Genomic DNA, 57,671 nt, shown 5'->3' on the forward strand with positions numbered 1-57,671 from the left:
TGTGGCTTTCCTCTATACTCTGCTCGGCCAGATGCTGGCCGGTCAATGTGCCTGCTTTGATATGCTCGCCATGCACCGCTTCAGCTGTCAATTTTTCAGACGTGATGGCTCCCGCTTGAATGTGGCTGCCTTGTATACTCTGCTCTTCCAGATGTCGGCCGGTCAACGTGCCTGATTTAACATGCTCGCCATGCACCGCTTCGGCTGTCAATTTCTCAGACGTGACGGCTCCGTCCGCAAGATGCTGCGGCCCCACGCTTTCTGCCTGCAATTGCTCCGAGCCTACCGTTCCCGACTGAAGCTTGACGCCTGGAATGGCGCCGTCCTGCCACGTATCAACCGAGAGTGCGTCATCTGCCAAATGTACGGAACGGATAGCCCCTGCCTGAATATGACGGCTCTGAACGGACTCCACGGCCAAATGCTTGCCCGTTAGTGTTCCTCTGGCGATATGATCGCTCTGGACCGCTCCAGGAAACAGCTTGCTCCCGGTTACTGAGCCGTCCTGAATGGCATCCGACCCAATAGCGGAAGCCGCAATATGAACGAAGCTGACCGATCCTTGGGCAATATGGCGGGCTGTAACCGACTGCGGCGCAAGATGCTCCGATGCAACCGCATCACCAGCGATTTTTTCACCGCTTACCGCACCATTCTGGATCGCTCCTTCAAAGACAGCTCCATCCGTCAAATGCTTGGCCCCGACCGTCTGCTCGGCCAGATGCTCATACTCTACGCTGTATGGTGTCAGATGGCGTCCGTCGACAGATCCAGCTGTAAGCTTGGCGCCCGTCACGCTGTCATCTGCCAGCTTGGATTCCGTAACTGCCCCGTCTGCCAGCGCCGATCTTGTCACTGCATCATTCGTTAAATGCTCGGCCCTTACCGTTTCTGCCGCAAGGTGTCGGGTTGTTACTGCTCCATCTGCCAGCTTTGAAGCCGTGACCGCTTCCTCTGCCAGCGCGTCTTCCGTTACAGCCCCTTGCACCAGATGCTCCGCCCTTACCGTCTCGGCCACCAGATGCCGGGTTGTTACTGCTCCATCTGCCAGCTTCGAGGCTGTAACCGCACTTTCCGCCAGCGCCAGCTCATCAACAGCGCCTTCGGCCAGATGATCGGTGCGAATGGACTCCGCCACAATATGCGATGAAATCACGGATTGCAGCGCAATCTTGCTCATGGTAACGGCTCCGGTGGACAAATGCGCAGCCCGCACCGATTCCAGAGCCAGCTGTTCTCCCCCTACAGAACCTGGCTCCAGTTGGTCTTGGCCTACTGTCCCCGCCTTCAGCTTTGTTCCGGGAAGCGATCCGTCCTGCCATCTGTCCACTGTGAATACCTCCGGGGACAGATGGGAAGGCGTGATGCTGCCCATACGGACATGACAGCCCTGAATCGTATCCGGCTTCAGATGCTTGCCGGTCACCGTTTCCGAGGCCAGATGCGCTCCTTGCACAGACTCTGCAGCCAGTTTAACGGATGTGACCGCCCCGTCTTGGAGCTTCTCGATTCCGACGGCGCTATCAGCCAGTTGCTCACTACCCACTGATGACGATGAGATATGGCGAGTCGTCACAGATTGTGCGGCAAGTTGCTCCGACGTGACCGCATCATGTGCCAGCTTCTCTGTATGAACTGCACCATCTGCCAAATGTTCCCCGCCAACCGCAGACAGGGCAATGTGCCGGGATGTCACGGACAGGGATGCAAGCTGTTCCGATGTGACCGCATCGTCCGCCAGCTTCTCTGTATAGACTGCACCATCTGCCAAATGTTCGCCGCCAACCGCAGACAGAGCGATGTGCCGGGATGTCACGGATATGGAGGCAAGTTGTTCCGATGTGACCGCATCGTCCGCCAGTTTCCCGGTAGTGACCGCTCCTTCCAGCAAATGCCGGTTGTCAATCGAGGTCTCGGCAATATGGCTGGATGTGATCGTCTGGGGAGCAATCTGCTTCGATGTAACCGCATGATCGGCCAGCTTGTCGGTAGTGATCGCTCCGCTCTGGATAGCGGCGGCAAACACTGCATTCTCCGCGAGGTGCTGTTCGGTTACGGCATCGGTTGCGATTTGTTCCGGCCCCACGCTGCCAGACGCTATGTGCCGCGTTGTAACCGAGCCGCTGGACAGCTTGCTTGTCGTTACACTTCCTTCACCAAGCTTCCCGGATGTGACGGCGAAGTCTGTCAGTTTGTCAGTCGAGACCGATTCCGGGGACAACTTCACCGAGTTGACGACGTAGTCGGCCAGATGATGCGGGAACACACTTCCCGCGGCAAGCTGCCGCTCTGTAATAGAGCCCGGAGCTAGCTTCTGGGTCGTTATCGCCTCCTGCTGAATCGCGCTGGCACTAATTGCTCCTTCTGTGATATGCCCTGCTTCAACAGCGCCTTTCTGAAGCTGCCGACGGCCAACAGCCTCCTCGGCGATCGCTTCCTGACCTACGGCGCCCTTGAGCAAGTGATGGGATCTGACCGCTGATGGGGCGATTTTATCGAAGGATATCGCGTCATCCACAATATGCCGGGGCATAATCACTTTATCGGCAAGCACCGGCGATGTCACACTGCCCGGGCTCAGCTTGCCGCGAACTACAGCCCCGTCAGCAAGCTGGGATGCGCCGACAGCGCCCGGACCGATATGCCCTTCTCTGACTGCGGCCGGAGCAATGGATGCGGACTCTACCGCTTCCTTATGGAGATGCCTGCTGCCTACCGAAGCGGATTTCAGATGTGCGCCTCCCACAGACTCCGAACTCAGATGCTCCTGCTTGATACTCCCGGAAGCCAGCTTATCTGCTGTTACGCTGCCGCTGCCGAGGTTGCGCTGCTGGACGGCATCGTCAGCGAGCTTGCTGGAACCCACGCTGTAATCGGACAGCTTCGAGGCAGTTACGGCATGGTCCGCCAGCTTGATTGTCGTCACGGACTGTTCAGCCAGCTTGCTAGACGTGACCGACTCATCCACAATATGACCGGCGTCAATCTGGCCGGAGCCAATATGAGTACCGTATAACGCACCCTCCTGCACGTGTCTGGCTCCGACGGAGCGGGGGGATAGAACTTCCGAGGTTACCGCGCCCTCTTTCAGTTCGCGGCTGCCTATCAGCCCAGCTGACATATGCTCGGGGCCGATGATGTCCGGAGCCAGATGACGCCTCTGTATGGCTGCTTCGGCGATATGGTCCGGTTGCAGCGATCCTTCCTGCACATGGGCGGAAGCAACGGCGCCCGGACTAATCTTCTCACTGGTGACCGATTCATTAGCCAGTTTGCCTGTCGTAATCGCAGCCTCTGCCAACTTCGAGCTGTCAATGCTCTCATTGGCCAAATTTTCGGTGCGGACGGCGCCGCTTCCTAACTGTGCAAATCCGATCGTTCCCTCTTCCAGCAGTTCCCCCGATATGCTGGAGAGGCTCAAATGCCTGGCTCCGATGGACCGCTCTATAATTTTGTCCGAGCTGATGCTGCGGTCCGCGAGCTTCTCCGGGCCGATGCTATTGTCCCGGATCTTTTCCCCGCCAATAGATAAATCCTGGATATTGCTGCCGGACACAGCTTGCGGAGCTATATGCTCCCCGTTCACGGAATTGGGAGCCAGCTTGGAGGCCGTGACGGATTGCTCAGCCAACTTCAGACTATTGACGGAAAAATCGACAAGGGCATCATTCCCCACACTGCTCTGTTGCAGATGCTCGGTTCCGACTGCCCTTCTTGACAGCTTCTCTGAAGTAACGGAGCCCGAAGCCAAATCGTCCGTATGGACGATTGGCATCACTCTTGTTCTTTCTGCGGCAGCTGCTTTGCGTTCATGGTATCGCTGTGCCCGTTCATCTTCGCTTAAATCGACGCCTTCAGCTTCTGCGGCAGCTTGATGATCCGGAAATTCCGCGGCTGCAGGGTTCTCGTGATCAGCTCCAGCTTCCTGGCTCACAGCTGGTGCTTGGTAGAAAGGATCTGCCGCTTCCGATACAGCTTCTATGCCTGTGGTCTGTCGCAAGTCTGTCGCAAAGTCCCTTGACTGAGGCCCCAACTCCCTCCGAGCCTCAGTTCCTGTCTCAATTGCCTCAGCAGTCGCGGCGTGAATGATAGCCCTGTCTTCAAAACGCTCCTTCACAGGCACTTTCGTTGTCGATTCTTCATCCAGCCATTCAAGCTCGGACGTTCTAGGATTATCTACATAGAAAAGCGGCCTGCGCCCTTTTCTGCTCTTGCTTCGCTTATTGGTTGCCATCGCTTTCTCCTTTTCCGTCTATTTTATTGTTAACATATGCATGCGAGGTTGGGCAGGTCACTATGAATTCGCATCGAATTCCAAGCGCTCAATTATTCAAAAAAAAGACCTCCGCCCCGCCGATAACCGGCAGAATGGAGGCCCTACGCATGTATGGGATTCGCTAATCGCTCAGGCAGCGCTTCGCTCATCTTCTGGATGATGGAAGCGGCGTGCAATATATAAAACCGGCGTCGAAGCGATGGAAATCACGAATTTGAAAACATACGTCGTTATAAGAATTTGCAGCCACACTTCCCAAGGATAGACCATTGCAAATGCAATGGTGCAGAAGACGAGCGAATCGACAAGCTGACTGAGCGTTGAACTGCCGTTCATTCGAATCCATAGCTGGTTGCGTGCGGGAAATTTTTTCTTCAAGTAGCTGAACAGCCGCACATCGAGCAGCTGGCTGACAAAATAAGCGGCCAGGCTGGCCAAAGCCAATCGCGGCAGCAGGCCGAAAATCGTCTCCATCGATTGCTGCGCCTGATCTCCCGGCTGAGGCTGGAACACCAGCGCCATCTGCATCATAATCGTGGATGCAATCAGCGAGAAAAATCCGAGCCACACAGCCTTGCGCGCATCTTTAGCCCCGTGCTTCTCATTGAGCAGATCGGTCGCCATGTAAATCGAAGCATAAATCGTATTGCCGAGTGTCGTGATGATCCCCACGACCTCAATCGTCTTGACTACCTGAATGTTCGCGATTACGGTAGCAAAGGCTACCCACGCATACAATCCGTTCTTGCCGAACAACCTGTAGCTCACAATAAACAAACCAAAATTGGCCAGCACGAACAGCAGGCCCCATAGCAAATTAAACATATCCTTCTCCCCTTAGTTTTGATAACGCGGGATGGTCTCGAACCGCGAACACAACAGGACGTCCCCACTCCTGACCTGACAGAAGGGGGACGTCCGCTATGATAATGCAATTACTTTACTATACTTTATGGAGGGACGCAAGAGTCGGAATTTAGGGACACCAGCCTTTATCAAATGGTTCTGCGTGTGAAATACAGCAAACCTCCTGCCAGGAAAACTGCAAAGCTGCCCAACACAACCGCTAACAAAGTATCCGTCGGCACCAGGAAAGTCCCTGCCCCGAGCCTGTCGGGCAGCATCGCCAGCACTGGCTGCGCCCACGGATAGAAGGGGCCGTAGTCATTCGAGTTCGCCACCAGCATATTAGGCAGGGTGAAGATGACATTCACGGAAAGCGGCGCAGCGAAGCTGGCCCATGCCGTTGAGACGGCAAGCTGGAGCGCTGCAAGCGGAAGACAGGCTGCCCACCCTGCTGCAACATGGAGGAGTACCGCTCCCCAAGGAAAGGGAGTCTCCACTCCTTCAATCATCCCGGCAGCAAGCAGGCTCACAACCGTCAATAGCTGAACAACCGCTAACAGACCCATGACCGCCAGCAGTTTGACCAGATAAACGCCTGACCGGTGAACAGGCATGGCAAGCAATTGCTTCCAGCCGCCATGAATATGTTCGTAACGGCATACGAAAGCGGAGAACACGCCGGTCAGCAGCGGCAGAAAGAGCAGCGCGTGCGTATAAAAAACTGTGGCTTGCAAAAACACCCATGGATCGACATCCGGCGTCATGCTTGCCGTTGCGCCGATTAAACCTGCCAGCAGTGGACTGAAGAACAGCAGCAACCAAACTTTGCTTCGCCGCAGCTTTAACCATTCGGATCGGATAATAGGCACCATTTTACCCCACATCCTTTCTGACAAAATGGATCGTTCCCAGCAAATAGAACACGGCTCCCGTCAACAAACCCGCCACCATGGAATACATCGGTTCCGCCCGTACCAGGAACGGCCATTTCCATGGCAGCCAATCCAGGCTGGATGGGCCATTGAGCACAAAAATAGAGACTACCAGTCCGGCGATGCCGATCGTAAGCGGAACCGCCTGATTGCTAATGGCGACCGATAGCCATACCTGAACAGCCAGATAGGGGAGAGCGCTCAGAAAGCTGCCGTACATGGCGATCAGCAGACTCTTCCACGGTAATGCCTCAAGCTCATGGCCAAGCAGAAGGCCAAGCAAGATCGTCCCGACCATGGCCAGCGTAGTGGAACCGAGCAGCAGCAATGCTGTCACCCCGAATTTGCCCAAATACAGCCTTGTTCTTCCGACAGGCAGCGCCACTGTCTGCTTCCAGGCATTCGTCTGATGCTCCAGCGAAGCAATCATGGACGAAATGATTGTCATCCCCATCAGAAGCGCGGGGACGAGCAAATTGCTGACGTTGATCATGAGATAGCCCCATGGGTCACTGGCGTATTGCTTCATCAGAAAATCAAAGCGCAAGCCATAATTAAGGGCCTGCAAAGCAATGACGCCCGTCGGGCCGATAACGACCAGAAACCACACCATCTTCCGCCGCAGCTTCAAAAATTCGGAGGCCAGAATGTTGCCCATCACAACTCCCCCTCTCCGCCTGTCATGTGCAGGAAGACGCTCTCCAGGGAATCACCCTGCTCTTCCACTCTGGAGACTTCCAACCCTTGCTGGACCAGCATTCTGACTATCGCGGCGATTCGCTTGTCGTCCCCTTGGGGCACATACAAGCTGCCGCCTGACAGCTCCGCCTTGAAGCCGTTGGCGTGGAGCAAACTCAAGGCCCGCTGCCGATCATCCAGGCCAATATGAATTTGTTGTTTGGAGCGTCCCTTCAGAACCTCCAATTGGTCTTGGAAGATCAGCTTTCCTTTGGTAACAATCCCGACCTCTGTTGCCATCTGGCCGACCTCGGACAGCAAATGGCTCGATAAGAGCACTGTCAGCCCGTATCGGGCCGGCATGCTGCGAATCAGTTCCCGGATTTCGATAATGCCCGAAGGGTCCAGGCCATTGGTCGGCTCGTCCAGAATGAGCAGTTCCGGCTCCCCGAGCAGTGCAGCCGCGATTCCCAGCCGCTGCTTCATCCCGAGCGAGTAGCCCTTGACCATCCGCTTGGCGTCCTTGGTCAATCGGACGATGGACAATACCTCATCAATTCTGGATTTCTTTACACCCGGCAGCAGCAGCCGAATCGTCTCCAGATTCTCAATGGCATTCAGATGCCCGTAGTAGGACGGGTATTCTACCAGCGATCCCACCTTGCGTAGCAGCGCAACTCGCTCTTTGCCGATGCTTTTCCCGAACAGTCGTACTTCCCCGCTGCTCGGCTTGGTAAGGCCGAGCAACATTCGGATCGTCGTCGTTTTGCCCGCCCCGTTCGGCCCCAGGAACCCGTAGATTTCACCTCTTTTTATTTTCAAATCGAGCTTGTCAACCACGTTTCGGCCGCCAATTGTTTTGGTCAGCCCTTTTGTTTCAATAACTATATCCGTCATCATTATTCACCTCAGTTACAATCCTACATAACTGAGGTTAAATCACTGTCCGGGAGAAGTTTAAATTTCGTTTAAAAAACGTTGGGCAATTTTTGCTCTCGTCCCTTCGGCCGTGCTCTCCAGCGCCCATTCCAGCTCCATATCCTTCAGCATGAGCGCCACAATGGACAGGCCGAGGCCGGCTCCCTTCCCTGCGGATTCACTTTCCACTCCCGGCCCCCGGTCCGCAATAGACAGCTCAAATCCCTGCTCCACAGCGCTCATAGTGACCGCGATATATTGGCCTGACGCAGCATGGTTAATGACATTCTGGAACAAATTATCCAGTACACGCTCCATCCATTGCGGATCAATCCGTGCATATATCGGTTCCTCGGCAAGCTCAAGCTCGAAATCGAATCCTTCCTGCTCAAATACAGGATACCAGTTGGCTGCGGCTCCCCTTACGAGGCGGACAATATCATGGCGTGCCGGGTTGAACGGATATTTGCCGGAGGACAGCAGCGTGTAAGAGAACAAGTTCTCAATAAGGCGGCCCAGATAGGCAACCTTGGCGTCAATCAACTTCAGAGATGCTTCCCCTTGCTCGCTCAGCCGCTCTTTGCCCAAGCGGTATGCATGGCCCTGGATCGTCGTCAACGGTGTCCTTAAATCATGCGACAGCGAAGCGACAAGTTGCCTGCGCAATGCTTCTTCCTCCTGCTCACGCTTGCGGGACGACTGGAGCTTGTCGATCATCTCGTTGAAGGCATACTCCAGATGGCCAATCTCATCCTGATTCGACACCTTGATCGGCGCAGGAATCCCGCTGTCCCCATGGCGGTTCATCGCCTGCTGGAGACGCAGCATCCGCTTGCGTATCCGATAGAAGAAGATGAAGGATACTGCCAGAAATCCCGTCACAAAGATCAGTGTGGTAAGAACACTGACAAAGCCGTAGTTATACCAGTACGGCGCTTTGATCTCTTTCAGGATATCCCTTGGCACCTGCAGTACCATGAATCCCTGATTCGGATCTTGTCCGATAAACGCCACGGTTGTAAAAGGATCGGCCGAATACGTGTTTTTCATAAACTGAATCGCTTCCGCCGCTGTCCAACTCTCCGGGTAATTGTGGCTGATATGCAGCTGTAGCTGCTTCTTGCCGGCAGCATCCACCCACATGACGCCAGCTCCCCGATAAGCCTGCTGCAGTTCCCTCAGCCGCTTCTCAATGTCTGCCTGCGATGCTCCACTTAGCTGGCGGGCCTCTGTGTGCCACTGCTGCTCCAGATCGCTGCCGTTTGTATAGCCAAACTCCGGCTCCTTTTCAAGCTGAAATAAGCTTGGCACATTAAAAAATAACAAGGAAGAAATGATAAAGCATACCGGCAGCCAGACGATTCCCACCAGAATAATGACGATATACTTTTTCAACAGCGAATTTTTAATCTTTTTCATTGTTTTACCCGATAGCCGATCCCGCGGATCGTTTCAATAATGACAGGGGCACTGGGGTCGACTTCAATTTTCTCGCGCAAATAGCGAATATGAACCATAAGGGTCTTATCCCCATCAAAGAAGGGTTCCCCCCATACCGATTCATAGATTTGCTCCTTGGTCAAAATCCGGTTCGGGTTTTTCAAAAAATACACCATGATCTGATATTGTTTGCCAGTCAGAACAATTTCCTCCCCGGTCCGGGTATCTGTAATCCGGTAATCGGGGAGTTCAATACTCAAGTGGTTCTTTGTAATTTGCCTGGTAAGTCCGTAGCGGCGAAGCAGCACCTCAATCCGCGCCGCCAATTCATCCGGATGAAACGGCTTGGTCAAATAATCATCTGCGAACTGAAGACCAAGCAGCTTGTCATCGACCGACGTACGTGCCGACAGCATCAAAATTGGAGTTTGCGGAGCTTCCTTTTTCAGCCGCCGCCCGATTGTAAAGCCATCAAGCCCAGGAAGCATAATATCCAGAATGACCAGATCGGCATTGCTCACATACTGTGTAGCTCCTTCCCCCGACTGCAGCCATTTTACCTCAAAGCCACGGCTCTCCAGATCCTCTTTGACCCAGCTGCCGTTGTCCAAATCGTCTTCAATATATAAAATGCGCCTCATATGCTCACCATCTCTCGATCTGAAAATCAATGATATGGATGATATTATAATGGATTATAAGGGAAGTTTCCTCTTTTGGTTTTGGTCCGCATATATGCCCGAATACTGGGGGAGAACAATAGAATCATACTGGAAATGGCATAGAAGGAGAGAATTCCGAGCGTGGCGGCAGGGTATGGCAGATTCATGGGAAGTATGCCTGCCAGACCAAGCAGACCGACTGCGACTGTTATCAGCATAAGTCCTGCCAAGATAAATTTCGCCCAGACAAAACCCGAATAAAGCAGGAGCAGCAGCGCGCAATGTATGATAAAGGATACGATTTGGCCTGACAGAAATAACGCAGCGAATTGATAGATCAGCAATATTGCAATCACACCTGACAACAACAGCTTCCCTTGGCGTATAGATGACATGCCTTCCTTCCTCCCTTTCCTACAGCATATATGGTTACGGTATACATTTAATTATAACCAAGGTTGAAATCATCTTCCAATCAGATGCAAGCAAAAACAAGCCGATATATGCTTTTTAGCACATACGTCGACTTGCTTGTTGAAATGCCTATCCCATCGCTCACTACAGACTTTCTATCGGCTTTAGAGGGTTCAGGTCGTCTAGGCTTCTAAACTCGTAGCCCCGCTGCCTCGCAGCATCAATAATGGCCCCTAGCGCCTCGGTGTTATCCCGTGAGACCGAATGGAGAAGCAGGACTGCGCCAGGGTGAAGCTGTTTCGTCACATGATCATATGCATATTGTCTGCCTCTTTGCTGCTTGGTATCCCAATCCTTGTAAGCAATGGACCAGAATACGTTCGTGTATCCCATCTCATGGCTTACCTTGAGAGTATGCTCGCTAAAAATCCCTCGCGGCGGTCGCAAATACCTCATGCCTGGCTTTCCTGTCACCTGCTCCACCGCCAGCTTTACTTTATCCAGTTCTTGCCGAATTTGCTCCGTAGAAATCTGAGTCATATCGGGATGGCTCCAGGAATGGTTGCCGATAATATGGCCTTCTGCCGCCATTCGTTTCAAGAGCTCCGGCTGATCCTTAATATAATGGCCTGTCACGAAGAAGGCTGCCGGTACTTTTTTTTGCTTCAGCACATCGAGGATTTGGCCGGTGTAGCCGTTCTCATACCCGTTATCGAAGGTCAAATATAAGGATCGGTCTGTACTGTTCCCCAAAAAAATACCGCCATGTCTCTCCAAAATTTCCTTGAACCCTTCCTCGTTGATGGAGGCCGCTTTGCCGTTCACACTCTTCTTGAAGCCGAAATGGAATGGTCGGGATGCCGCATCCGCCGCCGCGGGCGAAAAATGAAGCGCGAGCAGGAAGAACACCCCCAGAAGCGCTCGGCTGCGTTGACTAAACAATGAAGTTACCCCCTTAGCTTTCGATAAGGGGTATTATGCCGCATTCGATGTAATTCCATCCAAAGAAATCGATTTTATCCTTGACCATACGATATCTATTTATTGCCGGTTATAAGCAAAGTAACACTTTTGTCCAGATTGAAATTCCAGTCTACAAAGGAATCCTGAACACGCTTGTTCAGGATGCTGTCAAGGATGTTGTTATTGTGCAGAAAACTTTTTTCCAGATTTCTCTTGGCTCGCTTTAACAGCTCTCCTTGTCCGAGCCGGATCAACTCTTTTTCCAAATGAACCAGAATGCCCTTGCGGATGATAACCAGCATTCTCGGGTTCATTTCGAAGGATACAATCTCATCCGGGATGCGCTGTGTTTGCTGGCTCAAGGTATCCATTTCACGCTCCAACTGTTGCTTGCCTGGATAATCCGTATCTACGGGCGCCCCTTTCATTACGGAGCCCTCGCATATGCCCAGCAGCATCATCGTCTTGCTATGCAAGTTCCAATCGTAATAAAACTCCTTGAGTTTGATGCCTGTCAAAGCTTCCACATAGCTTGAAATCTCGGGAATAATCATTTGCAACAGCTTCTCACGTATCTGATGGATAATCGTTTCATGATTTTGCTCCAGCAGCACTCTTTCCGATGGGGTTACAAAATTGCGCAAATAAATTGATATTACATTAGATCCAATCGATACAAATACCGATTCCGGACCTTTGCCAAAGTGGTCGCGAAGCATTTTCCCCGTGTAGCTGGCTATTAATTGCTGATGTTGGTTTATTTGTTGACTCATAGGATTTGACTCGTCCATAACTTTCTCCTGTCTATGTCTGAATGCTACTGCCGGGCTGCGCTATGACAAGTCCTGTTATCCCCCTATCTAAGAAATATCGGCAATTTTACGGTCACAGTAGTACCGCCTTGTCCGTTATTTTGAAAGTCGAGCACGCCCTTATGCTCGGAAACAATTCGATTACAAATCATAATGCCTAAACCCGTTCCCTGCTCCTTCGTCGTGTAGAACGGCTCACCCAATCTTTCCAGCATCTCCGTTCTGATTCCTCCGCCCTGATCTGTAATCTGGACCTTTGCCCATTGATTGGAACTAGTAAGATGAATATCAATTCCGCCTCCATCATCCATTGACTCGATCGCATTCTTAATTAAATTGATAAAAACCTGTTTAAGCTTATTCTCCTCACCTTGCACCACAAATACATCGTCTTCTACTTCTTGTCCGATCTTTAACTCAACATTATATAAGTTGGCCTGAGCATTCAGGAGCAAAACCACATTATTCAGCAGAGAATCGAGTCGAACCCTCTCGAGTGTAGTCGGCTTCGGAACCGCCAATTCCAGCAACTCACTGACAATCCCGTTAATACGGTCAATCTCTGTGAGCATAAGGTCAGTATACTGTGGGTTTTTCCCTCTCCCCAGTTGAATAAATCCTTTCAAGCTGGTAAGCGGATTCCTGATTTCATGCGCGATTCCGGCTGCAAGCGTACCTGCCAGTGTCAGCTTTTCTGTCTCCTCCAGTCGCCCTTGCAGCTTTCTATTATTTTCATGAATAGCATGTTGTTCAGCCTCGTTAAATTCTGAGAGCCTTTTTCCATAAATATGGTGCATTATTCCGATCACGACAAGCCCCGAAGATAGGCAAAATCCCCAGAGCGCAATCTGCCATGTACTGTCCAGTATGTATAATATAAATTGATTGGCCAGCACAATCCCAACCCCCAGTGAGACGGCTAAAGATATGGGGAGTTGAAAAATCTGTTTAAAACACATTCCCTTTTCCCCCAACTTTTCAAAAAAATGTAATAAATAAAAAGCCTAACTGCTCTTGTAAGAGTAGTTAGGCCATGCAGTGACTTGGATTCCGAAAGAATCTTTCACTCATTTACCTGTAATACAATCTTAAAGGTTCAACCCTATATAAGCTGAACGAATGACTTACGAGCAAGACTGCCGCGTGTGAGGTTCTTTCGATTGGTTCTCCATAATGATACACGCAGGCCCTCCCACTCTCATTGTTCTTGTTCAATTTATATAGCTAAAATTATGTATTCGTGGTGTTGATTTAGATGAACCAGCAGCAAGACGGTATTGCACTGCAATATATCATTCGGCATATATCCGCTCCCAGTCGACCCCATTATATCACATGGTCATTCACAAAAAAAGCTATAATGATGCTCCGCAGCAAAAGATTAGTTTACTGGATTTGACATTTCTTCTACGTATCCGTTATGTTGTGTATAAAACTATCTCATCAGTAGAGGGGAACGAACGTATTTGAGCAACTCCCACATGATCAGAAAACTGCAGAAAATGCCGAAGACGGAACTTCATATGCATTTGGACGGCTCTGTACAACCATCGACCCTACTGCAACTCGCTGCCCGCAGCGGTCAGCCTTTGGAGTTCCAGGAACCAAACGAATTGCTGCCTTGCATGCAAGTTGAGGAGGATTGCCGAAACTTAAAGGAGTACTTGGAAAAGTTTGATTTCGTTCTGCCTTACCTGCAATCTGCTGAAGCGTTGGAGCAGGTCGCCTATGAAGCCGTCTTCCAGTGTGCGGAGCAGGGCTGCCTGTACACGGAGGTGCGGTTCGCCCCACAACTCCACATTCTCAAAGGCCTCTCCGTGAGCGATGTTATCGCTCACGTGCTGTCTGGCTTGCATAAAGCCAACACGGAGCTAGGGATTCTAGCACAAGGAATTGCTATCTGCATGCGCCATCACAACGAGACGCAGAACTTGGAGACTGTAGAAGCTGCTGCCGCATTTCTTGGCAGAGGGTTGGCTGCAGTGGATCTTGCCGGAGATGAGGCCTCCTTCCCCGCGAGCAATTTTCGCTCTGTGTTTGCCCGAGCTCGCGAGTTAGGACTGCCGACCACGATACACGCAGGGGAAGCTGCCGGAGCTGATAATATACGTGAAGCTGTCTATGGTCTTCACGCCTTGCGAATCGGACATGGAATCCGGCTGCAGGAATCGTCGGAGTTGGCTCTAGCTATCCTTGAGCTTGGTGTGCCGCTCGAGATGTGTCCGACAAGCAACATCCAGACTAAAGCTGTCCCCGACTGGGAATCCTACCCGATTCGGGATTACTTCTCTCAGGGTATCAAGGTTACGATCAACACCGACAATCCGACCGTATCCAACACCACATTGACCCGTGAATATGAGCAACTGCATCAGCGCTTCGGCTTTACTTGGGAGGAACTTAAACAAATCTCCCTCAATGGCGCAGCGGCGGCATTTCTGCCTGATGACGAGAAGCAGCTTCTGAAAGAGAAGATGCTTGAGCGATTCAGAGAACTGGAAGCTGAGGAAGAGTGATTGAACAACGCTATATGCACTGGGAAATCTTAACCGCTTTTCCCGTCGGAGACGAACAACGTTTTGTTTGCACAGAAATAATCAACAGGGGTGGAGCGAGCTCGCTTCACCCCTGTTGATTCGTCCAAATTTCCCTTCAATTCGGCACAACTTAATATTCCTTGTGGCTTAGAAATTCATTAGGAACATCATCTTCATGTTCGGGATTGTTATTTTTATATTGGCTTTTTCGGCCCTTTCCGAACTCGCCGCCGTGGACATTTGATGTACTCTGGCCGTTGTTGTCGCTTCCTTGATCGTGATTGCGGTCTTCATTTTCATTATTCGGCACTGATAATCCCCTCCTTCTGATCACTTATTTTTTGAAGGCTGGGAAGAATTTATTCGGGGGTCGTACGGCTAAACGAATTTTTTAAATTGATTATGTTTGTTAAGCCATCATCCACTTTGTCAAACCCCAATATCCATCAGAACAGCAACTAAGTTTGTGATATATTGAGTGGAAATTAATCTCACCTTTGGTTGGTTAGCGATACTTCTATTTTACCAAGAAGGCTTCTTTTTGATTACCTCAAAAGTCTAAAAGATAGCGGAGGTATTTAATGGTCACCATTAAAATAAAGACCTTAATTGAGTCCAGAATTGAAACTTGTTTTGACATTGCATGTGATCTGGATTTGCACAGTCAAACCGTTTGGAAGTGGACGAACGAAAAAGTAATAAGCCCCAGAATAAAAATAAAAAAGGGTGACACTGTAACATTTAGGGCCGTTCATTTTCTTATTCCTCAAAATTTTACATCGAAGGTAATCGAATATGAATGGCCTTTTCACCTAGTCGATCAAATGACAAAAGGTGCTTTTAAAAGCTTTAAACATATTCATGAATTTCAATCGACCGGCAACAGCACAATCATGACAGACACAATCATATTTGAAGCACCCTTCGGTATTATCGGGAAAATAGCGGAGGCAATGAATCCCTTACTCAAGTAACAGTTTATTTATATGGATTCTTCGCATCGCTCCAGCCTTTCTTACGTAACCCTGTCCGGATTGTACCGCGCGCTGGGTTAACGGCGAGTAAACTCCATTCAACTCCATATCGCGCCTCTGCCGCGCTGTAAACTGGATGTAATGCTGAAATTTTGCACTCCGCTACAACAAATCGTCCTATCCTTGAAGGGCTTCCTCGATCTATGTTCTCAGCCATCTCTGGTCAGCAAGCAACTCCAGAGAAACATTGAACACCCTTTAATAAGGGCTGGCTTGGCCCAAAAAGTTCGGGCTGACTTCCCTGTCCTGGTAGGACGAATGAAAAATATGCGTCGTTGCCGGGGAAAGCGGCGGAATAAGCCAGGACCAACGCCCTGTAACTTCACGCCCGTGGGCGGCTTCCTTCTCTTCGAAACGCTTAAATTGAGAAGCTGCCGTATGATGGTCAACGATCGTAACGCCATGCTTCTTATACGAATCCAAAACCGCCACATTTAACTCGACTAATGCACGATCCTTCCAAAGCGTGGAATGATGATGAGTGTCCAGTCCCATCGCCTCGGCAACTTTAGGCAGCATATTGTACCGTTCTATATCCGCCAAATTGCGCGCCCCGATCTCGGTTCCCATATACCAGCCGTTAAAAGGGGCTGCCGTATACTGGATACCGCCAATTTCCAGCTTCATATCGGAAACGATTGGCACCCCGTACCATTGCAAGCCCAACTGATCCAGCGCCGGAAGATCCGAGTGTGTGATCGGCACTTCCACGACCAGCTCCTGAGGAAGCTGGAACCATTGCGGCTCAGCACTGCCCACCTGGATAACCAGTGGGAGCAAATCATAAGTAGTGCCCGCCCCTTCCCATCCAAGGCGTTGACATTCCTTCGTAAAGGCAACGGAAGCCGGGTCGCCGACAATTTCCTGCCCGGATTCATATCCGGCATACCGAATAAGCTGATGATTCCATATGCGAATGGACGGCTCGTCTATTGCTGGCCTGAAAACGGTGATTGTCGGCCGAATACGCCCGCCATTTGTCGCCCAATCGATATGGCGAAACAGCGCAGCAGCCACGGCTGCTGCGCTGCCCGCCTCCCGCTCATCGAATACATGCAGCGACTCCCAAAACAACCGTCCAATGCAGCGGTTGCTGTTGCGCCAGGCCATCCGCGCGCCATGCTTCAGTTCTTCCATTGTATGTACATAGTAGCCTGCCGAAGCAATTGCAGCTTCAATCTCCTGAAGCCGACTGTCAGTTTGCAGCTTTGACTTCCCCAACTCCTGGTAACAAGCTATTATGAATGCTTCTGCCTGATTAAAAAGTGACTGCCTGTCCATACCGTGCCCCTTATTTTTTCTAAGTATTTTTATTATATATCAGGAGGGGGGTGAAGCCAAATATTCTTATATCGAAGGAAGAATGATAGAAATTGTGGTGCCCTTATTTTCTTGACTGGTGATAAGCATTTTGCCCTTGTGGCCTTCAATAATATTGAAGCTGACCATCATGCCGAGTCCGGTTCCCTTCTCTTTGGTCGTAAAGAATGGTTCGCCAAGACGCTGAAGCTTGTCCGTTGGGATTCCGCAGCCCTCATCTCGAATTTGAATATTGATGGATTGATCGCCTAAGCGCTTCATTGTGACACAGATGCTTCCCCCGTCAGGCATGGATTCAATCGCATTTTTGAGCAAATTGATAAACACCTGCTTGAGCTGGTTCTCCACGCAATTAACGAGCGGCAGCGTCTCCTCCAGCTCCGTCAAAATATGCACCTGGTTCATAATTGCCTGTGTATCTATTAACAGTAGTACATCATTCAAAATGAGCAGCAGATTTTGCGGCTGAAAATTGATAATTTTCGGCTTGGAGAGCAGCAGGAGCTCATTAATAATATGCTCGATTCGCGTAAATTCGGAGAGCATGATCGAGATATATTTTTCATTGCCTCCCTGCGCTTTCATTAGTTGAACAAAACCTTTCAGCGCTGTAAGCGGGTTGCGAATCTCATGGGCAATGCCCGCCGCAAGTTCTCCTACGGCTGAGAGCATTTCCGATTTGCGGAGCAGTTCCTCCGTCTTTTTATGCTCCGTGATGTCCTCGGACATTTTTAAATAATGAATAATTTCGCCATCCTTATTCTTGATCGGTAGAATGGAGCAGCTTTCCCAATACCATTCGTCCCCTTGCTTTCGACGGTTTTTCAGATCACCGGACCATTCTTTCCCGTTCTGTATGGCATGGAGAATCTCAGTGACCTGGCTGAGGGATGCCGTGTTCTCGGTCAAATAATCTTTTACATTGCGGAAGAGTACATCTTGAATTTCATGGCCGGTCTTTTTCGTAAATGCCGGGTTGATATACTCTATCGTGCCATGAATATTCATGATCATTATCATGCTCGGGCTTTGCTCAATTGCGTAAGAGAGCTTTTCCAGTTCCTTGCCTGCTTGCTTCAGCTCCGTGATATCAACAAAAGTCAGAACTGTCCCACGGATGAAATTCTCCATCGTCCGGTAAGGTAGAATTCTCATGCTGTACCATCGGTTCCCTGTGCTCTGAATTTCGCGTTCAATCGTTTTGGAGGTGGAAAGCACCTGTTCAATATCCTCGAACAACGCCTGATATTTAAGTTGATTGGTAATGTGATGAATGGGACGGCCAATATCTACATTTATCAGGTGGAACAGTTTGGTCGCCGAGGGCGTGAATCGACGGATACGCATGTCTGTGTCCAGAAATAAGGTACCGATTTTGGTGCTGAAAAGGAAATTGTCCATATCATTATTCAGCTCAGTCAGTTCATGATTTTTCCGCTGAAGTTCGAGATTGACATTGAGCAGTTCCTCATTGGCAGCCTGAAGCTGCTCATTACTGCTCTGGAGCTCTTGGTTATAATTCAGCAGTTCCTCATTGGCGGATTCCAGCTCTTCGATGATGTCTTGCGACTTCGTCTGGAGCAATTGGAGTTCTTTCTCCAGCTCTCTTGTCCTGGGGCTGGCCTTGCGGTAGAAATCCCGATCTGTACTTGCAAGATCTGATTCGGATTCCACCTCGAAAAAGATTGCGATCAGCCCTGATTCATTTCTGTTAGAAACCGGCTGAATGGTAACATGCAGCAGCGAATTTTCCCGTCCGTCCTCCGGATTGAAATTATGAAATACTACCTTGGCATTTTCCTTTCTGGCGCGTTGCAATGCTGTTTGCATTACAAGAGATAATTGCGGCGAAAGCATTTTGAACAAATTAAAGCTGATTTTCCCCTTTGGCATGCTCAGAAAATGACTCACATGACCGGAAGTATGTACAATGTCATTTTGCATATTTACAAGAATGCAAGGCGGCAAATACTCATCGATTAACGACCCATACAATGAATCATCCTTTTTTAGCATTTCCGATGGCTTCAAGTGCATACTGTCCAACAGCGGGGCAGACATACTGTTGTCCATGACGCCCCCCTCCGTGGAGGGGCCGGAAAATTTGATTGGTTCTGCGGACATATTGGTTGTACCTCCTTGCATCTGCTTTCTGAAAAAAACCACATCGTCTATCCGTGGTTCTTCTCCTTGTTAAAAGCAAATTCCTGCCCTGTGTCAAAGGTTCTACTATTTCGACATGATTCATCACTTTTCATTCCCCAGGCCAGCTGTACAAGGCTGCTAGAAAGATGCCCAAACTGTCTGCTGCAATCTCTTCAAACTGCGATAACGGCAACGGATTGACGCCCTGACCAAGCTCAATGGTAAAACCGGGTCTGCGCCAATCCACCTTATGGATAACTGAGGGCAAACATGACTTTATACGGAATATAGAGAGGATAGCTTATAGCAGTGTGCTGAATTTTAACGGATCAGTTGGAATGAAGTTCTCGCTCGATGAGAAGTTGGTTGTTGCGGTGAAACTGTTGCATATTGCGCGGATAGGGGCAACCTTGAATAAGAGCGGCCATACGCTGTTCATCCCCGGCCACAATCGCTGAGCGCAAACTGTGAATATAGTGTTCGTCCTTATCCTGCCTGCGGCGAATCTCCTCTATATCTTCGGTAAATTGCCCATGGCCCGGTACAAGCATCGAGATGGAATGACGGGCCAGAATAGAACTCACCTTGGCAATCGTCTCCTCATAGCGCTTGCTGCTATGATAGATATAAGGGAATTCCAAATCAGACAAGTAATCACCCGCCAGCCATACGCCGAGCGGCTCTACAATGGTGAAAATCCCGTCATCATTATGGCCTTGGGCATGGTAGAAGGTGAGCGTTGTATTGCCAATCTTAAGCTGCTGGCCTTCTTCACTTACGGGATAAGAAACCTCTGGATAGATGATGGGATAGTCTCGTGTTACATAGTAATCGTCATCAAATGTGTGAATTTTCTCCAAAATCTGTTCTCTCTGCTCGTCATTCTTGTCTGCCAAGGCATAGCTGGCAATAACTTGAGCCTCCGGGAAGGCGCCGCATCCAATAATATGGTCAAAGTCCGAATGCGTGAACAGGATATATAGCGGTCGATCTCCAGCCTTGTCGATTGCATAACAGCGGATACGCTCCACCTCGTGCGGAAGCCAGCACGGGTCCGAGACCAGGACCATATCCTCCGTTTCAATAACTGCCGAGACTGTCTTATAAAGCGTGCTCTGAAAAATAGCAATTCCGTTATGCTCCCATTGCAGCAGTTTGGCCCTCTCCTCTCGTGTATCGCCTCGAATTGTGCCCTCAAATCTTGTGCCGGACAGGGAAGGTCACATGTACGGTTGTCCCGATCCCCTGCTCGCTTGTGTACTCAATCGTCCCATGATGATCCTGAATGATATTCATACTGACCAGCATGCCCAGGCCTGTCCCCTTATCCTTCGTTGTATAGAACGGCTGACCAATACGCGGAAGCTGGCTGGTATGTATCCCGACGCCTTCATCAATGAAATCGGCGCATATTTGACCAGATTCCATATAGAGACGAACCTTCAACAAGCCCCCTTTGGGCATAGCCTCTATGGCGTTCTGTATAATATTCACGAATACCTGCTTTAATTGGTTCGCCTCGCAATACAAGGATGGGATGTCGCGCTCCAGTTCGATTAAGATGGCTACATTTGATAAATTCGCCTGTGTTATAAGCAGCTCAACCACTTCTTCAATAATATGTCCCAACTCATTCAGCTTGTACTGGGCAGTCTGCGGCTTTGCCAACATCAGCAACTCGCCGACAATCAGTTCAATGCGCTCAAATTCGCTCTGCATAATTTCATAGTAGCGTGCACGTGAATCTCCTTCCGCACTCAGCAGAAGCTTGGTAAAACCTTTGAGCGCCGTCAGGGGGTTGCGAATTTCATGCGCGATCCCTGCAGCCAGTTGTCCTGCTGCCGACAGCTTCTCTGACAATCGCAGCAGCTCTTCGGTCTGCTTTTGCCCGCTGACATTTTGCACAATCCCGAACATGCTCAGAGGCTCCCCTCGTTCATCCAGCATTAACATGCCTAATGAGTGGATCTGAATGGACCTTCCCTGGGGGGTTATCATACGGAAATGAGAGTCAAACGGGCCTCCGCTTAAGCAGATATCAATTTCTTGCTGGACACGTTCGAGATCATCCGGATGAACAAGCTGAATAAAATCATTTCCCGTATAGGCAAATTTCGCCTCATCCACTTCTATCATGTTCATCAGCTCTTCCGACCATACTAGCTTTCTAGTCCGTAGGTTGTAGTCAAAATATCCAAGTCCGGCCATTCTCTGGGACAGTCGGAGATTATCCCTCATCCTTTTAATCTCCATCTCGCTGCCCTTGCTCTCCGTCACGTCCTGAATCACGCCTATGGACACCCATTCCCCTCCGGACTTCTCCAGATTTTCGCTCTGGACACGTAAATATCGGATGTCTTTGCCTGGCGGGAGGATACGAAACTCACATTCATACAAGTACCCTAGCCCCTGCAAATTCGCTCGTTCTATTATAGCGCGTACCTTATCCCGATCATCGGGATAAACATATTCCATAAATTGATTTATGTCAGGAGGCGTGTCACTCTCCATTCCGAAGATGGTGAACATCTCTGGAGACCAATACGTGTACACATTGTCAGAGTTGCGTTCCCAGCAGCCAATACGGCCGAGCCGGCTTGTAATAGACAACCTCTCTTCCAACTCCTTGCGGCGGGTAATATTCCGCCAGATGCTAATGAAGTTGTACCCGCGCTCATTCTCCGGTCCTGTGATCCGTCTCACAGAAGCTTCGAACCAGTAATACAGAACGTTGGTGTGCCGTAGTCGGCAAGTAAATTGCAACTCGTCGCTCCCCTTCAAGCTGCTTCCGTGTAATGCAGCCCCGATGTGCAAGCGGTCGTCGGGATGGACCAGATTGAGTGCATCATCCCCCACCAAAGTAAAAGGACGATAGCCGAGCAATTTGAACGCTGCAGGAGAGACATATTTGAATTTTCCTTCCTGATCTGTATAGCAGACAATATCCGTCCCATGGTGAGGCAACATCTTGAATAGCTGCCTGCTGTTTTCCGGCATCACTGGACGAATAGCATTCAGATTCCGAAGAATAATCAGAATACCTATCTGCGAAGGATAGACCGTCGCTTCAAACCACTGATTTTCCGGGGCGTAATAATCCGTGAACACCAAACACTCCTGAATCGAAATCTGTTCAGGATAGCTGCTGAATAGTCTATAATTAAGCGCCTCAGGGAACAGCTCTACGGCATCCTTTCCTATAAGCGCCTCCTTGCTCACAGATAACCGGTTGGCAACCGTAGTGTTGACAAACACGATCCGCCATTGCTTATCCAGAACAAGACACCCATCCGGCATACCATCGAACAGAGCCTCCAGAGCCTCCAAAGACTGAAAGCCAAATCCAATTTGTGATGCGTCCAAACCCAATCCCCCTCGCACCTTGATTACAGTATGTATTCCATTGTCTGTATAGCTGTTATAAATCCCTCTTTCCGTTTACGGGTTTCATATCCACGGTTACAAAGAAAAGGACTCCAGGCACTTGTCATATAATGCTTCTGTTTGGGGCGACGGCTTAATGCCGAGATCGCTTCTGAGAATGGAGGCAAACGCTTCATAATGCTGGCGTACGGCCGGACCATTGTTCAGTTTGGCATAGCCCAGCAAGATATGCCTGCAAATTTCTTCTGAATACGGATCACTTTCCTGCAAAATTTCCAGCCGTTTTACCGCTTGCTCTTCCCGCTCCGTGTCCATTTCATAACGGACAAGGGCAAGAGAGCAACCGATATACTTCCGAAGCAGCTCCCGTCGCCGCGGCTTCGACCAATCATAGTCATGTTCAGCCAGGTAGTCTCCCTTGTACAGAGCCATAGCGTCGATTGCCCTGGTTCTATCCTGCTCTGTAGCAACCCCGTCATTTAGACAAGCCGACTCAAATTCCTCCACATCTGTCATCATGTCCGTTGCAGCAAGCCGGTAGCTGTCTTGGGCATACTCTACTGTCGCTTGGATGTCTTCATCTTTGAGCATTTTACGAATCTGATAGATCGAGGTATGCAAGTGGGTAATGGAACGATCCTGCTCGTAGGCGCCCCACAACTCCTCCAAAATTTGATCCTTTGAAACCCATTTATTCTTATAATGAAGCAAAAAAGCAAAAAGCTCCTGAGTCTTGTTGGTCCGCCAGCGCAGCTTGGCAATGCCTGTAAGCTCCAATCTTTGAAAACACTGAATATGAAAAGTTCCGGCTTGCTTGTCCTCCAGATGCCGGCTGACAGGTGAGTACATTAGAATTCGGTCGAGTGTTTTTACGAAGCGGGCCGGGTTGACCGGCTTGAGCAGGTAATCCAATGCCTGAAGCTCGAAGGCTTCCAGTGCATAATCCGAGTAGGCGGTGATATAGACAATGTGTACATTGCGGTTGAGTTCCCGGATTTTCTCCCCAGCCTCCAATCCGCCAATTCCCGGCATGCCGATATCCAGAAACACAACGTCTGCTTGTTCTCTTGCCAGGTGCTCCAGACCGGCTCGGGCCGTCGTGTATTTGCCGGATACTTGATATCGCCCGTCATCCCGAAGCAGTCTCTCAAGCTGCATGAGAGCAAGCTCTTCGTCATCGATCAATATCGCTTTCATGACTTACCTCCTCGTCAAAGCGGTCTCATGCAGATTCCCGGGACAGCATTCCTGCCGTATCCCATCTTAATCAACCGCCTAAACGTTTGTGCCGCCCAGCATTCTATTCTTACAATCAACTACTGCGTCCGTAAATTATTGTCCAGTTAACAAAATTGTTAAATTAATCATATAGCAGCATCTATAAGCCGTCAATTTGAATTAAGTACCAATAACTTCCTAAATTCTTACTTCACCTCCCTTATTACTAGAATTTAGTTTTTTATAGGCTTCAGCGCCACAATACCGAGAGCTAATTGTGACAGTTATGCAAATTTTTTTGCAATTCCGCAACCTTCCGTGTTGCTTTGCGTCATATTTTGGGTATTCATCTTTTAGATGATGTTTTATTTTCTATTCGTTCAGCTTATATAGCTTAAAAGGAGAAACGCGATATATGAAAAGAATTCAAAAACAATTAGCTAAAGTCACTATCGGTTCCATGCTGCTTGCTTCACCATTTACCGGGGTTACCGCCTGGGGAGCCGGCGGGGCCGAGGAACTAAATACTTTGCAGTTCCAGCAGAACAACGCAGCCTTTCAATTCAATGGACAATCCTCTTCCGCCGTACAGCCTGTGACCTATGCACAGGGCGCAAACTACATTCCATTAAGCACAATTGCCAAGCTTTACGGCTTCCAGTTATCCTATGACGCGACTTCCAAGGAATCCATTGCAATCAAGGGCGATCTGGAAGTCCGTTTTGCAGCCAATACCAAGCAATATAAAGTAAACGGCAACGTTCAGACTGCTTCCGGTGAACTGTTCACCCAACAAGGCAGCATGATGGTTCCGATTCGTACCTGGTCGGAAATTACAGGCAGCCGTTTTGTCGTATCCGGCAACTCCTTTGTCCTCACCTGGAACAAAGAAAAACCAGAGGTAAAAACGCCCCCTGTTGCACAGTTTTCCACAGACAAAACCGAATATAAGATGGGTGAGCCGATCCAATACTCTAATGAAAGCTATGACGATAACGGGACTATTGTCAAGACCGAATGGACAGGCAGGGAACGCGCATTTTTCCGTCCGGGCTTTGTTCTCATTACGTTGAATGTTACCAACAACCATGGTCTGACCAGCTCCGTGACCAAGGAAATCCGAATTACGGAAGAGACTATGCACTCCGAAGAGGAGTTCAATCTGCTCTATACGCCGGTTGGCGAGAAATATACATTCGATGGCACACGCGTATTGCGCATGGAATCCGTATCCTATGAGATTGAGTCACAGCCGATGACCCTGATTCGCAGCAATAGTCCGGAATATTTCCTGGAGGAGGGCATTGCTTATCAGGATACGATCTCGGGCAAATTCCGCATCAACATTCATAACGGAAACCGTTCGGGCAAAGCGCTGACCATTTATCTGGTTGCCACCAACAACCTGGACCATCCAGTAACGTATAATATCGATGCCTTTGGCAAAGGCGGACCGACAACATACGTATCGACCAGCGGCAAGAATGCTGTAGCTCGCTTCCTGGACGATCTCGCGCACGGTACGCCACGCGATAAAGTGGTCGTGAATCCAGGGGAGTCCATCGTCGTCCTGCCTGAAGTCGCTTCAACGCCATTAAAACCAAATCTGATCATGACGTCCTACACCGAGATTACAACTAGCGATGAGCTGCAATTTACAGTCGCTGCTGTAGACGCCGATGCGCATCCGAACAAGGATATATTTGAAGTTTTACCGGAGCTCAAAAAGCTTGACCGGGATGGGCGCCACGTACGCGGCACATTCGAGAACGCCAACCGTTCTCTTCTTGTCGACGAGACACTAGGCTATAAATCCCAGCGCATTGTCATCGGCGACCTGAAGCAGGATACCTTCCTGGATGGGATGGATTCCATGTTAGGTCTACCGGAGAACAACAAAGGAAACACCGGCGTCCGCTACAATCTGCAAGTGAAAGTTGCGCCTAATACGCTAATTGGTCTCAATGCCCGCGGCGGTCATTATGCCGGCGCTTTGCTCGTAAACGACAAAGTTGTGCAGGCTGTCGAGAGAAGCATTCTGAAGGACCCTAATGATGTAGGTGTACTGTACCGCACAGGGAATACAGAAGAAACCGTCAATCTGACTTTGATTATCGCTTCCGGCAGCAATTTGCCGCTTAATTTTTTGTTCCTGCCAATCAATGGTGAGAACAAGTAATTGACAGTTACTCATAGAATTTTACTTTCATAAGGCATCACGCGCACAAGGCCTCCCATAATACGGAGGCCCTTGAGCTGCTTTGAGCGAAATACAGTCGAACTGTTAAGCGCTATCGTTTATAATACAATATAGTAGTTAGGAGGAGAGTGAGGAATGCAAACCACACGCAAGCCATGGATAGTCTTGCTTTCATTTGTACTGATCGCATCCATGATACTGAGTGCCTGCGGTAAAGCGGAAGAACAGCTAGAGCCCGACCCTTCCATTAAGATCGTGGTCAATGGGAAGGTCTGGAACGATACCGGTGCAGCCGTCAATTCCGAAGGCAGACTGATGGTTCCTTCAGAATTTCTGAAGAAAGCGGTCGAGAACGGCGAGGAACCGCCCGCAGAGCATGTAGAGGGAACCGTCTACTTTAAAAATCAGGTTGCTGTGTTGATGTACCATGACGTTACGGAAGGCGAGACGACCAAGACGGCTCTGTCGGTCAAGGACTTTGAAGAGCAGATGGAACTTTTGAAAACCAATGGCTTCCATGTCATCAGCATGAAAGAATATTCCGATTTTATGCTGCAGCAGAAGGCAGTGCCTGACAACGCGGTGCTCATTACTTTTGATGACGGATATGAGAGCTTTTACACCCTGGCTTACCCGATTCTGAAAAAATACGGGTACCCGGCAACCAACTTTGTTATCGTCTCCTTCGTCGACCACCGAATCGGCGTGCCGAAGATGACCTGGGATCAGATGCGCGAGATGAAAAAAGAAGGCATGACCTTCTACAATCATACGTACAATTCCCATCTGTACATTAATGTCGATAAAAAAGGCCGCACGAAGCCTGCGCTGACGCAGCCGATGTACCTCGACAATGAGGACCGCAAAGAGACTCAGGAGGAGTATAAGAAGCGGATCACCGATGATCTGGTTAAAGCGGAGGAGCGGCTAAAGGAAGAACTGGGCAACACGGACAGTATTATCGCCTTCCCTTATGGCGCATTCAACCAAGATGTGCTGGAATTATTGAAATCACTGAACATTCACATCTCCTTTACCGTCAGGAAAGGGATCAACTCCAGCAAGGATGTGAACGGGTTCCGGGTCAACGGCGCCGACGTCAAGGAGAACCCGCGGATTGTGATCAATCATTTGAAAAACCTAACGGAAGCTTCCTTTGAAGGCTCAGGCAAGAGCGGCAAAACCAGCAAGCTGGTGTCTTTGCGCCAATACTGTGACAAGAACAACATTAGCTTGGCCTGGGACCCTTCCACCAGGGAGGCCCGGCTAACCTTTGCTAAGAAAACTTAAGCATACGAACAAAGCCTCTGCTTCGTGGATAGGAGCAAGGCTTTTCCCATATGTCCGTATCGGTCATTTGTCAAACTATGCCCGCTAGAAAAATAACATTTTAAATGAAATTAATCCAGACTTATCCGGTATAAAAAATAAAATTTTGTCCAATTTAAAATTTATAATTGCAGTTCAGCTGAAATAGGTCTAAAATGGACGTAAATGTGATCAAGCCATTCTTATTCCAGCCTTTGTATGCCCTTATTCTGGCCCTATTGTGAAATTTATCACAACTTGTGATAAGCAATCTATAGATCAGTCTAAAGCATCTAAGCTCGCGCAGGAAAAAAAAGAGTGGTTCATTCAAGCATGGGAGGCTGTTTTAAATGTCGGATACATTAACGCAACAACCGGTAGGAGAAGCTTCAGGTTCCGCACGCGGAGAGCTGGATATTCTGGATCAGCTTATGAAGCCGGAGGTTCAGAAGTCCCTGACTGAGCTGGTCGAGCATCTGCCGAAGCTCGCAGAGATGGTTACAATTATGACCAAGGCATATGATATTGCCCAGACTGTAGCTACAGACAAAGTATTGATCAACGATTTCGCAGGTGGTCTGTCGGAGTTTGTAAAGCCGATTACGGATAAAGCCAAGGGCATTGCTTCCGCAGCTGTAGAAGCGGGCGACCGTGCTCAATCTGAACAAACCTCCATTGGATTGTTTGGTTTGCTTAGAATGCTGAAAGACCCTCAAGTTCAAAAGACGTTGCGCTTTGCGCAAGCGTTCCTGGATGTGCAAGCCGAGCGTCAAAAGCAACGTTAATCTGATCGGAACATAATTAGAACGGAGGATAAGTATGTCGAAGCATATTCTAATCTTGGGTGGAGGCTATGGCGGACTTCTGACCGCACTGACTGCCCGCAAACATTTTTCTGAACAAGAAGCAACCATTACCGTTATTAATAAAATCCCTTCCCACCAGATCGTAACTGAGCTGCATCGTCTTGCAGTTGGCGGCCTGGATGAGCGCAACGTTGCACTGCCTTTGAGCAAGCTTCTGAAAGGCAAGTCCGTAAACCTGGTGATCGACTCTGTACAAAGCATTGATCTGAAGCAGAAGCAAGTCAAGCTTGCTGGCGGCAGCACGACTTCCTATGATAACCTCGTTATCGCTTTGGGAAGCGAAACAGCATTCTTCGGCATCCCTGGTTTGCAAGAATACAGCATGACACTCAAATCCGTTGAGGATGCAAACCGTATCCGTGCACACGTAGAAGCACGTTTGGATGCTTATGCAAAATCCAAAAACCCTGCGGACGCCAACATCGTAATCGGCGGCGGCGGCCTGTCCGGTATCGAGCTGATCGGTGAACTGGTGGATAAACTGCCTAAAGTTTGCGAAGAAAAAGGCGTGGATTTCAATGAAATTTCCCTTTATTGTGTTGAAGCTGCACCTTCCATCCTGGCTGGCTTTGCGCCTGACCTGGTTGAGCGCGCGAAGATTTCCCTGGAGAACCGCGGTGTAAAATTCCTGATCGGCGTTGCCGTTACCGAAGTTCAAGGCAGCAAAGTACTGCTTAAAGACGGTTCCTCCATCGAAACCAACACACTCGTATGGACTGGCGGAGTAACCGGCAATCCGCTTGTTGCAGAGTCCGGCGTTGAAGTTAATCGTGGACGCGCAACTGTTAACGAATTCTTGCAATCCACTTCCCATCCAGAAGTTTATTTGGCTGGTGACAGCGCAGTTGTATTCGGACCGGAAGGCCGTCCTTACCCTCCAAGCGCACAAGTCGCATGGCAAATGGGTGAGGCTGTTGGCTACAACCTGTACGCAGTCTCCAAGGGCCTGCCGCAAAAAGCCTTCGATCCAGTATTCTCCGGAACACTGGCGAGCCTGGGCAGAAAAGACGCCATCGGTACTATCGGCGGCAATCAGCTGAAGCTGAAAGGTACGCCTGCTACCCTGATGAAGGAAGCAAGCAACGTCCGCTACCTGTCGCACATCAACGGTCTGTTCTCTCTGGTTTACTAATTCAACTGACAAGGGGGCTCTTAAGAGCTCCCTGTTTTGTTTTTTTCAAATCCAATCTCGAAGCTAAAAGAGACTATGAAAATAGGATCATTGACTGAATGTGCCAGGTATAATCATTAACATATTGGAATATTTTTTCTTATTGGATCTATCTTATCAGGGAGGATTGATCATGGAAAAAAACAATTTAATAGCGTCTGGGTCAAATCACGAAGTTTGGACAAATGAGTAGAAAATTAGTCGCAATATCTATTCTGTTGCTAGCCTACTTTTTACTGTGCTGGGTGGTAGACCTTACAAGCAGCACCATTGTTATGAATGCTTCAGGTCGTCCTTACCATATTGAATATCATTTCTTTTACAACAAATATCTTTTTTATAGTGATCCTAACGTTACAAGCAATATTGAAATGAATATCAAACTAGATAGAATATTTATCCTTGGTGCGGGTAGTATTTTCTTGGTTTTATACATATTTAAAAAATTTAAAAGAAATAACGGCTCAACCTAAAAATTAGTGGTTCACATAGGGCAGAGAACAGCGTAGAGGCAGAGGAATTCTGGAGAAGCGAAGCGCTCGCCTTTTAAAGCCCGATTTCCTCTGCTAGCCTCTATCATATAAAGAAATCGGGCTTTAACAGCGATCGGAAGAATCCTCTGCCACGCAGCGCCACCTCCACCTAGAGACCAACCACTAATTTGGGTTTTGAGCCGAAATAACAGCCTATAACTTATTTCCATCACAGTTATAGGCTGTTATTATTTTTATAAGAGAAAGGCCGGTCATGCTTGAACACTTTCATAAAATAACCGATAATGAGACCGCTGAGACAAGCGGCGAGCACGGTTCCTGGTCCAATTGACCCTCCCAGGAAGAAGGCTAGAATAATGCAGACGATTTGAATCACGATCCGCGCTCTTGCAACGCTCCACCCGGATTTCTGACGGATAATCAGCATCAGCCGGTCAAATGGCATCGGCGCAAAATGTGCGCACAGATAAACCGCAGTACCCAGCCCCGTTAGCAGCATTCCCGCCGAAAATACGCCCAGTCGGGCAATCCACCATTCAGGCTGCAGCCACTCGGCAACTAAAAATAGCCATAGATCAATCCCAAGTCCCGTGACCAGCGCAGTTAATACCCCCAGGTATTCCGGCCGCTTCCCGGACATCAGCGCATTGGTGACAACCATGATGAGCCCCAGTATAATCTCCCAGTTGCCAATCGTCAGTCCAAACGTTCTCGATAGCCCGACCAGCACCGCATCGAAAGGACCAGTACCCCGACGGGATTGTACGGTTAGCGCAACGCCAAGCGTCAGGATAAGCAACCCTGAGAAAAACAGCATGAGCTGGCGCTTGCCCAGCCTTACGCCCATTCTTTCGTCATCGTAACATGGGGAATGTTCTCTTCCATGAATACATCCGAGACAACAGCATAACCCAACCGCTTATAGAAATTCTCTGCTTGTACTTGGGCATTCAGCTTGGCTTTTTTCAAGCCTTTTTCCATGGCCAGACTCTCCAGTTTCTCTACAACGGCTTTGCCAAGTCCATATTTGCGATGCGAAGCCAACACACATATCCGCTCCAGCTTGCCTGCGTCGCCTACAACACGCAAACGCCCGACAGCAGCAGGCTGTCCCTCAACGTACACTAAAATATGGTCTGTCGACGGATCGACATCATACTCGTCAAATTCATTTTCTTCCGGCACACCCTGCTCTTCACAAAAAACAACCTTCCGAATGCGGGAGGCAGCTTCAAATTCCTGCTCTGTTGTAATGCGTATCGCCTTCATCTTGTATTTCCCTTTCCTTTCCTAACCGTTATGATAGAAGTGTTAAAGATTTTGTTGATCTTCACACAGGTTAGCTTGAGTATAGATCATAATATTATTGTTGTAAATACAACATTTTTAAAAACAATCTCGTCCCTGCCATTCAAACAGGAAAGGAGAAACAAGTGTGCAAGGAATTCTTCGAGAAATCGGCATGATTGCCCGCTGCCTGGACACGATCAGCAATGCAGAGTTCAAAGAATACAACCTCTCCAAGGGACAATATCTCTACCTGGCCCGCATCTGCGAAAATCCCGGCATCATTCAGGAAAAGCTCGCGGAGATGATCAAGGTCGACCGGACCACTGCAGCCAGAGCTATTCAGAAACTGGAGCATCAAGGCATAATTTATAAATCCGACCATCCCGAAAATAAAAAAATTCTAAACCTCTATCCAACCGAGAGAGGTCAGAATCTGTATGCCTTCCTTAAGATGGAGGAACAGCACTCCATGAATGTCGCTCTTAACGGGTTCTCTCCTGCGGAGATCGAGACGGCGCTGCTGCTTCTGCGTAGAATGAGAGAAAATATTGAGGAGGATTGGAAACTGATTAAACGAGGTGAGAAGCGGGCCTATATGGATCAAGCACGAGCGGAGATTGCCCGCCAGAAGCTGTAGACCACCCCAAATTTTAATCAAGCTCAATTTATAGGAGGATACTGCGCTTTTTCAGCCGCAGTGTTCTTTTTGTTTTACATGAAGATGCCACCAAAGCAAAGGCAAACCTACCGAACATAAGAGACAACCCTTTATAGATATTGCCTATAGAATAAATGTTTTTTATATATTTCACTCTTGTTCTCATTTTCTTTACAATGAAAACAACTTGATTGAGGAGGATGACCAGATGAATCCGCATATAAAGCAGATGTTTGATTCCAATGCCAGTCACTTTGATCCCGAACGGAGACAGTTGATTCCTTGCTTTGATGATTTTTATGGTATGGCTTTGTCTCTTGTCGAGAGTGATAATCCCACTCCCCGTATTCTCGATTTGGGTGCAGGCACCGGGTTGTTCTCAGGCATGGTGCTGCAAAAGTATCCAAACGCCCATCTGACACTGGTCGATCTCAGCGATAAAATGATGGAGGCTGCACAAGCCCGCTTCAAGCAAACAGCCAATATAGAATATATTGTAGCGGATTACACCGAGTATGAGTTTCCCGGTTCCTATGATTTTGTCATCTCGTCCTTATCCATTCATCACCTGACGCACCCATTGAAGCAGCGGCTGTTCTCCAAAATCTATCCCCTGCTGCAAGATGGCGGCTCCTTTATTAATGCCGACCAGGCCGCAGGCCATACGCCTCAAGCAGATGCCTATTACCGCAAACGCTGGCTGGAATCCGTATATGGGAGCGGACTTTCCGAAGCCTCTATCCAGGCATCAATCAAGCGGAGAGAGCTGGATATCAATGCGAAGCCGGAGGACCAGCTTAACTGGCTGAAACAGGCGGGCTTTGCGGATGTAGATTGCGTGTATAAACATTTCGAGTTCACCGTTTTCTATGCTCACAAGCATAGCGGCTGAGGCCATCTTTGATAGCGATCCACAGAGGATGAGGGCATGGGTCGCACCTGCGCTTGCAGCATTGCTATTGCTGCATATAGACGCACATTTATGCGTAGCGATCCCTGATATTATGCACGCCCAGGCCCCGCTGCCACTGTTCATACCATTGGACAATCGGATCGCTAATCGTAAGGCCCATCTCAAGCTCAAGGCGCAAGTTGAGGAGCCAATACTGCTCTTCTAGCCCTGGCCGGTTATCTGCTAGAGCATATAATTTCATCAGATTAAAATAACTCTCTTCATGCAGAGGGTAAAGCTGCTGGGCCGTCTGGTTGATTTTTATAGCCGAAGGGAGGAGAGCGTGTTCCGTGTAAAATTCCGTCAGTTGCTGGACATGGTGGAGCCACAGACGACACAGGCGTTCCCGTTCATGCTCTGCCCACAAGTAACCATATTCTCCTAAGTAATCGCCCTTATACATGCCGAGTACACGTTCATACTGCTCTACCGTATCCATACCAAGCGGCTGAAGGAGCTTGACCTGCTGCTCCCATTCCTCCGTATCGATTCGAACATCGCCTATGTCCAGCTTATAGCCTGTGTCCAGACGGCCCTTGGTAATGGAGATGTTAATATTCATCGTCTTGAGCATGCGTCGGATCAGATAAACTGTCGTATACAGTTGTGTCGCTCCGCGCTCAGTGTCGCAATCCGACCATAAAAGCTCTATCAGCAAGTCCCGATTAACAACTTTATCCCGGTTGTAAAGCAAATAGGCAAACAACTCCTGCGCCTTGGTTGTCCGCCATTTGATCGTCGTCGGCTCCTGTCCCGGAAGCTGGATCTGCATGCTTTGAAAACAAGTCAAAATTGGCTGTATGTTGGGAGCCAGCTCCGAATTTGGAATGTTCAACTGCGTGGTTAGCCGCTCCATCGTCTTGCGAAGCCGGTCCGGGTGAACCGGTTTCAAAATATAGTCCAGCGCACACAGCTCGAATGCCTGTACAGCATAGTGATCGTAGCCTGTCACAAAGACGATGGCAACCGACGGCAATTGAGTCTGAATCTGCTCCCCCATCTCCAAACCATTAATTCCAGGCATATTAACATCGAGAAAGACGACGTCCGGCTTCAGCTGTTTGACCATATCAATGACTTCGGTCGGGTTGGTATACATGCCGGCAACCCAGACATCTTCCGCAACCTTCTCCAACGTTCTTTTTAATTGCATTAGCGCCAACATTTCGTCATCGACCAGTATCGCTTTCATTCGATTATCCCTACCTTGCTATCCAATCTTCCTGATTCAGCATAAATTAATCGATTTTGGAACTGCTATTATGTAGTCTATCATTAAATTAAAACGATGCCTAGTTTTTCTATAATCTGCAAATTGTTCACTCGCATCTATATAAACATATAAGTTGAACGAATGAAAATAGCTACTTTACATTTTAATCGATTCCATCTAAAAGAAAAACGGGTGACGCCTATACTCTACAGAAATAAAATTAAAAAAATCCCCGCCAAACAAATGGCGGGGAAACATCAAAAGATTTAGCCGTCCTATGAAGGACAATACGATAAATAACGGGTCGCTTGTTTATTTGCGTGAAGCCCACTGTTCTCCGCCTTCTTTGCGGGGCGTAAAATCGTGATCAGTAGACGCTTCTTCAATATCAAAGTATGCCGGGTGGCTGATGTCAACATCGGACCAACTCGGCGTAGGCACGCCATACAGCGGACCTCTGTTGAACAGACGGTTCAAAATCATAATGGCTTCCGCGCGGGTCAGCTCCTGGTTCGGCTTGAATGTTCCGTCTGCAAACACCGACATCAGGCCTGTTGTCTGAACAGCTGCAATGATGCCGCTTGCCCAATGTCCCGCAGGCACATCCGCCAAGCCAACTGTCTCATCTGATTTGCTAAGTTTCAGCTGATTGTAGACAACAGCTGCCATCTCAGCGCGGGTAATGCTGCCTCCCGGCTTGAAGCTGCCATCCTTATAACCCTTCATCAAGTTCGCATCGCTGGCCTGGATGGCCAGCTTACTGGCCCAGTGCGCAGGAGACACATCCTCGAACACTTTGCCTTTCAGCTCAGCAGTTTCAAGTCCACTCAGTCTGACGAGCATTGCAGCCATCTCTGCTCGGGTTACGATTTGGTCAGGACGGAATTGCCCGTCCGGGTAAGCATGAATATAAGCTTTGTGTGAATCTGCTTCCTCTGACTCAACATGCACAATCGAAAGAATACCGAGTTTGTTCGTTGAAAACTTCAGAGCCAACTCGCCATTTTCCAGTGTCACAATTTCAGGCTCAACCAGAGACAGCTCTTTGCTCCCATCTCCATGCTCGATGTATATGGCAAGCTCCTTCAAAAACGCTGCACGTTCCGCAGCACCGCTTGGCAATTTGACGCCTGCAAGCGGCAAAGTAACGATAATCGGAAGGTCTGCGAGATTCGAATCAATCTTCACTGGACGGGATACGACCTTCACCTTATCCGTTCCGGCAAGCTGCTTTACTTGCTCCGAAGTCGCCACACGCTGCTCGAGGTCGTTAAGCTGCTTCTCGTCGTTGACCAGAGTCATACGGATATAGAATGCATCGCTGACACCTTCCATAGAGCTGCTTGGCAACCTGATCGTACCGCTGCTCGAATGGATTTCCAGATCAAACTTGTTGCTTTTCAAAATGTCGACCGTCGCCGAAGGCACATCAACCCTAAGCTCGCTCACTTCATCCTTGCCGCCCGGCACAACAATACGGACTGCCTTTTCCCCCTGAGCTGTTGCCTTACCGGCCGCTTCTTGTATTTTGGCCGGGCTCAGCGTCAACTGGTCGGTAAGTCTGCCGTCCTCATGCTTTGTACGCTCCAGATCGAGCTTTACGGCACGATCTGCTTTATCTGCACCAGACAACACATCAACCGCAACTTTCTGCTTGCCGTCATTGCTTGGTCCAGTCGGAGCAGAAGGGTAATAGGGAATGAGCACCAAACCTTGCCGCGCTTCTTCCAACTTGCTTAAAGCATCCGCCACCTGGGCCGGAGTCGCATTGGCCTTGTCCAATAGACTCTTCGCATCAGCCAATGCCTGCTCAAGTGCCGCCCAGCTCTTCGTCGTATATCTTCCGCCTTTCAAATTTTCAGCGATAATCTCGTCATATTGGGCTTGCAGTTCCGTCTTATCGACCAGAGCGAGACGCGCAGTCTCCAGTTTTCCCCATGCTGCATCCACAGCAACCTGGGTTGTGTCGGCATCATCCAGCACAGCAGTCGCTTCTGCCAGTGCTTCTAGAAGTGCCTGCCAAGCCTCCGGAGCATAATCGGTTTCTTCCAGGGTTCTTACCTCAACCACCTTCGCTTGCAGTGCATCTTTAACAACCAGCGCCTGGCGGGCTGCATTCAAGTGTTCAAGGGCATCATTGATTTCCTGCCGGGATGCAGCCGGGTTGTCCAGCACTTGCTCTGCATCCGCCAAAGCTTTCTGGAGTACAAACCAATTAGCGGGCAAGTAGTCCGTTTCCTGCAACCGGTTGATCTCGTCGGTTTTTTGCTTCAAAGCATACTTGTTTACCAATGCATCTCTTGCCGCATTCAGACTGGCTTTGGCAGCATCGACTGCTCTTTGAGTCGCATTGTCGTTATCCAGCATCGCTTGGGTGTCATTAAGCTGCTGCTGCAAGGCATCCCAGCTTGCTTCCGTATAATGATCTGAATTCAGATTTTCAGTCTCAATCCGATTTTTGGCTCCAAGCAGGCCTTCTTTGTCGACCAACCCTTGACGGGCTGCATTCAGCTTGCTCAGAGCATCGTTAACTTCCACCTGGGTGGCCTCATCGTCTTCCAATACCGCTTCCGCTTCATTCATTGCATCCTGCAATAGCTGGAAATTCTCCGGCGTATAGTCCTCTGAATGCAATGGCTTCAGCTCGGCAACCCGGTCTTCCAGTGCAGTCTTGTCGACCAGAGCTGCCTTTGCTTCACTTAGCCTGGCAAGCGCTGCATCAACATCGGTCTGGGTAACATCATCATCAGTCAGAACCTCTTTTGCCGCTTTCAATGCAGCATCCATTGCCTGCCATCTGTCCGCATCATATTGATCCGGCTTTAGCTTGTAAAGATCATCCTTCCGGGCTTGCAGGACCGCCTTGTCGACCAGGTTGGATTTGGCTGTATTCAATTTGCCCAGCGCCTCATCCACCTGTTCCTGGGTTGCATTGGCATTGGACAGCACCGTTTGCGCATCCTCTATTGCCTTTTGCAATTCAGTCCATCTCGAAGGGATATACTCGCTTTCATCCTGAATGGCATCAAGAATTGCATGGAGCCTGTTTCTCAAAGCGTCCGTCGCTACAAGATCAACAAGTATCGTCCCCGTATCCTTGAGTTGCTCAGCATCGTGCAGGGTGACCGTAATTTTGCGTTGTCCGGCTTCGGCTACAGATGTATTCTTATAGTTAACGAGTCTGGCAATGTTCTGGGCGACCATTGAAGTAACTGAGGTTCCGACTACACGGACATTGTCGATGTACAAAGAAGCGCCAAGTCCGTAGCCGCCTGTTCGATCATAGGAACCCGCCACAAATCTGAACTGGTAGTTGCCGTCAGCCGGAATAGTCCCGCGCGAAGTCGTCCAATCTTTTTTTAATCCGCGTCCGTACATTAATTCCGTATACTGCCGGGTATCAACGTTATATAAAAAACCGTATACTTCATAGTCGTCTCCGCCATTTTCGGCCTTCCAATCAAAGGCCAGGCTGTCACCGGCTTCCGCCGCAAACGGACTGCTTACCGCATCTGGACCAAATACGCTTCCGTATGCATTATTCGCATTGGAATTGGAAACCAGAGCGCCCGAGAACCACAGTCTGAGAACCTGGTTGCCGCTCTCGGTAATGACAGCTGCGTTGAAATTGTTGTTACCGTTAACGTTCAGGCTCCGTTCTACGCCCTCATTTGCCCAGGCAGGTCGGCCGCTGTAATTAACGTCTGTAGAAAAAGAGTAAGGTGTTGACGTTCCATTCTGCACGACATTTCCGGAGACGGTATATGAAGGACCATTGCCGGATATCGTTACCGGCTTCCCTTGGGTCTTTGTTGCCAATGTGCCAAGTGTTACTTTGGACTTCGTAATTGTCCATCCGGCATCAGTGCCCTGTTCAAAATCCCCGTTCGCCAGTGGAGTGGAAAAATCAATCTGAAGCTCTTTCCCTCCCTGACCGTTATTCACAGAGTTGACCGAACCTACCTGCTTGGCAATTGTGCCATCGCCAAGATATACAGCATCCCCTACAATCGAAATCTTGCCTGCTGTGTTGTCCGGATTTTGCACCCGTTTAACAGACAAATTCTCGCTTGACCGCGCGTCGTCCACCTTGAATTTGATGAGGCCGCCGGAGAGCGTGCCCTCTCCACTCACTTTTACATTCGGGGCCAATGTGACCGGATCATGTCCTCCAACATAAGTAACATTGCCCAGGTCAGATAACCGAGGCCCGTCGGCAGCAGATGCATTGCGCGGGCTCCAGACTGCAGACAGGCTGGCAGCTGTCATCGATATAACCAACAGCAGAGCCAGACGCTTAAACCAATCCGTTTGACGTTGCACTATCATGTTCTAATCCTTCCTTTCATTTGCCTTGGCAAATCTGAGTTCAACAACAACCGACAGATTTTGACGTTATTCTCTCAGGGGAAGTATAACAATCCCGACCTATACCAAACCTATACAATCATTTCTTGTATAGCTGGCAGCAGCCAAGTCACCGAAACAAACGCAAACAGAGCTTTCGCCGTCTTTCAACGGACAAAAGCTCTGTTTCATGTTAATGCAACCTATTCCGTGATCTCCGCATACACCAATACCGGCGCTTCTGCGTGATCACGAATCTGGATATTGGCGCGGATCAGTTCAACAACATCCGCAACATCCTCCGAATTCGAATGAATCGTTGCCAGCGGCTCGCCTGCCTGCACAGCATCCCCGACCTTTCGGTTCAGCATAATGCCAACCGCCAGATCAATTAGCGAATCCTTCGTTGCTCTTCCAGCCCCCAGAAGCATTGCGGCACGCCCGATTTCATCAGCTGTGATGCTGGCTACGAAGCCGTCGGCATCCGCATTGACTTCAATTTGATAGGCTGCTTGCGGCAACTTCTCCGGATGGTCAACAATTGAAGGATCGCCGCCCTGACTCGCCACGAATACCTTGAACTTCTCCAGCGCCTTCCCGCTGCGGATCGCTTCCTTCAGCAGCTCTTCCGCTTCATCCAGTGACTCGGCCTTTCCTGCAAGATATACCATCTGCCGACCAAGCGCCAGGCACAGCTCCTCCAGATCCTTCGGCCCCTTGCCCTGCAGCGTCTCAATGGCTTCTTTCACTTCCAGCGCATTGCCGATTGCAAATCCGAGCGGCTGGCTCATATCCGAGATGACCGCCATCGTCTTGCGACCGACGCGGTTGCCGATGCCAACCATTGCCCGTGCCAGCTCTTCGGCATCCTCTACCGTTTTCATGAAAGCTCCCGCCCCTGTCTTCACATCGAGCACAATGGCATCGGAACCGGCTGCAATTTTCTTGCTCATAATGGAACTGGCGATCAGCGGGATCGACTCCACTGTAGCCGTAACATCCCGCAAGGCGTACAGCTTCTTATCCGCGGGAGTGAGATTCCCGGACTGGCCGACGACAGCAAGCTTGTTCTTGTTGACAAGTCCCACGAAGTCCTCTGACGTCAGCTCCACATGAAAGCCGGGAATCGCCTCCAGCTTGTCGGTTGTGCCACCGGTGTGCCCAAGCCCCCTTCCCGACATCTTCGCTACCGGAATGTCCAGAGAAGCCACCAGCGGCGCCAACACCAGAGTCGTCGTATCGCCAACCCCGCCCGTTGAATGCTTGTCGACCTTCACCCCTTCAATAGCGGAAAGGTCGATGGTATCACCGGAATGCACCATCGCCATCGTCAGATCGGCCCGCTCCCGCTCTGTCATATCCTGAAAGAACACTGCCATTGCAAAAGCGCTGACTTGATAATCCGGAATTTGATCTTTCGTATATCCATCCACAACGAAACAGATTTCTTCCGTTGACAATTCGTGCCCATCTCGCTTCTTTTGAATCAGATCGACCATCCTCATGGGGATGCCTCCTTTTACTTCAACTCATTCAAAAAGCTGGCGCCATGCTCCGGCATCGTCACGCTGAAGTTATTGGCTATTGTCGCGCCAATGTCGGCAAACGTCTTCCGAAGCGACAGCTCGCGGCCGCCGTTCTGGAACCGCGGGGAATGCACAAGCAGCGGAACATATTCCCGCGTATGATCTGTCCCCCGGTAGGTCGGGTCATTGCCGTGATCCGCCGTAATAATGAGCAGATCGTCATCACCCAGTTTCTCCAACACCTCAGGAAGCCGCGCGTCATATTCCTCCAGTGCCCGCCCATACCCTTGAGGATCGCGCCGATGTCCGTATACAGCGTCAAAATCAACCAGATTCAGAAAGCTCAGCCCTTTAAACGATTCATCCAGCACCTTGATTAACTGGTCCATGCCATCGGCGTTGGACGTGGTGCGAACCGCCCGGGTCACGCCCTCCCCATCATAAATATCATTGATTTTTCCCAGCGCAAGTACATCAAAACCTGCGTCCTGCAGCTCATTCATAACCGTGCGGCCAAACGGCTTGAGCGCATAATCATGCCGATTTGCCGTCCGTTGGAATGCTCCGGGCTTGCCGATAAACGGGCGGGCTATAATCCGGCCCAGCATATAAGGGTCTTCCCGCGTAATCTCCCGGCAATATTCACAGATCGCGTACAACTCCTGGAGCGGAATAACCTCCTCATGTGCGGCAATCTGGAGCACCGAATCGGCAGATGTATAGACAATGAGCGCCCCTGTCCCAAGCTGCTCCTCACCCAGTTCGACAATGATCTCGGTTCCGCTGGCCGGCTTGTTGCCGATGACCTTCCGTCCGGTGTGCTGCTCAATCCTGGCGATCAGCTCATCCGGAAAGCCATCCGGGAAAACACGGAAGGGCGTATCAATCTTGAGGCCCATAATTTCCCAGTGACCCGTCATCGTATCCTTGCCGCTGGAGGCCTCTTGCATCTTTGTATAATAAGCGAGTGGCTTGTCGGCCTTGTCAACACCTGCAATCTCCCTAATATTGGACAAGCCCAGCCGCCCCATGTGAGGCATGTATAGGCCGCCAGTCGCCTCAGCAATATGTCCAAGCGTATCCACATCATAATCGTCAAATTGAGCGGCATCCGGCGCTTCGCCGATACCGACCGAATCCAGTACAACCAGATGAACCCGCTGAAATGTCATCATACATCCAGCTCCTTTCCCGCAAGCAGGCTATGTTTTCATATCCCCGGCCCTGAACGCTCCCGGCAGCAGTTGCGCCATCGTCCACTCCTCAGTATGCCCGTGAAGATTGCTGAGAAATACCCGGGTATGCTCGTCGCAAAATTCAGCAAGCACCTGTCTGCATGCTCCGCATGGGGATACAGGACCGTCCGTATCCGCTACGACTGCGATAGCTTCAATTTTTTGCTGACCCTCTGATACCGCTTTGAATATAGCTGTGCGCTCCGCGCAGTTGGTCAAACCGTAGGAGGCATTTTCAATATTGCAGCCTTGATAGATCTGCTTGTTCCCCGCCAGAACAGCCGCTCCGACTGCGAATCCCGAATACGGCATGTATGCCTGCTTCCGGGCCTCCAATGCCTGATGAATTAATTCCTTTTCCATGTTCACTATGCTCCCTTCCATGATGAGACCAATTTTCCAACAGTCGTTCTAGCTTGCAGTTCCACCTGATATTCCCGTCATTATGCACCTAATAGGAAGAAGCAGACTGCTGCCCCTTCATAATCTGTACGCCTGAGCTGCATCCAAGGCGCGAAGCACCGGCCTCGACCATTGTCTTGGCATCATCATAGCTGCGTATCCCCCCGGAAGCCTTGACGGACATTTCAGGCTTGATGGAATTGCGCATCAATGCCACATCTGCTGCCGTGGCCCCGCCTGTCGAGAAGCCAGTAGACGTCTTTACAAAGTCTGCCCCTGCTTTTGCTGCCAGCTCGCAAGCTTGTACTTTCTGCTCATCGGTTAGCAAACTGGTCTCAATAATGACCTTCACCAGCGCCTTGCCCGCCGCCGCTTCGACAACCGCTCGTATATCCTGCTCCACTATATCAAGCTGTCCGCTCTTCAATGCTCCGACAGGGATGACCATATCAATCTCCGCGGCCCCGTTCTCAATTGCATTACGGGTTTCGAAGGCTTTGACGGCGCTGGTAGAAGCCCCTAGCGGGAAACCGATCACCGTACACACTTTGACCTTAGTTCCGGCGAGCTGCCCGGCAGCAGTCTTGACCCATGCGGGATTCACACATACGGAAGCAAAGCCGTACTCCTTGGCCTCCTCCGTCAGCTTGATGATTTCATCATAAGTAGCGTCAGCGCGCAGCAGCGTATGGTCGATCAGGCCGGCCAGACTATTCATAAACACCGCCTCGTTTCTGGAATAGATTCCATTCCTATATGTACATGCTCATTCTACCATGTCTCCATTGATAATCCAAAAGTGCGGCCACAAGCGTAAACGACTTGCCGATTTAACAGGCACAGCGGCGCTTCGTGTAGAACTCCATAACAGGTTGCACGAATGACTTTCGGTTAGCGCCGCCGTGTGAGAGGTTCTTCTGGACGCTGATTAATCCCGAATTTCTGCTCACAAGCGTAAACGGCTTTGCCGTCCTTTGACGGGCAAAAACTTCGTTTCGCGGAGAAATATAAGCTCATTTATAGGCTCAAAACCAGAATTAGTGGTTGACCACTAGGTGGAGGGGACGCTGCGTGGCAGAGGATGCTTCCGATTGCTGTTAAAGCCCGATTCCTTTATAGGATAGAGGCTAGCAAGGGGAATCGGGCTTTCAAGGCGACCACGTGCGTTTCTCCAGAATTCCTCTGCCCCTTCGCTGCTATCTCCTCGATGTCAACCACTAATTTTTAGATTGAGCCTTATAAATATTTCAAAAAAACCTCCGGCGTTCAATTTCCGCCGGAGGCTTATCAATGCGATGTATTCAACAACTCATGCAAGAACATATTATGATCTTGCCAGCGGCATGATCAGTGCCAGCGTTTTCGCCGCCTCTTCCCGGGTGGAACGGTCCAGCGGCGAAAAGCTGCTGCCATAGCGCCTGCCGAGAGAATCCATTAGTTCTTGGCTTCAGACGCTACCTTCAAGAGTACTGTCACAGCTTCTGCTCTTGTCGCACGGGCATACGGCTCAAAGCGATTTGATCCTTTTCCACTCATGTAGCCGCGGTTCTTGATAGCTGCCACTGCTTCCTTCGCCCAAGCAGGAATCTGTTTATCGTCGTTGAAGCCTGTTGAAACGGACGCCTGCAAGTTCAAACGGGAAGCTTTAGCCGTCATAACCGCCATTTCGAGACGCGTAATAGGCGCGTCAGGCCGGAACGTTCCATCCGAATAGCCTGTAATATATCCGGCTTGGACTGCCTGTGCTACTGCTTTTTTCGCCCATTCTCCTATTTCCGTAGCATCTTTGAAGTGCAATTTTGTTCCCGGTTCAGCCATTTGCGGATGCAAGGCATTCATCAGCATTACGGTAAATTCTGCGCGAGTCACCATGCGGTTTGGTCTGAAACTTCCATCCTGGTAGCCTTTAGCGATACCTTTGTCAACCGCCCGCTTAATTGAAGATTCGGCCCAGTGACCGGCAATGTCAATCAGCTTAACCGGCGTATTGTTTTCCTGCTCCGGCTCAGTCCCTTGCCCGACGGCAAACACCGCAAACTTCGTAAAGTGATCGACCGTAACGGTAATCTTGTTGCCGTTTATCGTTCCCCCGGCTATTTCAATCCAGCTTCTTTTTTCTTCATCATAGTAGAATACAGAAGGTCTTTGATAGCTTTTTAGTTTGTCAGGATTAAATATAAAGGTCAAGGTTACCGGCTTTTTGAAATTACCCTGAAAATTTTTGGTGATCTCGAAAGCATTGCTCGCAAGAATCTCTTTGTCTGTAAGCAAACCGTCCACATTTGTTAGCTTATCGATCGTTATTTTTAAATCTCTATCTGCTGCACCTGCCGGAATGAAGACGACGACTTCATCTTCCAAGCTGACTTCGCCCTCTTGGCCGGCTAGCAGGCTCAGCCTGCCATCATTCGATTTATGCTTGCCGGGAGCATAGCCTCCGCCTGTCGGTGATGTCGAGCCTCCTCCGTTAGACGGCGGTGCGTTGACCGTTAACGTGTACGTCGTTTTTGTTACGCCGTCTTGGGCAGTGACGATGACTTTATTGCCCGTTGCCAGTGTAACGGCGACCGTCACTCCGTCAGCTTCATACACTTCGAACGTCGCGTGCGCCGCTGGCGTAATTGCAGACTTGAACGCCGCTAGCGTTGTACCGTACGGAATGTTCTTGATCGTCTCGTTCCCCGTTCCACCCGCGCTTACTGTTCCGATTGTTGAAGTCAGTGTTGCATCGCTGCTTGGTGGTGCGTTAACCGTTACCGTATATGTCGTTTTTGTTACGCCATCTTGGGCGGTGACGATGACTTTATTTCCTGTTGCCAGTGTAACGGCGACTGTAACTCCATCCGATTCATACACTTCAAAAGATGCGTTTGCCGCTACCGTAATCCCCGACTTGAACGCCGCTAGCGTCGTGCCGTACGGAATGTTCGTGATCGTCTCGTTCGCTGTTCCGCCTGTGCTCACTGTCCCAATTGTCGACGTCAGCGTCGCATCGCTGCTCGGCGGGGCGTTGACCGTTACCGTGTACGTCGTTTTCGTTACGCCATCTTGGGCAGTGACGATAACTTTATTTCCTGTTGCCAGTGTAACGGCGACCGTCACTCCATCCGATTCATACATTTCGAATGTCGCGTGCGCCGCTGGCGTAATTGCAGATTTGAACGCCGCTAGCGTCGTGCCGTACGGAATGTTCGTGATCGTCTCGTTTGCTGTTCCGCCTGTGCTCACCACCCCGATTGTCGACGTTAGCGTCGCATCGCTACTCGGCGGTGCGTTGACTGTTACCGTGTACGTCGTTTTCGTTACTCCATCTTGGGCGGTGACGATGACTTTGTTGCCTGTCGCTAATGCGGTGGCGATCGTCACTCCGTCGGCTTCATACACTTCGAACGTCGCGTGCGCCGCTGGCGTTATAGCCAACTTGAACGCGGCTAGTGTTGTACCATACGGGATGTCCGTAATCGTCTCGTTCACTGTTCCGCCAGCGCTCACTGTTCCGATTGTCGAGGTCAGTGTTGCATCGCTACTCGGCGGTGCGTTGACTATTACCGTATACGTCGTTTTTGTTACGCCATCTTGGGCGATAACAATAACTTTATTTCCTGTTGCTAGTGTAACCGCGACCGTCACTCCATCCGATTCATACACTTCAAAAGAGGCGTTTGCCGCTACCGTAATCCCCGATTTGAACGCCGCTAGCGTCGTGCCGTACGGAATGTTCGTGATTGTCTCGTTCGCCGTTCCGCCTGTGCTTACCACCCCGATTGTCGAAGTCAGTGTTGCGTCGCTGCTTGGCGGTACGTTAACCGTTACCGTGTACGTCGTTTTCGTTACGCCATCTTGCGCAGTGACGATGACCTTGTTGCCTGTCGCTAACACGGTCGAAACGGTCACTCCATCGGCTTTATACACTTCGAACGTCGCGTGCAACGCTGGTGTAATTGCAGACCTGAACGCGGCTAACGTCGTGCCGTGCGGAATATTCGTGATCGTCTCGTTCGCCGTTCCTCCTGTGCTCACTGTCCCAATTGTCGACGTCAGCGTCGCATCGCTACTAGGCGGTGCGTTAACTGTTACCGTGTACGTCGTTTTCGTTACTCCATCTTGCGCAGTGACGATGACCTTGTTACCTGTGGCTAACACGGTCGCAACGGTCACTCCATCGGCTTTATACACTTCGAACGAAGCGTGCGCCGCTGGTGTAATCGCCATTTTGAACGCCGCTAGCGTCGTGCCGTGCGGAATGTCCGTGATCGTCTCGTCTGCTGTTCCGCCTGTGCTTACCACCCCGATTGTCGAGGTCAGTGTTGCATCGCTGCTTGGTGGTGCGTTGACCGTTACCGTGTACGTCGTTTTTGTTACGCCGTCCTGGGCCGTGACGATGACTTTGTTGCCTGTTGCCAGTGTAACGGCGACTGTCACTCCATCCGATTCATACACTTCGAACGTTGCGTACGCCGCTGGCGTTATCGCCAACTTGAACGCGGCTAGCGTCGTGCCGTACGGAATGTTCGTGATCGTCTCGTTCACTGTTCCGCCAGTGCTCACTGTTCCGATTGTCGAGGTCAGTGTTGCATCGCTACTCGGCGGTGCGTTAACTGTTACCGTGTACGTCGTTTTCGTTACGCCATCTTGCGCAGTGACGATGACCTTGTTGCCTGTCGCTAACACGGTCGAAACGGTCACTCCATCGGCTTTATACACTTCGAACGTTGCGTGCGCCGCTGGCGTTATCGCTGACTTGAACGCGGCTAGCGTCGTACCGTAAGGGATGTTCGTGATCGTCTCATTCGTCGTTCCGCCTGTGCTTACCACCCCGATTGTCGACGTCAACGTCGCGTCGCTGCTTGGTGGTACGTTGACTGTTAACGTGTATGTGGTTTTTGTTACGCCGTCTTGGGCGATGACGATGACCTTGTTGCCTGTCGCTAACACGGTCGCGACGGTCACTCCGTCGGCTTTATACACTTCGAACGTCGCGTGCGCCGCTGGCGTAATTGCCGACTTGAACGCCGCTAGCGTCGTACTGTGCGGAATGTCGGTGATCGTCTCGTTCGCTGTTCCGCCTGTACTCACTGTCCCGATTGTCGACGTCAAAGTCGCGTCGCTGCTTGGCGGTGCGTTAACTGTTACCGTGTACGTCGTTTTTGTTACGCCGTCTTGGGCAGTGACGATGACTTTATTTCCTGTTGCCAACACGGTCGCAACGGTCACTCCGTCCGATTCATACACTTCGAACGTCGCGTGCGCCGCTGGCGTAATTGCCGACTTGAACGCGACTAATGTTGTACCATACGGAATGTCCGTGATCGTCTCGTTCACTGTTCCGCCTGTGCTCACCACTCCGATTGTCGACGTCAAAGTCGCGTCGCTGCTCGGTGGTGCAACGATCGTTACCGTGTACGTCGTTTTCGTTACGCCGTCTTGGGCAGTGACGATGACTTTATTGCCTGTTGCCAGTGTAACGGCGACTGTCACTCCATCGGCTCTATACACTTCGAACGTCGCATGCGCCGCTGGTGTTATCGCCAACTTGAAGGCTGCTAGTGTTGTACCATACGGAATGTCCGTGATCGTCTCGTTTGCTGTTCCGCCTGTGCTCACCACCCCGATTGTCGACGTTAGCGTCGCATCGCTACTCGGCGGTGCGTTGACTGTTACCGTGTACGTCGTTTTCGTTACTCCATCTTGGGCGGTAACGATGACTTTATTGCCTGTCACTAACGCAGTCGAAACGGTCAGTACATCCGCTTCATATACTTCGAACGTCGCGTGCGCCGCTGGTGTTATCGCCAACTTGAACGCCGCTAGCGTCGTGCCATGCGGGATGTCCGTGATTGTCTCGTTCGCCGTTCCGCCTGTGCTTACCACCCCGATTGTCGAAGTCAGTGTTGCGTCGCTGCTTGGTGGTGCGCTAACTGTTACCGTATATGTCGTTTTCGTTACGCCATCTTGGGCAGTGACAATAACTTTGTTGCCTGTCGCTAACACGGTCGCAACCGTCACTCCGTCGGCTTTATACACTTCGAACGTCGCGTGTGCTGCTGGCGTTATTGCCAACTTGAACGCTGCTAACGTCGTGCCGTGCGGAATGTTCGTGATCGTCTCGTTTGCCGTTCCACCTGTGCTTACCACCCCGATTGTCGACGTTAGCGTCGCATCGCTACTCGGCGGTGCATTGACCGTTACCGTATATGTCGTTTTCGTTACGCCATCTTGGGCAGTGACAATAACTTTGTTGCCTGTCGCTAACACGGTCGAAACCGTCACTCCGTCGGCTTTATACACTTCGAACGTCGCGTGTGCTGCTGGCGTTATTGCCAACTTGAACGCTGCTAACGTCGTGCCGTGCGGAATGTTCGTGATCGTCTCGTTCGCCGTTCCGCCTGTGCTTACTGTTCCGATTGTCGACGTCAAAGTCGCGTCGCTGCTCGGTGGTGCATCAATCGTTACCACATATGTCGTTTTCGTTACTCCATCTTGGGCGGTGACGATGACTTTATTTCCTGTTGCCAGCAAAACTGCGACCGTCACTCCGTCCGCTTCATACACTTCGAACGTCGCGTGTGCCGCTGGCGTAATTGCCAACTTGAACGCGGCTAGTGTTGTGCCGTACGGAATGTTCGTGATCGTCTCGTTCGCTGTTCCGCCTGTACTAACTGTTCCGATTGTCGACGTCAGCGTCGCATCGCTACTCGGCGGTGCATCGATCGTTACCGCATATGTCGTTTTTGTTACGCCATCTTGGGCCGTGACGATGACTTTATTTCCTGTCACTAACGCGGTCGAAACCGTCACTCCATCGGCTTTATACACCTCGAACGTCGCATGCGCCGCTGGCGTTATCGCCGACTTGAACGCCGCTAGCGTCGTACCGTACGGAATGTCCGTGATCGTCTCGTTCCCCGTTCCGCCTGTGCTCACTGTTCCAATTGTTGAGGTCAGTGTTGCGTCGCTGCTTGGTGGCGCATTGACCGTTACCGTGTACGTCGTTTTTGTTACGCCATCTTGGGCAGTGACAATGACTTTATTTCCTGTTGCCAGTGTAACGGCGACCGTCACTCCATCCGCTTTATACACTTCGAACGTCGCGTGTGCCGCTGGCGTTATCGCCAACTTGAACGCTGCTAACGTTGTAGCGTACGGAATGTCGGTGATCGTCTCGTTCCCCGTTCCGCCTGTGCTCACTGCTCCGATTGTCGACGTCAAAGTCGCGTCGCTGCTTGGCGGTGCGTTAACTGTTACCGTGTACGTCGTTTTTGTTACGCCGTCTTGGGCAGTGACGATGACTTTATTTCCTGTTGCCAATGAAGTGGCTACTGTCACTCCATCCGATTCATACACTTCGAACGTCGCGTGCGCCGCTGGTGTAATTGCCAACTTGAACGCCGCTAGCGTCGTGCCGTACGGAATGTTCGTGATCGTCTCGTTCGCTGTTCCGCCTGTGCTTACCCCCCCGATTGTCGAGGTCAGCGTTGCGTCGCTGCTTGGCGGTGCATTAACCGTTACCGTGTACGTCGTTTTTGTTACGCCGTCCTGGGCCGTGACGATGACTTTGTTGCCTGTTGCCAATGAAGTTGCGACTGTCACTCCATCCGATCCATACACTTCAAACGTCGCGTGTGCCGCTGGCGTTATCGCCAACTTGAACGCTACTAACGTCGTGCCGTGCGGAATATCCGTGATCGTCTCGTTCACTGTTCCCCCAGCACTCACTGTCCCGATTGCCGACGTCAGCGTTGCATCGCTGCTTGGCGGTGCGTTGACCGTTACCGTGTACGTCGTTTTTGTTACGCCGTCTTGGGCAGTGACGATAACTTTGTTGCCTGTTGATAATGCGGTGGCGACCGTCACTCCATCTGCTTCATATACTTCGAACGTCGCGTGTGCCGCTGGCGTTATCGCCGACTTGAACGCTGCTAGTGTCGTACTATACGGAATGCTCGTAATCGTCTCGTTCGCCGTTCCTCCTGTGCTCACTGTCCCGATTGTCGACGTCAACGTTGCGTCGCTGCTTGGCGCATTAATTGTTATGGTATACGTCGTTTTCGTTACGCCATCTTGTGCAGTAACGATGACTTTATTTCCTGTTGCCAGTGAAGCTGCAACGGTCACTCCATCCGCTTCATACACTTGGAACGAAGCGTGCGCCGCTGGCGTTATCGCCGACTTAAACGCCGCTAGCGTTGTGCCATACGGAATGTTCGTAATCGTCTCGTTCGCCGTTCCGCCTGTACTCACCGTCCCGATTGTCGAGGTCAGCGTCGCGGCGCTGTTCGGTGCTACGGTAACAGTAACTGTCCATGTTTGGCTGGTATTATCTGCGGCAGTCACCCTGTAACTAACCGGATTGGTAAAATTGTTAGCGGTCGTACCGCTCACCTGCGTCACGGTGCCCACCCTTGCGGAAGCTCCTGGCGATAAGCTGAACGAGGCCACAAGTCCGTTTAAGCTCGTGCCGTACTGAACCTCGATCGCTACCGTACGAGAACTCACATTTATCGTTGCCGGACCCGTTTGCTTGTCGAAGCTGAAAGACGTTATCGCCTTCTCGCTGCTTGGCGCAACCGTAACAGTAACTTTCCAGTCTTGTGTGCTGTTGTCCTCTGCCGTAATCGTATACGTGACTGTATTCGTGAAATCGTTAGCCGTCACACCGCTCACTTGCGCCACTGCTCCGACCTTGGCTGAAGCTCCTGCCGACAGAGTGAAGCTCGCTACCAAACCATTCAGATTCGTACCGTGAGCCACTTTGATCGTTACGGTACGCGCTGTCGTATTAATTGTTGCGCCTGAGGTCTGCTCGGCCAACGAAAAGGCAGTTATCGCTTTTGCGCTATTCCTCGCGATCGTTACCGTATAGGTTACTTTGTTTACTCCATTCTGTGCGGTTACAATAACCTTAGAGCCGGTAGCCAACACCGTTGCTTCCGTTACACCATCCGCGTTATAAATAACGTACGTTGCCCCAGCCGCCGCTCTAATGGCAGCGTTCAATGCACTAAACGTCGTTCCATAAGGAACCGTGATCGTTTCATTCGCCGTCCCGCCTGTGCTCACGGTTCCAATAGTCGAGGTCAGTGTCGCGTCGCTATTAAGATCGATCGTCACTCTATACACTACCCTGGAAACACCATCCTGCGCGGTGACAATGACTTTCCTCCCCGAACGCAGCGATGTGGCAACAGTCGTTTCATCGCTATTGTAAATTTCAAATGTAGCTCCAAATGCAGGTGTAATCGCTGCCTTCAATTCGGCCAAGCTCGTCCCATAAGGGATGCTGGTAATTGTTTCGAGCGCTGTTCTCCCTGTGCTCACAACCCCAATGGTCGAGGTCATTGTAGCGTCCGTATTTAGAGCCACCGTAATGGAATAAGTGACTTTGTTCACTCCATTTTCCGCAGTGACAATCAATTTTTTCCCCGTAGCCAGCGTCGTGGCAACGGTTATTCCATCGGCATCATACACCTCGAATGTCGCGCCGTCCGCCGGGGTAACAGCAGCCTTCAAAGGCGCTAGCGTCGTACCGTAAGGAACCGTAAAGGTTTCATTTGCCGTCCCCCCAGTGCTTACTACACCGATTGTCGACTTTATTGTTGCGTCCCCGTTCGCTGTGAAACTCACCGCATAAACGACTTTCGTCAGGCCATCCTCTGCGGTAACAACAACCTTGCTTCCTCTTGACAACTCCGTCGCCAATGTGGCTTCATCAGCATTGTAAATATCAAATGAGGCGCCAGGAGCCGGGGTAATTGCTTTAATGAGTGCATTCAGCGTTGAGCCATAAGGCACATCGCGAAGCGTCTCATTTGACGTCCCGCCTGCGCTGACTGTTCCTAATGTGGTGGCAAGCGTGGCATCGCTTGAGGGCGGCAGCACGGTTGCGGTATACGTTGTCCGCACGGTTCCGCCCAGGGCGGAAACAACGATTTGAACGCCTGTCTTTAAAGTAGTTGCTAACGTCGCGCCATCGGCATCATAAATCTCAAAAGTTGCTCCGGCAGACGGTGTAATCGCCCCCCTTAACGCCGCCAACGTGGTACCGTAAGGGATGTCGGTTATCGTTTCGTTTGCCGTTCCGCCCGCACTTACAGTACCGATCCCGGAGGTCAGCGTGGCGCTGCCCGCTGCAGAAACCCAGCTGGCATATAACGTCGTCGTCTCAGCGATCGCGAAGGAAGACCCTATTCGGTAAAATTGACCGCTGCCGTCAGCCTTCGTGTTCCAGCCATCGATCATATATCCTGCTTTGGTTAAATGGAATCCGGCATCGAGAACGACTTTCGTTCCCGGCATATAAGACACACTCGGTGGAATGGCGCCACCTTCATTGCCGTTGCCGTCATAATCCAAATACGCCTGTATTTCTCGCAAATACGGGTACCCGCCATTGTGCTCGGGAGCGATCGCCCATCGATTCGTAAAGTCCCACTGGTTCGCCGAGTCCGCTATATACGTAGCGATTTGCTGCATTTCCGAGGTTGACTTGCCCGTTCCGCCCTTCGAGACGGATTGTCCGGTAGTTGTATGATCGAAGAAACTGTTGACAGTCGTATCCGAATAGATACGCCCAACCAGACCGCCGACTTCTCCTGTTCCGCTCACCTGTCCGGCAGCATAGCTGTTGCTGATCGGTCCGTTCACGTTCCAGCCAACCAAACCGCCGGTCGCTTCTGCTCCGCTTACTTTTCCTAAAGCGTAGCTGTTGCTGATCTTCTCTAGCACATTCCAGCCAACAAGTCCGCCGGCAAGAACTGCCCCTTTTACTTCGCCTGTGGCAAAACTCCCTTCTACTTCCCCGTTACTGTTGGCTCCGACCAGTCCGCCGGCTTGCGTACCGTAAACATCGCCTGTCGCGAAGCTGCTAGCAATTTTCCCTGCCAGGCTATAGCCGACCAACCCCCCTGCATATTCAAAATCCGTGCTGCCTTTGACAAGGCTTGACGAGTAGCTTTTTGTAATTGAGCCATAGTCGGTTCTGCCAACCAGACCGCCGGCATCGCTGCCTCCGCCGGGGCCGCTAATCGCTGCTGACGCATAGCTGTTGCTGATAGTACCCCGACTGTCATAACCAACCAAGCCGCCTACTTCGAACTTGCCGCTTATGTTGCCCGAGGCAAAGCTGTCGCGGATCGTTCCAGATTGATTATATCCAACGAGTCCACCAACGTTTTCTAAGTCCTCAATGCCGCTCACTGCTCCCGCGGTGTGGCTGCTGCCGATAATCGATCCTTGGTAGTTCCAGCCGACCAAGCCGCCGGTGTTCTGTGACCCTGTGACGGCCCCTTCGGCATGACTATCCGTTATCGTTGCTTCAGCTCGCGATTGCCAGCCTATCAGTCCGCCTGTGTGAAGAGAGCCATACACAGTTACCGCAGCAAAACTGCTCAGAATCTCCCCGCTGTTAACGCCCGCAAGCCCCCCTATATTCTCCTCCCCACGCGAGTTGCCTGCCGCATCGCTGTTGCGAATTGTCCCCGCGCCATTGCTGCCCACAAGCACGCCTACGCCCTTTTTCCCCGTAACGCTTCCTGATGCATGGCTGTTTTCAATTACTCCGCCTGCGTTTACGCCAGCCAAGCCGCCTGCCCAGTTTCTTGCGTTTATCGTTACATTGTCCAGTTTGAGGTTGGAAATGACACCTTCTTCCCCGATATAACCAAATAGACCTGCTAAATCTCTCGTGCTGTCAGTGATGGTTAAACCGTTTACGGCATAACCGTTTCCATCGAAATGCCCTAAGAACGGGGTGTCTCCTGACCCGATAGGCACCCAGCCTCCCCCGCTTGCAAAACTGCGCAAATCGATATTCGTTGTTAGTTTGAAATAAAGATTTTCACGTAAATAACGCTCCCTTACCTTGTTAAGCTGGGAGCCGGTACTAATTAAATATGGATTGCCTGGGGTGCCGTCTCCCCGAAACTCATCGGCTGCTGCGGAAGCGTTGCCGTACCCGAGCAGCCCAGAAGGCAACGCGGAGGTCAAAACCAGCAATGCCAACGCAATTGTGAATACTTTTCTGCTTAAATGGATCATCGTTCAATTTCCTCCCTGAATCGCCATTTTCCATATCGCCCTTTAACCGCATTGTATGCTAACCGGATAAAAGAATAATGAAAAATTCACCTTAAACTTCGCCTCAGAGAGCGACAATTTTATTAAAAAATCCCGCCAATGGTTACCCCGAATTTCTGCTCACAAGCGTAAACGGCTTTGGACAGACAAAGCTTCGTTTCGCGTAGTAAATATAAGCCATTTTTTATAAATGTAAAACTTATAAAGGCTCAACCTAAAAATCAGTGCTTGACAGACAGGAGAGAGCAGCGAAGGGGCAAAGGAATTCTGGAGAAACGCTAGTGGTTGCCTTTAAAGCCCGATTCCCCCTTAACTCCCATGAAATGAAGGAATCGGGCTTTAACAGGGATCGGAAGAATCCTCTGCCACGCAGCGTTCCCCCTCGCTAGTGGTCAAGCACTGATTTTGGTTTTGAGCCCTTATAAATGGCTTATATTTTAAAAGAGCCTCCGGCGTGCTATTCCACCGGAGGCCTATCCATGCGATCTATTCAACAACTAATGCAAGAACATATTATGATTTTACCAGCTGCATGATCAATGCCAGCATTTTCGCTGCCTCTTCCCGGGTAGCATAGTCCTTCGGGGAAAAGCTGCTGTCGCCTGCTGCATCCTGGCTCTTGCCGGCTACAATACCGGCTTGCTGCATTGCAGCGACCGCGTCCTTGGCATAGTCAGAGATAGCCGATTGATCCGCAAAGACTGCAGCCGGACTATGCTTCGGAAGCTCCACCTTCATCGCATCAGCAAATCGCTGCAGCATTGCAGCGAGCTGCTCGCGGGTAATCGGAGCATTCGGGTCGAATTTGCCGCCCGCCGCCCCGTTTACAATGCCTTGAGAAGCTGCCCATTGCACGGCATTGGCGTAGTAAGCGTTGCTGCTCACATCGGAGAAGCCGACTCCGCCTTGTTCAGCAGTTTTGTCAATCCCGCCGATCCGTGAGAGAATCAGCGTAAAATCCGCTCTGGATATGTTCGCTTTAGGCGCAAACTGGTCGCCGCCCACCCCTTCAATAATCTGTCTGGACGACAGATAGGTAATGAATGGAGAAGCAAAACTTGATCCTGTGTCCACAAAACTTTTCTTGTTATACCCGATCACAAAGTGGGAGGCATAATTCACGACGAAACTGACATTTTCGCCTGATTCATTAAAATGTCCGTTGCGAACCAGCTCCAGCTCGCCTTTGCTGTCCCGAGCATAAATAACGATTGCTTGCGGGTCTTCATTGGTCAAAAGGCTGTAAGGAATGCCGACCTGGACAAGTCCCCCGCCAAAAGCGGTGAATGGCTTGCCGTCTTTCGTCACCGTCAACTCGTACACAGGGCGGTCGCTTGCCGCTCTTGAATCTGCCGGCGTGTTCGCTCCCGAAGCTTCCCCGGCGAGTTTGCCAGCTGCTGACTTGCGGATCGCCAGTGCTACCTGCTTTGTATCTGTACCTGCTGCAATAGAAGCCAAGGCCGCCTTGTCAAAGGATAGAGTCCCGATATCGGTGTTTACGTCTACTCTCGCCACACCCTCTGACACCAGCTTATCGAGAGATGCTTTCGGCAGACGTACGACTGCCCCGGTAGTCCCTGCTTCGGACTTGAGTGTAATTGTCAGCACTGCGGTCCCGCCCTTCGGCGTTGCTGCTATCAATGTCTTAAGTGCTGCGTCCAGTCCGTCAGCCGTTAGATCCGCTACCGCTTCCCCGGTTTCACCCTTGGTGGCATTCACTGACAGAGAAGCTGTGGCCAATGATCCTTCCGTCTTCACCGTGGCCGTTCCGCTTTCACCTGCTGTATCGGTTCCTCCCGTCGCATTGCCGCTTGCGCCTCCTGGATTGGAAGGATAATAGGGCACTTGACCGGACACTGTGACTTTGCTTTCGGCAATGCCATATCCATCCTCACTAATCGCCGTAATGACAGCATTGCCCTCCGACACTGGCGTTACAACACCGTTTTCATTCACCTTGGCAACCCTGATGTCCGAAGAGGACCAGATTACAGATTGGCTGCTGCCTTCAATCTGTTCTGATACAGCAGCCGAGAGCTTCTCGGTTGCTCCGCCCGCCTTGAGACTAAGCTCTTTTGTGTCCAGTTCTACCTTGGTTACGTTCATTTGATAGACCGCAACTGTACCGCCCACCTCATGCGCGACAAGCAGCAACGGCAATCCTGTCGGACTCGCTGTCGCTGGAATGAATTCCAGCCCTTCAGGACCGGTGTCCGTATCCAGTCCTTTATTAAATTCACGCGTGTTCGTATAGTTGGCAAAACGTGCCTGGCTCGGGTCTGTCACATCATAGAACATGACGCCGCCAATGCGCTCAAGCCCGGTGAACGCAAAATATTTGCTGCCGACCTTGCCAACCTTGATATCCTCCGGCTCCGGCCCTTTCTTCGTGCTGCGATGGTCCTTGGTCACATTGTCATTGCTGACGTTGAAGTAATCCGGGAGGCGCTCTGCGGTAATCCGCTCAAAATCATTGCTGCTATCGAATACCTGCTGCATGGTCTTGCTGTCCCAAATAGAGAACGAACGACCGCCATACAGGTAGATCCCGTCATTTCCCATGTCGCTGGCTGCATCCAGCTTGTCATATTTGTCTGTATTGGCCAAAAATCTCGCCGCAGCCGATTCCGGATTCAGCTTGCTCTTAAGCGCTCCGACAGTGCTGCCGTTCTTCCGGTTTGGCCAGTCTGTAGCGTCGCCTTCATTGGCAGTGAAGATGTACGTCGTCCCGTCAATCGTCTTGGAAGCCAAACCATCCGGCATATACATGCCGAAGAACGGTGCGTTTTCCAGCTCAATCGCATTGTTGCGGGCCATGTCCAGGCTGTTCTGAGGCAAGCTCAAATCTTTGTATCCCAGACCTTTGACCGACAGCACCTTGCGCTGTGCAATATCGATGGTAGCGACAGCATTATTCTCCTGCAGGGAGACATATGCCAGTTTGCCATCCTCGGAGATCGTAATGTATTCCGGTTCCAGATCGAATAGCGCGTCAGCTTTTGTCCCTTTGCCGGTAATCAGTCCTGTACCGTCTACAACGCCGCGGATATGCACCAGATCGTCAATGACATCCGGATTGTCGAATTTCACGTGCTTGACTGAATGATCTTTGGTATCGACGATGGTTATGCTTCCTTCCGGGTCCGCTACGCCTGCACCGCCGCGCGGCTCCGCTTCATCCGCTGTCAGAATGTAACGCCCGTCCGAGGTTGAAGTAATCATATCCGGTTGAACGCCCGCCTCATACGTGCGGATCAGCTTGCCAGCGTAATCCAGAATTAGAATTTTACCGTTCTTGTTCGGATCGGCATGCTGCACAGAAACGGCTATGCGTTTGGCCAGCGTATTGACATCTACGCTGGTGAGGTCCCCATAGACAAACGCCGGATCGTTTTCCTCTGCAATTGCTTTGACATTGACAGTCCCTGACTTCGCCAAATTCCCGCTTGAATTCAGTGGAATGATATCCAGGCTTGGCGGGTTGGTCGACCCGTTTACGAGATACAGGCTGCCGTTATCCTTGTTATACTTGACGATCTCCGCCACGCCGCCATCCTTGTTCGTCACCCCTACCTTATATTGAGCGACTTTGGTGACACTGAACAAATCCTTCACCAGCTCTGTCTCTGGCTGCACGGGGCGAATGACCAGCGCAAACTCTTGCTGCTTCGTCTCTGCGGGGACAGCGCTGTCCGTAACCGTGACAGTTACCGTACTTGAACGTTCTGAACTCGGTGTACCGGAAATAATTCCTGTATTCGCATCTATGCTCAATCCCTCAGGCAGACCTGTTGCGCTGAACTTATAGGCCGGTTTGCCCCCTTGAACCGTAATCTGTGCTTGATAGGGCTTGCCAGCGTAGCCGTCAGCAAGGGCTGACGTAACAATGCTCAGCTGCTCCGTCAACTCGCCGCCGTCCCTCCATGCTCCGTCCGTGCTGCTGCGGGGCTTGTACAAGGCCAGATTGTCGCTTGTAATGTCAAAGTATTCCACCTGTTGAAAGTCCATCTTGTTATTGTCGGTGTCTTTCATATCAATACGACGGATCGCTTTCTTCTTGGACGTTCCTTCTGCGGAGCCTGTCGGGTAAGCCGTCTCAAAACCATCAATATCGCTGTCCTTGTCATTGCTTGCGGTCCCGATCATATCGACGTAGCCCTCAGGTTTCTGTGCAAACGGATTTTTCAGCTCGCCCGGGAGCAGTTCCGTGTTGTTCAACAGCACAACCTTCATGCCTTTGTTATTCAAATAAATATCCCAATTTTGATCTGCTTTCCCAGTGAGATCTAGATTCAGCCTCTGCGCTGCTCCCGGAACATTTGTCGCCTTCCCCAGGACAAGGAAGGAGGAACGTG

36 protein-coding genes (1 of these 36 running past the window's edge) are annotated in these 57,671 nt (G+C 50.5%); 9 read left to right on the plus strand and 27 right to left on the minus strand.

Features of this window, described 5'->3' with window-relative positions; genetic code table 11:
- From JFN88_RS22420 to JFN88_RS22470, 11 genes are all read right to left on the minus strand, one after another.
- The coding region (locus JFN88_RS22420; RefSeq protein WP_199021582.1) for a hypothetical protein at positions 1-4,234 on the minus strand (4,234 nt) is incomplete at its 3' end.
- 171 nt (positions 4,235-4,405) lie between these two features.
- Positions 4,406-5,101, minus strand: coding sequence for a queuosine precursor transporter (locus JFN88_RS22425; RefSeq protein ID WP_199021583.1), 696 nt, complete (start codon positions 5,099-5,101; stop codon positions 4,406-4,408).
- Between the two features lie 170 nt (positions 5,102-5,271).
- On the minus strand, positions 5,272-5,994 hold the full coding sequence (locus JFN88_RS22430; RefSeq protein WP_233168327.1) for an ABC transporter permease: 723 nt from the start codon (positions 5,992-5,994) through the stop codon (positions 5,272-5,274).
- A 1-nt stretch (position 5,995) separates the two neighbouring features.
- The gene (locus tag JFN88_RS22435) at positions 5,996-6,712 is read right to left on the minus strand and encodes an ABC transporter permease (RefSeq protein ID WP_199021584.1); all 717 of its coding nucleotides are present in this window, start codon (positions 6,710-6,712) and stop codon (positions 5,996-5,998) included.
- Entirely contained in the window at positions 6,712-7,629 is a 918-nt protein-coding gene (locus JFN88_RS22440) for an ABC transporter ATP-binding protein (RefSeq protein ID WP_199021585.1), read from the minus strand. Before JFN88_RS22440 ends, JFN88_RS22435 begins: the two co-directional genes overlap by 1 nt.
- Before the next feature lie 60 nt (positions 7,630-7,689).
- Positions 7,690-9,069 carry a HAMP domain-containing sensor histidine kinase gene (locus JFN88_RS22445; RefSeq protein WP_199021586.1) on the minus strand — a complete coding sequence of 460 codons (1,380 nt, stop codon included), beginning with the start codon at positions 9,067-9,069 and terminating at the stop codon, positions 7,690-7,692.
- A complete protein-coding gene (locus JFN88_RS22450; RefSeq protein ID WP_199021587.1) occupies positions 9,066-9,731 on the minus strand; it encodes a response regulator transcription factor in 666 nt (221 codons plus the stop codon). The genes JFN88_RS22445 and JFN88_RS22450 overlap by 4 nt, the downstream gene beginning before the upstream one ends.
- A 44-nt stretch (positions 9,732-9,775) precedes the next feature.
- Positions 9,776-10,147, minus strand: a complete 372-nt coding sequence (locus JFN88_RS22455; RefSeq protein WP_199021588.1) for a hypothetical protein — start codon at positions 10,145-10,147, stop codon at positions 9,776-9,778.
- 163 nt (positions 10,148-10,310) lie between these two features.
- Positions 10,311-11,108 carry a delta-lactam-biosynthetic de-N-acetylase gene (gene pdaA / locus JFN88_RS22460; RefSeq protein WP_199021589.1) on the minus strand — a complete coding sequence of 266 codons (798 nt, stop codon included), beginning with the start codon at positions 11,106-11,108 and terminating at the stop codon, positions 10,311-10,313.
- A 95-nt stretch (positions 11,109-11,203) separates the two neighbouring features.
- The gene (locus JFN88_RS22465; RefSeq protein WP_199021590.1) at positions 11,204-11,902 is read right to left on the minus strand and encodes a Na-translocating system protein MpsC family protein; all 699 of its coding nucleotides are present in this window, start codon (positions 11,900-11,902) and stop codon (positions 11,204-11,206) included.
- An 83-nt stretch (positions 11,903-11,985) separates the two neighbouring features.
- Positions 11,986-12,900, minus strand: coding sequence for an ATP-binding protein (locus JFN88_RS22470; protein WP_199021591.1), 915 nt, complete (start codon positions 12,898-12,900; stop codon positions 11,986-11,988).
- Positions 12,901-13,422: 522 nt separating this feature from the next.
- Between JFN88_RS22470 and add the strand changes: the two genes are divergently transcribed.
- Positions 13,423-14,457, plus strand: coding sequence for an adenosine deaminase (add, locus tag JFN88_RS22475; RefSeq protein WP_199021592.1), 1,035 nt, complete (start codon positions 13,423-13,425; stop codon positions 14,455-14,457).
- Between the two features lie 151 nt (positions 14,458-14,608).
- Here add and JFN88_RS22480 read toward each other — a convergent pair whose 3' ends face one another.
- Positions 14,609-14,788, minus strand: a complete 180-nt coding sequence (locus JFN88_RS22480; RefSeq protein WP_199021593.1) for a hypothetical protein — start codon at positions 14,786-14,788, stop codon at positions 14,609-14,611.
- 271 nt (positions 14,789-15,059) lie between these two features.
- Between JFN88_RS22480 and JFN88_RS22485 the strand changes: the two genes are divergently transcribed.
- The gene (locus JFN88_RS22485) at positions 15,060-15,452 is read left to right on the plus strand and encodes an SRPBCC family protein (RefSeq protein ID WP_199021594.1); all 393 of its coding nucleotides are present in this window, start codon (positions 15,060-15,062) and stop codon (positions 15,450-15,452) included.
- Between the two features lie 258 nt (positions 15,453-15,710).
- On the opposite strand, the gene JFN88_RS22490 is transcribed toward JFN88_RS22485, so the two are convergent.
- From JFN88_RS22490 to JFN88_RS22510, 5 genes are all read right to left on the minus strand, one after another.
- Positions 15,711-16,793 carry a nitric oxide synthase oxygenase gene (locus JFN88_RS22490; RefSeq protein WP_199021595.1) on the minus strand — a complete coding sequence of 361 codons (1,083 nt, stop codon included), beginning with the start codon at positions 16,791-16,793 and terminating at the stop codon, positions 15,711-15,713.
- Between the two features lie 66 nt (positions 16,794-16,859).
- Positions 16,860-18,956 carry a PAS domain-containing protein gene (locus JFN88_RS22495; RefSeq protein WP_199021596.1) on the minus strand — a complete coding sequence of 699 codons (2,097 nt, stop codon included), beginning with the start codon at positions 18,954-18,956 and terminating at the stop codon, positions 16,860-16,862.
- Positions 18,957-19,306: 350 nt separating this feature from the next.
- Positions 19,307-20,191, minus strand: coding sequence for an MBL fold metallo-hydrolase (locus JFN88_RS22500; RefSeq protein WP_332908539.1), 885 nt, complete (start codon positions 20,189-20,191; stop codon positions 19,307-19,309).
- Complete coding sequence (locus tag JFN88_RS22505) at positions 20,172-22,340, minus strand: PAS domain S-box protein (protein ID WP_199021598.1); 2,169 nt, start codon at positions 22,338-22,340, stop codon at positions 20,172-20,174. Before JFN88_RS22505 ends, JFN88_RS22500 begins: the two co-directional genes overlap by 20 nt.
- 96 nt (positions 22,341-22,436) lie before the next feature.
- Positions 22,437-23,558, minus strand: a complete 1,122-nt coding sequence (locus tag JFN88_RS22510; protein ID WP_199021599.1) for a response regulator — start codon at positions 23,556-23,558, stop codon at positions 22,437-22,439.
- A 436-nt stretch (positions 23,559-23,994) separates the two neighbouring features.
- On the opposite strand from JFN88_RS22510, the gene JFN88_RS22515 reads away from it, so the two are divergent.
- From JFN88_RS22515 to JFN88_RS22535, 5 genes are all read left to right on the plus strand, one after another.
- On the plus strand, positions 23,995-25,758 hold the full coding sequence (locus tag JFN88_RS22515) for a stalk domain-containing protein (RefSeq protein WP_199021600.1): 1,764 nt from the start codon (positions 23,995-23,997) through the stop codon (positions 25,756-25,758).
- Positions 25,759-25,914: 156 nt separating this feature from the next.
- A complete protein-coding gene (locus JFN88_RS22520) occupies positions 25,915-27,069 on the plus strand; it encodes a polysaccharide deacetylase family protein (RefSeq protein ID WP_199021601.1) in 1,155 nt (384 codons plus the stop codon).
- A gap of 368 nt (positions 27,070-27,437) precedes the next feature.
- Positions 27,438-27,872, plus strand: a complete 435-nt coding sequence (locus JFN88_RS22525) for a DUF1641 domain-containing protein (RefSeq protein ID WP_199021602.1) — start codon at positions 27,438-27,440, stop codon at positions 27,870-27,872.
- A 34-nt stretch (positions 27,873-27,906) separates the two neighbouring features.
- The gene (locus JFN88_RS22530) at positions 27,907-29,085 is read left to right on the plus strand and encodes an NAD(P)/FAD-dependent oxidoreductase (protein ID WP_199021603.1); all 1,179 of its coding nucleotides are present in this window, start codon (positions 27,907-27,909) and stop codon (positions 29,083-29,085) included.
- A 224-nt stretch (positions 29,086-29,309) separates the two neighbouring features.
- A complete protein-coding gene (locus JFN88_RS22535) occupies positions 29,310-29,597 on the plus strand; it encodes a hypothetical protein (RefSeq protein ID WP_199021604.1) in 288 nt (95 codons plus the stop codon).
- Between the two features lie 235 nt (positions 29,598-29,832).
- Here the strand turns inward: JFN88_RS22535 and JFN88_RS22540 are convergent, their stop codons facing one another.
- Positions 29,833-30,465 (minus strand): YczE/YyaS/YitT family protein, encoded by a 633-nt coding sequence (locus JFN88_RS22540; protein ID WP_199021605.1) that lies wholly within the window; start codon positions 30,463-30,465, stop codon positions 29,833-29,835.
- Positions 30,456-30,887: a GNAT family N-acetyltransferase gene (locus JFN88_RS22545; protein WP_199021606.1), complete on the minus strand. Its 432-nt coding sequence runs from the start codon at positions 30,885-30,887 to the stop codon at positions 30,456-30,458. The genes JFN88_RS22540 and JFN88_RS22545 overlap by 10 nt, the downstream gene beginning before the upstream one ends.
- A 166-nt stretch (positions 30,888-31,053) precedes the next feature.
- Here JFN88_RS22545 and JFN88_RS22550 point away from each other — a divergent pair, with 166 nt between their 5' ends.
- Positions 31,054-31,545 carry a MarR family winged helix-turn-helix transcriptional regulator gene (locus tag JFN88_RS22550; RefSeq protein ID WP_199021607.1) on the plus strand — a complete coding sequence of 164 codons (492 nt, stop codon included), beginning with the start codon at positions 31,054-31,056 and terminating at the stop codon, positions 31,543-31,545.
- A gap of 229 nt (positions 31,546-31,774) precedes the next feature.
- Positions 31,775-32,458, plus strand: a complete 684-nt coding sequence (locus JFN88_RS22555; protein ID WP_199021608.1) for a class I SAM-dependent methyltransferase — start codon at positions 31,775-31,777, stop codon at positions 32,456-32,458.
- A gap of 88 nt (positions 32,459-32,546) precedes the next feature.
- Here the strand turns inward: JFN88_RS22555 and JFN88_RS22560 are convergent, their stop codons facing one another.
- The 8 genes from JFN88_RS22560 to JFN88_RS22595 all read right to left on the minus strand — a co-directional run.
- Positions 32,547-33,710 (minus strand): response regulator, encoded by a 1,164-nt coding sequence (locus JFN88_RS22560; RefSeq protein WP_199021609.1) that lies wholly within the window; start codon positions 33,708-33,710, stop codon positions 32,547-32,549.
- A 333-nt stretch (positions 33,711-34,043) separates the two neighbouring features.
- Positions 34,044-38,060 (minus strand): S-layer homology domain-containing protein, encoded by a 4,017-nt coding sequence (locus JFN88_RS22565; protein WP_199021610.1) that lies wholly within the window; start codon positions 38,058-38,060, stop codon positions 34,044-34,046.
- A gap of 221 nt (positions 38,061-38,281) precedes the next feature.
- Entirely contained in the window at positions 38,282-39,583 is a 1,302-nt protein-coding gene (locus tag JFN88_RS22570) for a pyrimidine-nucleoside phosphorylase (protein ID WP_199021611.1), read from the minus strand.
- Positions 39,584-39,597: 14 nt separating this feature from the next.
- Positions 39,598-40,779: a phosphopentomutase gene (deoB, locus tag JFN88_RS22575; protein WP_199021612.1), complete on the minus strand. Its 1,182-nt coding sequence runs from the start codon at positions 40,777-40,779 to the stop codon at positions 39,598-39,600.
- A 27-nt stretch (positions 40,780-40,806) separates the two neighbouring features.
- On the minus strand, positions 40,807-41,202 hold the full coding sequence (locus JFN88_RS22580; protein ID WP_199021613.1) for a cytidine deaminase: 396 nt from the start codon (positions 41,200-41,202) through the stop codon (positions 40,807-40,809).
- An 88-nt stretch (positions 41,203-41,290) separates the two neighbouring features.
- A complete protein-coding gene (gene deoC, locus JFN88_RS22585) occupies positions 41,291-41,959 on the minus strand; it encodes a deoxyribose-phosphate aldolase (protein WP_199021614.1) in 669 nt (222 codons plus the stop codon).
- Positions 41,960-42,675: 716 nt separating this feature from the next.
- Positions 42,676-53,277: an S-layer homology domain-containing protein gene (locus JFN88_RS22590; protein ID WP_199021615.1), complete on the minus strand. Its 10,602-nt coding sequence runs from the start codon at positions 53,275-53,277 to the stop codon at positions 42,676-42,678.
- Between the two features lie 552 nt (positions 53,278-53,829).
- Positions 53,830-57,671 carry the 3' portion of a choice-of-anchor I family protein gene (locus JFN88_RS22595; protein ID WP_199021616.1) on the minus strand. The gene runs 376 nt beyond the window's last position, so 3,842 of the gene's 4,218 nt are visible here — the last part of the coding sequence; its start codon lies off the right edge, out of view; it ends in the stop codon at positions 53,830-53,832.

Origin of the sequence: Paenibacillus roseus (assembly GCF_016424485.1) — a bacterium.
Classification (GTDB): Bacteria; Bacillota; Bacilli; order Paenibacillales; family Paenibacillaceae; genus Paenibacillus_D; species Paenibacillus_D roseus.

Bases quoted from the DNA above. Each gene is read 5' to 3' on its own strand.
- JFN88_RS22425 (WP_199021583.1), bottom strand. From the start codon at position 5,101: ATGTTTAATTTGCTATGGGGCCTGCTGTTCGTGCTGGCCAATTTTGGT.
- JFN88_RS22430 (WP_233168327.1), bottom strand. From the start codon at position 5,994: ATGGTGCCTATTATCCGATCCGAATGGTTAAAGCTGCGGCGAAGCAAA.
- JFN88_RS22435 (WP_199021584.1), bottom strand. From the start codon at position 6,712: ATGGGCAACATTCTGGCCTCCGAATTTTTGAAGCTGCGGCGGAAGATG.
- JFN88_RS22440 (WP_199021585.1), bottom strand. From the start codon at position 7,629: ATGACGGATATAGTTATTGAAACAAAAGGGCTGACCAAAACAATTGGC.
- JFN88_RS22445 (WP_199021586.1), bottom strand. From the start codon at position 9,069: ATGAAAAAGATTAAAAATTCGCTGTTGAAAAAGTATATCGTCATTATT.
- JFN88_RS22450 (WP_199021587.1), bottom strand. From the start codon at position 9,731: ATGAGGCGCATTTTATATATTGAAGACGATTTGGACAACGGCAGCTGG.
- JFN88_RS22455 (WP_199021588.1), bottom strand. From the start codon at position 10,147: ATGTCATCTATACGCCAAGGGAAGCTGTTGTTGTCAGGTGTGATTGCA.
- JFN88_RS22465 (WP_199021590.1), bottom strand. From the start codon at position 11,902: ATGAGTCAACAAATAAACCAACATCAGCAATTAATAGCCAGCTACACG.
- JFN88_RS22470 (WP_199021591.1), bottom strand. From the start codon at position 12,900: ATGTGTTTTAAACAGATTTTTCAACTCCCCATATCTTTAGCCGTCTCA.
- add (WP_199021592.1), top strand. From the start codon at position 13,423: ATGATCAGAAAACTGCAGAAAATGCCGAAGACGGAACTTCATATGCAT.
- JFN88_RS22485 (WP_199021594.1), top strand. From the start codon at position 15,060: ATGGTCACCATTAAAATAAAGACCTTAATTGAGTCCAGAATTGAAACT.
- JFN88_RS22490 (WP_199021595.1), bottom strand. From the start codon at position 16,793: ATGGACAGGCAGTCACTTTTTAATCAGGCAGAAGCATTCATAATAGCT.
- JFN88_RS22495 (WP_199021596.1), bottom strand. From the start codon at position 18,956: ATGTCCGCAGAACCAATCAAATTTTCCGGCCCCTCCACGGAGGGGGGC.
- JFN88_RS22510 (WP_199021599.1), bottom strand. From the start codon at position 23,558: ATGAAAGCGATATTGATCGATGACGAAGAGCTTGCTCTCATGCAGCTT.
- JFN88_RS22515 (WP_199021600.1), top strand. From the start codon at position 23,995: ATGAAAAGAATTCAAAAACAATTAGCTAAAGTCACTATCGGTTCCATG.
- JFN88_RS22520 (WP_199021601.1), top strand. From the start codon at position 25,915: ATGCAAACCACACGCAAGCCATGGATAGTCTTGCTTTCATTTGTACTG.
- JFN88_RS22525 (WP_199021602.1), top strand. From the start codon at position 27,438: ATGTCGGATACATTAACGCAACAACCGGTAGGAGAAGCTTCAGGTTCC.
- JFN88_RS22530 (WP_199021603.1), top strand. From the start codon at position 27,907: ATGTCGAAGCATATTCTAATCTTGGGTGGAGGCTATGGCGGACTTCTG.
- JFN88_RS22535 (WP_199021604.1), top strand. From the start codon at position 29,310: ATGAGTAGAAAATTAGTCGCAATATCTATTCTGTTGCTAGCCTACTTT.
- JFN88_RS22540 (WP_199021605.1), bottom strand. From the start codon at position 30,465: ATGGGCGTAAGGCTGGGCAAGCGCCAGCTCATGCTGTTTTTCTCAGGG.
- JFN88_RS22545 (WP_199021606.1), bottom strand. From the start codon at position 30,887: ATGAAGGCGATACGCATTACAACAGAGCAGGAATTTGAAGCTGCCTCC.
- JFN88_RS22555 (WP_199021608.1), top strand. From the start codon at position 31,775: ATGAATCCGCATATAAAGCAGATGTTTGATTCCAATGCCAGTCACTTT.
- JFN88_RS22560 (WP_199021609.1), bottom strand. From the start codon at position 33,710: ATGAAAGCGATACTGGTCGATGACGAAATGTTGGCGCTAATGCAATTA.
- JFN88_RS22565 (WP_199021610.1), bottom strand. From the start codon at position 38,060: ATGATAGTGCAACGTCAAACGGATTGGTTTAAGCGTCTGGCTCTGCTG.
- JFN88_RS22570 (WP_199021611.1), bottom strand. From the start codon at position 39,583: ATGAGGATGGTCGATCTGATTCAAAAGAAGCGAGATGGGCACGAATTG.
- deoB (WP_199021612.1), bottom strand. From the start codon at position 40,779: ATGATGACATTTCAGCGGGTTCATCTGGTTGTACTGGATTCGGTCGGT.
- JFN88_RS22580 (WP_199021613.1), bottom strand. From the start codon at position 41,202: ATGGAAAAGGAATTAATTCATCAGGCATTGGAGGCCCGGAAGCAGGCA.
- deoC (WP_199021614.1), bottom strand. From the start codon at position 41,959: ATGAATAGTCTGGCCGGCCTGATCGACCATACGCTGCTGCGCGCTGAC.
- JFN88_RS22590 (WP_199021615.1), bottom strand. From the start codon at position 53,277: ATGATCCATTTAAGCAGAAAAGTATTCACAATTGCGTTGGCATTGCTG.